This is a genomic window from Xanthomonas sp. LMG 8993 (assembly GCF_009835065.2).
GTDB classification, from domain to species: domain Bacteria; phylum Pseudomonadota; class Gammaproteobacteria; order Xanthomonadales; family Xanthomonadaceae; genus Xanthomonas; species Xanthomonas arboricola.
Genome location: NZ_QVIF02000001.1, coordinates 344,682 through 401,355, shown reverse-complemented (window position 1 = coordinate 401,355; position 56,674 = coordinate 344,682). Strand labels below are relative to the sequence as shown.

The window sequence follows — 56,674 nt, the reverse complement described above, 5'->3', positions numbered from 1 at the left end:
GGCCGCGGCCCTGCGCCGGCGCTGTCAAGCCTTGTTCGACCCGACCACGCTCGCTACCCTGACCACGCATTATTCCGGTCTCGCATGTCCACTTCCCGCTTCGTCCATCTGCACGTCCACACCGAGTTCTCGCTGGCGGATTCCACCATCCGTGTGCCCGAGAAACCGGATCAGGCTGACCCGAAAAAGGCCAAGCAGGCCAACCTGCTGAGCCGCGCGGTCGAACTCGACATGCCCGCGCTGGCGGTCACCGACCTCAACAACCTGTTCGCGCTGGTCAAGTTCTACAAGGCCGCCGAAGGCGTGGGCATCAAGCCGATCGCCGGCGCCGACGTGATGATCGCCACCCCGGACATGACGCCCTGGCGCATGACCCTACTGTGCCGGGACCGCGAAGGCTACCTGAGCCTGTCGCGCCTGCTGACCCGCGCCTGGATGGAAGGCCACCGCCCCGAAGGCGGCGTGGCGATCCACCCGGAGTGGCTGCAGAGCGGCCACGCCAACCTGTTCGCCCTGGCCGGGCGTGACAGCCTGGCCGGGCGCCTGTTCGGCGAGGGCCGCGCCGACCTGGCCGAGCAGCAACTGGCCGACTGGCAGCGCGTGTTCGGCGATGGCCTGCACCTGGAACTGACCCGCACCGGGCGCGAGGGCGAGGAACGCTTCAACCAGTTCGCGCTGCATGCGGCCGGTGTGCGCGGCCTGCCGGTGGTGGCCAGCAACGATGTGCGCTTCCTGTACGCCAGCGACTTCAATGCCCACGAGGCGCGGGTGTGCATTTCCTCCGGCCGCGTGCTCGACGATCCCAAACGTCCGCGCGAGTACAGCGACCAGCAGTACCTGAAGTCCGGCGACGAAATGGCCGCGCTGTTCGCCGACGTGCCCGACGCGATCGACAACACGCTGGCGCTGGCGCAGCGCTGCAACATCGAGATGCGCCTGGGCACCTACTTCCTGCCCGCCTACCCGGTGCCGGAAGACGAGACGCTGGACAGCTGGATCCGCAGCCAGTCGCGCGCGGGCCTGGCCGCACGCCTGGAAAAGAACCCGATCGCGCCCGGCAAGACCCGCCAGGACTATGTCGACCGGCTGGAATTCGAGCTGGACACCATCATCAAGATGGGCTTTCCCGGCTACTTCCTGATCGTGGCCGACTTCATCCAGTGGGGCAAGAACCAGGGCATTCCGATCGGCCCGGGCCGCGGTTCCGGTGCCGGCTCGCTGGTGGCCTGGGCGCTGCAGATCACCGATCTGGATCCGCTGCCGTACAACCTGCTGTTCGAGCGCTTCCTCAACCCGGAACGCGTGTCGATGCCCGACTTCGACATCGACTTCTGCATGGATCGCCGCGACGAGGTGATCGACTACGTGGCGCGCAAGTACGGCCGCGACCGGGTCAGCCAGATCATCACCTACGGCACCATGGCGGCCAAGGCGGTGGTGCGCGACGCCGGGCGCGTGCTCGGCTTCAGCTACGGTCTGGTCGACAGCGTCGCCAAGCTGATCCCCAACATCCTGGGCATCACGCTCAAGGATGCGATGGGCGAAGGCAAGGACTCGGAGATGGCCTCGCCGGACCTGATCCAGCGCTATCAGGTCGAGGACGACGTGCGCGACCTGATGGATCTGGCCCGTCAGCTCGAGGACCTCACCCGCAACGCCGGCAAGCACGCCGGCGGCGTGGTGATCGCGCCCGAACCGCTCTCCGAGTTCTGCCCGCTGTTCGCCGAACACGACCAGGACGGACGCGGCAAGAACCAGGTCACCCAGTTCGACAAGGACGACGTCGAAGCGGTCGGCCTGGTCAAGTTCGACTTCCTCGGCCTGCGCACGCTGACCATCATCGACTGGGCGGTCAAGGCGATCAACGTGCGTCACGCACGCGCCGGCATCGACCCGGTCGACATCAGCGCCATTCCGCTCGACGATGCCCCCACCTACAAGGGCGTATTCGCCTCGGGCAATACCGGCGCGGTGTTCCAGTTCGAATCCTCGGGCATGCGCCGCCTGCTCAAGGACGCGCGCCCGGACCGTTTCGAAGACCTGATCGCGCTGGTGTCGCTGTACCGCCCCGGCCCGATGGACCTGATCCCGGACTTCAACGCGCGTAAGCACGGCCAGCAGGAGATCGTCTACCCGGATCCGCGCACCGAAGTCATCCTCAAGGACACCTACGGCATCATGGTGTACCAGGAGCAGGTGATGCAGATGGCGCAGATCGTCGGCGATTATTCGCTGGGCGGCGCCGACCTGCTGCGCCGCGCGATGGGCAAGAAGGTGCCGGCCGAAATGGCCAAGCACCGCGAGATCTTCCGCGAAGGCGCGGCCAAGGGCGGAGTGAGCGCGGCCAAGGCCGACGAAATCTTCGACCTGATGGAGAAGTTCGCCGGCTACGGCTTCAACAAGTCGCACGCCGCCGCCTACGCGCTGGTCAGCTACCAGACCGCCTGGCTGAAACGGCATTACCCGGCCGAATTCATGGCCGCGACGCTGTCCTCGGACATGGACAACACCGACAAGGTGGTGGGCTTTCTCGATGAGGTGCGCAATCTTGGCCTGACCGTCAAGCCACCGCGCGTCAACGAGTCGGCCTACATGTTCGAGGCCGCCAGCCCGGACACCATCCAGTACGGCCTGGGCGCGATCAAGGGTGTCGGCCAGGGCGCCTGCGAGGCGATCGTCGAAGAACGCCAGCGCGGCGGCCCCTACACCACCTTGCTGGATTTCTGCACGCGCGTGGGCACCGCCAAGCTCAACCGGCGCACGCTGGAAGCGATGATCAACGCCGGCGCGATGGACGGGCTGGGCAAGAACCGCGCCTCGCTGATGCTGCAGCTGCCGGAAGTGGTCAAGGCCACCGAGCAGTTGGCGCGCGAACGCGCCTCGGGCCAGAACTCGCTGTTCGGCGGGCCGGACCCGAGCGCGCCGGCGCTGCGTCTGGACCTGCCCGAAAGCAAGGAATGGCCGCTGGGCCAGTTGCTCACCGGCGAGCGCGAAACGCTGGGCTTCTATCTCAGCGGTCACCCGTTCGACCCGCACCGCGACGAAGTGCGCGAGCTGGTCGGCTGCGACCTGGGCGCGCTGGAGAAGATCCTCGCCTCGCAACAACGCGGCGGTGGCGGCGGTGGCGATGGCGAAAAGCGCGCCTGGCGCCCGGAAGTCAGCGCGATCCTGGCCGGCCAGGTGATCGGCGTGCGGCGCAAGGGCGACAGCCAGGTGTTCGTGCAGCTCGAAGACGGCCGTGGCCGGGTCGAATGCAGCGCATTCTCCGATGCGATGGCCGAGTTCGGGCATCTGCTCACCCGCGACCGCATCCTGATCGTCAAGGGCGGCCTGCGCGAGGACGAATTCAACGGCGGCTACAGCCTGCGCATCCGCCAATGCTGGGACTACGAGCAGATCTGCGCCGACCACGCGCAGCGCCTGTCGCTGCGCCTGGACCTGCGCGAGAAACAGGCCTGGAAGCGCATCGACGCGCTGCTGGCCAAGCACCGACCCGGCAAGACGCCCCTGCGCCTGGACCTGCTGCTGCGCGCCCCGACCGGCGGCGTGGCCGGCATGCTCGACCTCAACGGCAGCCACTCGGTGCGGATCGACCAGCAGCTGATGGACAACCTGCGCGCCGACCCCGCGGTGCGGACCTTGAAGATCAAGTACAGCCCTCCGTGGGCTTGAGGGGCGGGGATTGGGCATTCGGGATTCGGGATTGGCAACAGCAACCCGAACGCAGCAGCGCCGCTGTTGCCAATCCCGAATCCCGACTCCCGAATCCCCGCCACCGAACGGCCCCGTACGGGCCGAAGGCAGCGCTTCAGCTACACTCCCCGCCTTACGTCGACGACACCACTGCATGAATCCTAACTACCTCGACTTCGAGCAACCCATCGCCGATCTGGAAGCAAAGATCCAGGAACTGCGCAAGGCCAGCACCGGTCCTGCAGTCAACGTGGACACCGAGGTGCGTGCGCTGCGCGACAAGCTGCGCGTGCGTACCGCACAGATCTTCCGCGACCTGTCGGCCTGGCAGGTCTCGCAGCTGGCGCGCCATCCGCAGCGCCCGTACACGCTGGACTACATCAACACCATCTGCGACGAATTCCAGGAACTGGCCGGCGACCGCGCCTATGCCGACGACAAAGCGATCGTCGGTGGCCTGGGCCGTATCGATGGCCGCGCGGTGGTGATCATCGGCCACCAGAAGGGCCGCGACACCAAGAGCAAGGTTGCCCGCAATTTCGGCATGCCGCGCCCGGAGGGCTACCGCAAGGCGCTGCGCCTGATGAAGCTGGCCGAGCGTTTCCGCCTGCCGCTGCTGACCTTCATCGACACCCCGGGCGCCTACCCGGGCATCGGCGCCGAAGAGCGCGGCCAGTCCGAAGCGATCGCGCGTAACCTGCTGGAGATGGCCGAACTGAAGATCCCGGTGATCTGCACCGTGATCGGCGAAGGCGGCTCCGGCGGCGCGCTGGCGATCGGCGTGGGCGACCGCACCTTGATGCTGGAATACGGCACCTATTCGGTGATTTCGCCCGAAGGCTGCGCCTCGATCCTGTGGAAGGACGCGGCCAAGGCCAAGGACGCGGCCGAGCAGCTCGGCTTGACCGCCAAGCGCCTGAAAGGCCTGGGCCTGGTCGACAAGGTGATCCGCGAACCCACCGGCGGCGCGCATCGCAATCCCGAGCAGATGGGCAAGCGCCTCAAGGCGGTGCTGCTCAACGAGCTGGAAGCGCTGGAAAAGCTGCCGGTCGAGGGCCTGCTGCAGCGTCGTTACGAGCGCCTGCGCAGCTACGGCGCCTACGAAGGCAACTGATCGGAGGTCTGCCGGGGCGATGGTGCTGCACGCAGCATTGCCAGCCAGCAAGACGATTGCCCACCATGGAAGGACCTGTTCGGATATGAGCCCGCTACTTCTGCTGTCGCTGGTATTGCAAGCCGCCTGCTGCGTACATGTGGTGCGCAGCGGCCGCCCGCTGTACTGGATCTTCATCCTGCTGGCGTTTTCGTTGCTGGCGGTCCTGGTCTACGTGTGCGTGGCGGTGATCCCGGACCTGCGCAACGACCCGACGGCGCGCCGTGGCCTGCGCAAGGTGCGTCAGCGCATCGATCCGCAACGCGAACAACGCGACGCATCGCGCCAGCTGGATGTGGCCGACACCCCCGAGAATCGCCGCCGCCTCGCGCAGACGCTGCTGGAACAGGGCGACTACGCGCGTGCCGCCGAGCTGTATCAGGGCGCGCTGCGCGGCATCTACCAGGACGATCCGGACCTGATGCTGGGCCTGGCCAAGGCCCAGTACGGGCTGGGCCAGGCCGCAGACACACGCAAGACGCTGGACGCGTTGATCGCGGCCAATCCGAGTTTCCGTTCGCACGACGGGCACCTGCTGTACGCGCGCGCAGTCGAAGACAGCGGCAGCATCGACGAGGCGCTGCACGAATACGAGACGCTTGCGCAAGGCTATCCGGGCGAAGAGGCACGCGTGCGTTATGCGCAGCTGTTGTTGCGCGCCGCGCGCCCGCAAGACGCCAGGGCCGTCCTCGAGCAGGTGCTGCGCCACGCAGCCGCCTCCCCCAAGCATTACCAGCGCGAGCAGCGCGCCTGGATCGACCTGGCGCGCAAGGGACTGAGCGAGCTCGGCGCCCAGGCGTGATCGCCGCCTGACGCGATACTCAAGCGGCGAAACACACAGGATGCGCGCACCGTGTGTCCAGAAGACCTGGTACGCAACCGAGGGCGCCGCCATGCCCAGAAAGGATGGGGATAGCGGCAAGCCTGAAGGCCCGGATCGATCACCTGCTGCAATCGTCGACGCAGCCGTTTCGCAATGGCGCCCTGGCGGAATCCCTCGACCATCCGCGCCACATCACCGCCGTGCTGCGCAAACACGCCAGCGACGACCAAGCGCATCCGGCAAGCGCATGCATTGCCCGGGCGTTGTGTCAGAACGGCTTGGCCAGCACCAGCCAGATCACCCCGACCAGCAACACCACCGGCACTTCATTGAACAGCCGCAATGCGCGGCCGCTGGGCAGGCTGCGGCCCTGATCCACGCCCTTCAGCCAGCGCCCGGCCACGATGTAATGCGCCAGGATCAAGGCCACCGCAAACAGTTTTGCGTGCAGCCAGCCACCGGCCACCATCGTCGGGAAATCCGGAATCACCCGATAGCCCTGCCACAGCACCGCGCCCAGCAGCAGCGCCAGCCCCAGCATGCTGTGGCCGAATTTGTAGAGGCGGCGCCCCATCAGCACCAGACGCGTGCGCACCGCAGGCTCGGCACCGGCTTCGGCGATATTGACCAGGATGCGTGGCAGGTAGAACACCGCCGCCATCCACGCAGTGACGAACAACAGATGGAAGGTCTTGATCCACAGGTACAGGGTCATGTGCTGGCTTCGCTGGCTGGCGTAGGATGGCCCGCATTTTCACCTATCCGCCGACGCGAAAGCACCTGACGTCCATGTCCGAACCCGACGACAAGCAGTACGACGCCCACTATTTCCGCCGCTGGTACCGGGATGCCGGGCTGGCCGACCCTGCGCGTCTGCGACGCAAGGTCGCACTGGCGGTGAGCCAGGCCGAGTACTACCTGGAGCGCCCGATCCGCAGCGTGCTGGATATCGGCTGCGGCGAGGCGGCCTGGCGCGCGCCATTGCTGGCGTTACGCCCCAAGCTGAGCTATCTGGGCTTCGACAGCAGCGCCTACGCGGTGCAGCGTTACGGACGCAGCCGGCAGATCCACCCTGCCCGCTTCGGCGATTTCGCCTGGCTGCGCCCGTGCGCGCCAGTGGATCTGCTGATCTGCTCGGACGTGCTGCATTACGTGTCCACGCGCGAGTTCAACCAGGGCCTGCCGGGGTTGGCCGAGATGTGCGCGGGCGTGGCATTTCTGGAAACCTTCGCCGAAGAGGATGCCTTCGAAGGCGACCACGATGGCTTTCAGGCGCGGCCGGCGCGCTGGTATCGGCGCCGCTTCGCCAGCGTGGGGTTTGCTGCACTCGGCTCGCACTGCTGGTTGTCGCCGCAATTGGCCGATGAGGCGTCTGCGCTGGAGCGCGGCTGAGCAGGACGTTGGCCGGTTGAGGCACGCATGGCAAGTGGCTTCGCCGCGTCCCCTCACCCCCCTCTCCCGCAGGAGAGGGGCTTTAGTTCACGCATCCCTCTGCGCACGCTGAGCGGCTTCATTCCCTTCTTCCGCAGGGAGAAGGTGCCCCGCGGGGGCGGATGAGGGTGCGTGCGAAGCCTGGTGGAGATCGAGCGCTGATGAGGGTTGAGTGCACTGGGCTTTGCCGCGCACCTCACCCATCCCCGCCTTGCAGGAAAGAAGAATCGTCCAGCAGCCATAGGGTTCTGCGACGAACGCGCGCTTTCGGCTCGCACAGCCATCCGAAGGATCACCAATCGCGGCAAACAAAATCGCGGCCAATCAACGCGCTGACGCCTGCCATAAGTCGTATGACAGCCTCTACCGTCCGCAGCCCCATTAAGGTGCAAATGCGCCAAAGGGGGTATGCTGCGCGGCAGCAAAGAGCCGCACGGATGGGTGGAATGCTTTATCAACTGCACGAGCTGACCCGCAATCTGCTAGCCCCTTGGGTGCACCAGGCCCAGGCGAACGCCAAGATGTTCTCCGACCCCGACAGTCTGTGGGCCTCGCTCCCGGGCGCCGAACGCATGGCGGCCAGCAATGAGCTGTTCCATCGCCTGGGCAAGGAATACGAAAAGCCGGCCTGGGCGCTCGACGATGTCGAGGTCGACGGCCATTCGTTGCCGATCATCGAACGCGAGGTGCTGAGCAAGCCGTTCTGCCGTCTGCTGCGCTTCAAGCGTTTCAGCGACCATGTCGAGCTGATCGGCACGATGAAGCAGCAGCCGGCCGTGCTGGTGGTGGCGCCGTTGTCCGGCCACCACGCCACCCTGTTGCGCGACACCGTGCGCACCCTGCTGCGCAACCACAAGGTCTATGTCACCGACTGGGTCGATGCGCGCATGGTGCCACTGGAAGCCGGCGCCTTCCGGCTCGAGGACTACATCAGCTACATCCAGGAGTTCATCCGTCACATCGGCGCCGAGCGCCTGCATGTAGTGAGCGTGTGTCAGCCCACCGTGCCGGTGCTTGCGGCGGTGTCGCTGATGGCCTCCAACGACGAACCCACGCCGCGCTCGCTAGTGATGATGGGCGGGCCGATCGATGCGCGCCGCAGCCCGACCCAGGTCAACAACCTGGCCACCGAAAATGGCATCGAGTGGTTCCAGAACAACCTGATCCACACCGTGCCGTTCCCGTATCCGGGCCACGGCCGGCAGGTGTATCCGGGCTTCCTGCAGCATGCCGGCTTCCTGTCGATGAACCCCAACCGGCATGTGATGTCGCATTGGGATTTCTACACCGATCTGGTCAAGGGTGACCTGCAGGACGCGCAGGCGCACCGGCAGTTCTACGACGAATACAACGCCGTGCTCGACATGCCGGCCGAGTATTACCTGGACACCATCCGCGTGGTGTTCCAGGACTTCCTGCTGCCGCAGGGCAAGTGGAAAGTGGATGGCCAGCTGGTCAAGCCGTCGGCGATCCGCAATACCGCACTGCTCAGCATCGAGGGCGAACTGGACGATATCGCCGGCCTTGGTCAGACCGAAGCGGTGCACGATCTGTGCACCGGGATCGATGCGGCGCATCGTCGTCATCTGGTGGTGGAAGGTGCCGGTCACTACGGCATCTTCAGCGGCCGTCGCTGGCGCGAAGTGGTGTACCCGCAGGTGCGCGAATTCATCGCTCGCTACGATGCCGACCCGGTCGGCAGCCGCGACCCCGCCACCGTCACCCCGATCCGCAAGCGCGGCAAGCGCGCCTGATCGGCCGACAAAAAACGCCCCTTGATCGAGACCGATCAAGGGGCGTTTTTTTATGCGCAGATTTTTGGTTCGCGTAAAGACAGCGCACTGCGTGGCAAGGTGCGTGGCGCCCGCACAAGACAGTTTGCCGGTCGCTTTATTGAAACTGCTTGCCACCACACACACCGACCATCTTCGATGGTCCTTGCCTGCTCACCGTCGCGGGACCTTACGCGGCACGGATGCCGCGTAAGAGCCTACACGGACGTACTTGCGGCGTGTCCTGCGATGGTGGGCGGGCAAGGGCCTGCAGCCAAGCTGCAGATCAAACGCTACGCAGCCAACACCAGGCCTTTGTACGCCAACGTCGGTTAAGTGCAGTCAAACACCTCGGTTCGTCGAGCGCGCGGTGCCCTCGCCGCTCGCGGGACACGCCGTGAATCCGTCCCTGGAGGCTCCTCAGCGGCATCCATGCCGCTAAGGGTCCCGCAACCGGCGAGGACACCGCACCAGAGAGTTGATCGATTGCGTTGTTTAAAACCATGCACACCGACCATCTCCACTGGTCCTTGCCTGCTCACCGTCGCGGGACCTTACGCGGCACGGATGCCGCGTAAGAGCCTACACGGACGTACTTGCGGCGTGTCCTGCGAGGGTGGGCGGGCAAGGGCCTGCAGCCAAGCTGCAGATCAAACGCTACGCAGCTAACACCAGGCCTTCGCGCAGCAACGTCGGTTGAGTGCAGTCAAACGCTCGGTTCGTCGAGCGCGCGGTGCCCTCGCCGCTCGCGGGACACGCCGTGAATCCGTCCCTGGAGGCTCCTCAGCGGCGTCCATGCCGCTGAGGGTCCCGCAACCGGCGAGGACACCGCACCAGAGAGTTGATCGATTGCGTTGTTTAAAACCATGCACACCGACCATCTCCACTGGTCCTTGCCCGCTCACCGTCGCGGGACCTTATGCGGCATGGATGCCGCGTAAGAGCCTACAAGGACGTACTTGCGGCGTGTCCTGCGATGGTGGGTGGGCAAGGGCCCTGCAGCCAAGCCACAGAGCAGCCGCCCTGCAACCGCTCCATCCGCACTGTCCAACCACCTACACGACTACGGGACTTCAAGTCGTTGCGTCTTTCAGACCTTTCACTACAGACCACGTGACACTGCAGCGATCGCAGCCGCGTGCCGCGTGCCGCACAACCGGCAACCGGCAACCGGCAATCACACGATGCACTCAGCCTTCACCGCTCTTGACCAGCAGGTGCTTGGCGAACATGCCGTGCAGCTTGCCGACGGCGCGTGCCAGATGCAGCGTGACGAACAGCAGCAGCACGCCCACGACGAACAACGGCAGCGTCAGCCAAGCGCTGGTGACATCCACACCATCCCAGGTCAGCACCGCCGTGTTGTCGAACAGCAGCACCAGCGGTGAAGCGGCCAGGCCCAGCGCCAACGACAACAAGGTGGTGAACACGCTGAAGTAGACGATGCCCAGCGGCAGCATCAGCAGGAAGTACAGCATCGTGCTCCAGGTACGCGCATCGGTAAACATCGCGCCGATGCGTTGCAGCCAGCCACCTTGCGGCCCCGGATGGGCGGGACGACGCGGCATGCGCACGCCCAGCAGCGTTTCCACCACGCGGCCTTCCACCAGCGACAGCACCCGCACCGATCCGAAGAACAGCACCAGCAACGGCACGCCGATGATCAGGATCATCAAGCCGGCCGACAGGCTCGCGCCGGTGATCACCCAGGTGAAATAGAACACGCCGGTGACCAACGACAACAACATGTAGAACAGCGCGCCGTAGCTGCGTGGATCGGCAGCCACGCCGAAGAACCTGCCGTACCATGTGCTGCGTCTGCGCGGCAGCGGCGCGCGCAGTGCACGTGTCACCGTCACTTCGGTTTCGCGATAGATCTCGGCCACTTCATCCGGCGCACCGTAGCTGCCTGCCACGCCGGCGATCACCTCCGCTTCGCTCTTGCCGGCCTGCTCGGCCAGTTCGGCGCGCAGATACTCTTCGGCGTCGTAGAGCGCGTCCTGGATCATCGCCGGGTCCGCGCCGGCCAGGGCCTGGCGCAGTTGTGCCAGGTAATCGGGAATGGTGGTCGGCAACGGGCGTGCCTGCGCAATGGTCGTCATGAGTGGGTCCCCTCCAGCACTGAGTCAACGGAATCGCGGGTGGCGTGCCAGGCGGCGGTCCAGTCGCGCAGGCAATCACGCCCGGTTTGGGTGATGCGGTAATAGCGCCGCGGCGGGCCGGACGCCGACGGCTCGACATGGCTTTGCAGCAACCCTGCCCCCTCCAGATTGCGCAGCACCGGATACAACGCGCTCTGCTTGCCGCTCAGCACGCCGTCCAGCCGCTCCATGCGCTTGGCGATCAGATAGCCGTACAGCGGCTCCTCGGCCTGCGCCAGCACCGCCAGCAAGGCCAGCGACACCGTGCCGGCACTCAGCTCTTTCTGAAATTTCCGCAGGTAGGCATCGGGTTCGCTCATCGGCCATCTCCGCTAGGTCGAAGGCAATGCTATTGCGAAGTTGGGTATAGTGGATGTGCCGGTAGTCATGAGGCGGGGATTGGAGATTGGAGATTGGAGATTGGGGATTCGCAGAGCATTCCGGCCGAGAATTTCCTTGCGTTGACTCAAGCGGACTGAAGAAGAACTAGGGCGTCGCTTGCATGCCTGCTTTTGCAAATCCCCAATCACGACTCCCCAATCCCCGCTCATGTGCTTAGAACCATTGGGTTACTCCCTTTGCGGCAGCGCTCCACTACAGTCAGTGCCCACTGAGCCGATACCACTCGCTCAGACGACTCACTTTTTTCGATAGGGCGACACGATGCGACTAGCACGCTTGGCACAGCCGGCCATGGCTGAAACTTCCTTTGGTGCCACCCGGCGCCTGTGCTTGGCGATCGGGTTGTCACTGCCGGGACTGGGGTTTGCGCAGGCGCAGACCGCGCCGGTCAACGCCGAGCAGACCCAGCCGGAGCCTGCAAAGGCTGCGCCCGCCGCTCCGGCAGCGCCCGCTGCCGCGAAGGGTTATCCCCTGGAAGCGCAGGGTTGGGGCGCCAAGCAGGGCGGCAACATGTGGCAGGTGCGTTGGGCCGAAGACTGGTCGTATCTGAAGGATCCGTCCAAGCGCAAGAGTCCGTTCGATCCGCTCAAATATATTCCGCTCAATGAATCGGGCGATGTGTATGTCTCGCTCAGCAATGAATTGCGCGTGCGCAGCAATACCATCACCAATCCCGGTTTGATTCCCGGCAGCCATTCGCAGCAGCAGTATCTGTTGCGCGCGTTCTTCGGCGCCGACTTCCATGTCGGCGAGCATTTCCGTCTGTATACGGAACTGGCGCACGGCAGCCTGGATGGACGCAACGAAGGTACCAAGACCGGCACGCAGGAAAACAACGCGATCCTGCAGCAGGTGTTCTTCGATGTGAAAGGACGCGTCAAAGATGCCGACCTCGGCCTGCGAGTCGGTCGTCAGGTGTTTGTCGATGGTCCCACCACGCTGATGGCATTGCGCGACAACACCGATATCTTCGTGACCTTCAACGGTGTGCGCGCCTGGGCGATCGGCGAAAAGACCCGTGTGGACCTGTTCGATTTCAACTTCAACCTCGATGGCACCGAGGGCCTGGGCGATGATCGCATCGACCGCTCGCGGCACTTCCGCGGCGTGGTCGGCGGCTATCGCATGCCGACCGCCAAGCCGATGTACCTGGAGCCGTTCTTCTACCAGTTCCGCAACGACAATCAGATCTGGGGCCGGCAGACCGCCGAAGAAAACCGCAACTATTACGGCCTGCGCCTGTGGGGCAATGTGGGCAAGCTGCGCACCGACTCGTTCGTGACCGTGCAGCGCGGCAGCTACGGCGGGCGCGATCTGCGTGCCTACATGGCCAGCACCTCCAATGCCTGGACGCTGAGCGAATCGGGCTGGAAACCGCGGCTGGGCTTCCATAGCGAAATCGCTTCCGGCGGCGGTGGCACCTCCGGCACCGGCACGCTGCGCAACAACAACTTCCTGTACGGCAATACGATCTACTTCAGCTGGGCCACGTTCTTCGGCCCGGTCAACTTGGTCACCGCCGCGCCCACGTTCACCTTCTCGCCCACTTCCAAGATCACCGTGAACCTGGAATGGGAAACCCTGTGGCGGCAGACCACCAGCGATGCGATCTACAACAACCAGGCACGCGCCTACGCCCGCACGCAGAGCACCGGCGAGCGCCGCATCGGCACCATGCCGCGCATCAACGCCACCTGGAACATCGACCCGAACTGGTCGGTCACCTTCCGCGCCGAACACCTGATGGCCGGGCCCGCGCTCGAAAAGGCCGGTTACGGCGATTCGACCTTCGTGATGGGCTGGTTGAACTTCCGGTTCTAAGTAGGGGCATCACGCTGATGTAGTGCCTGACAACGCCACCCGGGATCCGTTCCTGGGTGGCGTTGCCCGTTATGCAATCAGCGACGCGTGCTTGCCTGCCCTGGTGTCGCCTTCTGCAGCCGCAAGTGTCACGGCTTGCCCTGCATCGCTGCTGCCTGTGCCACCTTGCTTGCCGCCAATGGCATCTGCAGGTTGGCGTGATCGCTGCGCGCGTAACGCGGCAGTTCTAGCGTCTTTCCATCTTTTACAGCGGTGATGTCGCGCCCTGGTCGGATCAGCGTGGCGGGCAGTTGATCCAGGCGCTGCGCCAGCGTCTGTTGCTCGGCAGGATGCGCACGTAGCCACAGCACTGCCGAGGTCAGCCGCGTTGTCGCGGCCAGATCCTGCAACTGCCATTGATACTGCGCGGTATCCATATGCTCCACGTCGGCGAACAGGCAGCCGATTGCGTTAGCGATACAGGCGAAGGTCACTGTTGGCGCGGCGGGTATGGCACTGGTCGCCACCTTGCGGTCCTGCTCCAGCTGCGTGCGCACGTCGGTGTGGCAGGCCCAGGTGTAATACGGCGCGGTCAGTGCACGGGTTCGTTCAACGTCCAGCAGCGGCGGTACCAGCCTGTCGTACCAGCGCCGCTGCTCGCCGCCGGCTTCGACGACCGCGCGGTAATTGGCGCTGACCAAGCGTGCTTCGCCGCGTAGACCTCCACACAGGCTGGTCTCATCCATCGTCAACGGCGCAAATGCCGCTTGGCAATGCGCAGGTAACGGCTGGGCGGACGGCAGTTCGCTCAGCATGTCGGTGAACAGCTCGGCGTTACCGCGCAACATGGCTGCCCCGATCATCGTCGCGATCAGTGTGTCCTGACCGCGCAACAGCACGCGCGCCACCTGTGCGTCCGCACACACGCCAGACAACGCAGCCTGCTGGTGGCCCTGGACGAAGTCCAGCGCGTGCTGGGTCATCGGCACACTCAACCCCTGCAACTCCGGCAGCGGTGTGTCGGCACGGGTCGGAAACAGATTGCGGTAATAGTCACGCGATGACAGCGTGGCGGCGCGCTGCAACAGCGGTGCCTGTGACATCAGCGCATCGGCATAGGCTTGGGGCTGAGCGCGCACCTTGTCCAGGCAGTCTGGAGTGGACCAGTTGCACTTGGGCGGTGCAGCGGCTGGCCACGGCGGCGTGCGCGGATAGCGCGCTGCGTCGCTGACAAAACCGGCCGCAGTCCTGGCCTTCGCAAACCGCTGCAGATCGCGTGCCATCACGACGTCCTGTTCTGTAGCCGGCACGGCATACGGCAGCAACCAGAGTGCAGCAAATAGATTCGAGCCTGCCGGCGGTGCGGCTGGTGGTTGATCGATCTGCGCCAACGCCTGGCGCTGCGCGTCAGGAATCGGCCAGCGCGCGGAGATCGCGTACAGGGCCACCAGCAGGGCGACCAGGATGCATAGCCCCAGCAGGGCCGACTTGAGGAATTTAGCGAGCATGCGGGGGCAACCGTCCGTGGATGAGCTGTGTCATCTTAGAGCGGCCCGGACAGAGCCGCGAGTTGCATACGCCGATGCGCACTTGCCGTCTCCCCGGCGAACAAGGCGCGCCGCGCGCCTGCACCGGACGCGGCCGAATGCCTACAATGCGCGTATGTCCGAATCCCCCACTCCGCCCACCCGCCCTTCCCTGCAACGCGTCTTTCTGACCGGTTTGCTCACTTTGCTGCCGGTCTGGCTGACCTGGGTGGTGGTGAAGTTTGTGTTCTCGCTGTTGTCGGGCATCAGCAGCCCGTGGGTGGTGCCGTTGTCCGAACGCATCGCCGCCTCGTTCCCCGACTATCTGGGCTGGATCAAGGCGCTGTGGGTGCAGAACACCATCGCGCTGATCGCCACCGTGGGCGCGATCCTGTTCGTCGGCATCCTGAGCCGGCGGGTGATCGGCCAGCGCCTGCTGCGCTGGTTCGAGGCGATCATGCGGCGCATCCCGCTGGCCAGCGTGGTGTACGACAGCGCGCGCAAGTTGCTCGACATCCTGCAGACCCAGCCCGGCAGCACCCAGCGCGTGGTGCTGATCGACTTCCCGCACCGCGACATGAAGTCGGTGGGCCTGGTCACGCGGGTGATCAAGGAACAGGGCACCGGCCGCGAGCTGGCGGCGGTGTACGTGCCGACCACGCCCAACCCGACCTCCGGCTATCTGGAGATCGTGCCGGTGGAGCTGCTCACGCCCACCGACTGGAGCGTGGACCAGGCGATGAGCTTCATCATCTCCGGCGGCGCAGTGGCGCCCGAATCGGTTCCCTTTACCCGTACCGCGGATCGCTAACGCCATGACACAGGTGCGCACCCTCGACGATCGTGCGGTTCGCCTGTTCATTGCGCTGGCCGCGTTCTTCTGCGTCAACGCGGCATTGGCCGAGTTCATCGGGGTCAAGATCTTCGCGCTGGAAGACACCCTCGGCATCGCGCCGTTGAACTGGAACCTGTTCGGCCAGACCGGCTCGCTCAGCTTCACCGCCGGCACCTTGCTGTGGCCGGTGGTGTTCATCATGACCGACACCATCAACGAGTTCTTCGGCAGCCGCGGGGTGCGTTTCATCTCGTGGGTGGCGGTGGCGCTGATCGGCTACGGCTTCGTGTTCGCGTTCGCCGCCATCGCACTGGCGCCGGCGGCTTGGTGGGTCACGGCGGCGCAGAGCCAGGGCGTGCCCGACTACCAGGCCGCCTTTGCAGCGGTGTTCGGCCAGGGGCTGTGGACGATCGGCGGCTCGCTGGTGGCCTTCCTGTTCGGCCAGTTGATCGATGTGTCGGTGTTCCATCGCATCCGCCGCGCCACCGGCGAAAAGCACGTGTGGCTGCGCGCCACCGGCTCCACGGCGGTGTCGCAGTTGATGGACAGCTTCGTGGTGATCTACATCGCCTTCGTGCTCGGCCCGCAGCACTGGTCCACCGACCAGTTTCTGGCGGTGAGCACGCTCAACTACGTCTACAAGATGGGCTTTGCGATCGCACTGATCCCGCTGCTGTATCTGGCGCGCCGCGCCATCGGCGCATACCTGGGCGCCGAGCGCGCCGAGCAACTGCGCGAAGAAGCCGCCGCCGGCTGACAACGCAAGACCTGCCGACCGCAGCACTGCCAGGCGACGGCTGGCGCCTGCGGCTTGCACCCGGCCTCGTCGGTCATACGTGTCGCTGCCTGACGACCGCTGGCTGCGTTTACCGATCATGCAACGCCCACAGCGACCGCCCATCGAAATTTTGTTCAATCCGTCGCCGCGCTCGCTGGCCATGCTGTTGCGCCCCGCTATGGATTCCGTGCCATGGACCATCTTGTCGCAATGGCCAGCTTCGCGCTGGTGTGCTCGATTTCGCCCGGGCCGGTCAACCTGGTCGCGCTGAGCACCGGCGCCAGCGCCGGCGCGCGTGCCGGGCACGGCCATGTGATCGGCGCCACCGTCGGCTTCGTCGCGCTGCTGTTGCTGGTGGGCATGGGACTGCAGCAGGTGCTGCTGCGCTGGCCGCTGCTCGGCCGTGCATTGCATCTGGCCGGGGTGGCATTTCTGCTCTACATGGCCTGGCGCCTGCTGCGCGACGATGGCGTCATCCAGACCACCGGGACGCGCCCGGCGGCCTCGTTCTGGACCGGTGCGGCGATGCAATGGCTCAACCCCAAGGCCTGGTTGGCGGCGACCTCCGGCGTTGCCCTGTATGCGACGGCAGGCACCACGCAACTGGCGGGCTTTGCGGCGTTGTATGCGCTGATCTGCTACCCCTCGCTGGGGTGCTGGTTGCTGGCCGGCGCCGTGCTGCGGCGTCACGTGCAGGTACCAAGGCAGCTGCGGCGGTTGAACCGGGTGCTGGCGGCGCTGCTGGTGCTGAGCGCGGTCTATCTATTGCTGGAATGGGGCACGGCATTGCGGTAACGCCCTGGCGTCACCGCCCAGGCACGTTTGAAGCTGCGCTGCAGGTGCGCCTGGTCGGCGTAGCCATGCGCGTAGGCGACCTCGGCAATGTCACCGCCGTGCCGCAAGGCCTCGCGCGCACGCTGGAAACGGCAATCCAGCAGATACGCATGCGGGGTCAGCCCGTGCGCCTGACGGAAGCCGCGAATCAAGCGCGGTGCCGGTATCCCGGCCAGCGTGCACAGCTCGCGTAGCGAGACCGCACGTGCATGATGGGTCTGCAGATACTCGGCCACCCGCTGCATCGGCCCGGTATCGACCGCAAGCGCACGACTGATCGGCTCCACATGCAGATGCAGCCGCGCCACGAACGCGATCAACGCACTTTCGCGTGCCAGCGCATCGGCGTTGCCATCGGTCAACACGGCATGCATGCGCTCGAAGGCGGCATAGGCAGCCGGGGTCTGGCACAGCGGCGCTGCCAGCATGTGCACATCCGCATTGGCGGCCAGGCCGAGTGCGCGTTGTTGTTCGCGCAGCCACGCCACGTCCAGATACAGCATGCGGAACGACCAGTCCTGCTGCTGATCCGGATTGCAGGCATGCACATCGCCAGGGTTGATCAGGGTCAGCGACCGCGCACCCACCTGCGCTTGCATGCGTCCATTGCGATAACGCGCCAGCCCGCGATCGATCGCGCCCACCGACCATTGCTCATGCGTATGCGCGGCGTAACACAGGCTGCGGCTGTTGATCACCTGGCGCAGTTCGACGAAGGGCAATGCCGGATCGCGCCAGAAGCCCTGCCCGCCCTGCACCGGCAGCTGCGTCCCGCATATCGATTCATCCCTTGGCATATGCGCAAGCCTATCGCACTGCAACATGCCTGCGTGCTTCAGGCGTGCGCAGCGGACTTCATGAATTCCAGGCGCGCCCCGTGTGCCGCATGGGTGGCCGGAACGGTGCGGATCGGGCAAGCTCCCCGCTCGCTTGTTCCCGGAGCCGGTAATGCCCCTCAGCTTTTCCCGCCTGCTGTCCCTGGCCCTGGCCGCCGTGCTGAGCCTGTCAGTGGCAGCGCCCGCCGACGCGGCCAAGAAGAAAACCGGCAAGGCACAGACCACGCAAACCCGCGCCAAGGCGAGCAAGGGCAAGAAGACCGCCAAGCCGGCGGCCAAGACCACCAAGGCCGCCAGGGGTGGCAAAGCCGCCAAGCCCAGGCCGCGTGCCGTGGCCGCACCGGTGGTGCTGACCAAGGCGCAGCAGCTCAATTTGCTCTACGACCAGTACTGGGATGCCTCGCTCAAGCTCAACCCGCTGCAGGCCACCTTCCAGGGCGAAACCCGCTACAACGACCAGTTGCCCAACTTCCTGTCGCCGGCGTTCCGGCAGCAGTCGCACGACTTCACCGTGCTGTGGCTGGGCAAGGCCGAGGCGCTGGGGCCAGACGGGCTGAGCGGGCAGGACCTGCTGAGCTACCAGATCTTCGTGCGCGATGCGCGCAGCGCACTGGCGGCCGAGCAGTTCCCCAGCTGGATGCTGCCGATCAATCAGTTCTACAACATCGCCAGCATCGCGGTGGTGCTGGGCTCGGGCACCGGCGCGCAGCCGTTCAAGACGGTCAAGGACTATGACAACTGGTCGCGGCGCGCGGTGGGCATCCCGGAGCTGTTCGACCAGGCCATCACCAACATGCGGGCGGGCATGCAGGCTGGCGTGGTGCAGCCGAAGGTATTGATGCAGAAGGTGCTGCCGCAGCTGGACGCGATCATCGCGCGCAATGCCGAAGACAGCCTGTTCTGGGGTCCGGTGCGCAACCTGCCGGCAGACATACCCGAGGCCGACAAGCAGCGCATCACCGCCGAGTACAAGCGGCTGATCGAAGTGCGGATCATGCCGGCGTACCGGGCACTGCGCGGCTTCATCGCCACCGAGTACCTGCCGGCCTGCCGCGACACCGACGGCCTGGCCGCGCTGCCCAATGGCGCGGCCTGGTACGCCTACGATGTGCGCCAGAGCACCACCTCCGAGCTGACCCCGGAGCAGATCCATCAGATCGGGCTGGGCGAGGTCGCGCGCCTGCAGGCAGAGATCGCCACGCTGGCCAAGCAGGTCAGGTTCCGCGGCAACCTGCCCAAGTTCTACAAGTTCATGCAGACCGACAGGCGCTTTGCGTTCCGCAGCGAGACCGAACTGCTGGGCTATTACCGCGGCCTGCAGGGACGCGTACAGGCTGCGGTGCCGCGCCTGTTCAATGTGCAGGGCATGCCGGCGCTGGAAGTGCGCGTGGTGGAACCGCAGCGTGCGCAGTCGGCCGCCAGCGGCTCGTACATGCGCCCCAGCGGCGACGGCAGCACACCGGGCGTGTTCTACGTCAACACCTCCGACCTGGACACGCGCCGGACCTGGGAGACCGAGAGCCTGTATCTGCACGAGGCCATCCCCGGCCACCATTTCCAGCTCGGGCTGCAGCAGCAGCTGACCGACCTGCCCAAGTTCCGCCGCCTGGGCGGCGAGACCGCCTATATCGAGGGCTGGGGGCTGTATGCCGAATCGCTGGGCCGCGAACTGGGCCTGTACCAGGACCCGTACAACTACTACGGCTATCTGCAGAATGCGTTGTGGCGTGCGATTCGCCTGGTCACCGACACCGGCCTGCACAGCAAGGGCTGGACCCGCACCCAGGCGATCGACTACATGCTCAACAACTCGGCCATGACCCGGACCGATGCCGAGGCCGAGGTGGACCGCTACATGGCCATCCCCGGCCAGGCGCTGGCCTACAAGGTCGGCGAGATGAAGATCGCGCAGTTGCGCGAGCAGGCGCAACGCGAACTGGGCCCGCGCTTCGATGTGCGCGCCTTCCACACCGAAGTGCTCAAGGACGGCTCGGTGCCGCTGGATATCCTGCAGGACAAGATCCAGCGCTGGATCGCCACGCAGAAGGGCTGAGGCAGCTCAGTCCGCCACCCGCGCACGCGCCAGCGCGGCGATGTCGCGCGGTGTGGTGCGGCAGCAACCGCCGATCAGCCGCGCACCGGCCGCCAGCCACTGCGCATGCTGGTCGGCCAGGGTGCAGGCGGTCGTGCTGCCGGCATGCCACTGTTTTGCGCCGGCATCGTAGTGCTCGCCGGAATTGGGGTACACCACCAGCGGCAGCGCCGTCAGCGCGGACAATGTCTGCAACGCGGCGGTGACCTGCTCCAGCGCAATGCAGTTGATGCCCACCGCGATCACCTGCGCACACGCATCCAGCGCGGGTACGACCTGCGCCAGCGCGGTGCCATCGCTCAAATGTGCCGCATCGCGCAGGGTGAACGAGAACCACGCGTGCAGCTGCCGGAACTCCTCCAGCAGCAGGCGCAGCGCGACGATCTCGTTGGCCGACGGCAGCGTCTCGCAGGCCAGCACATCCACCCCCGCCTCGGCCAACGCGGCGATGCGCGGGCGATGGAAGTCCATCAGTTGCGCCAGCGGCAGGTCGTAGTCGCCGCGGTATTCCGAGCCATCGGCCAGGTAGGCGCCATACGGCCCGACCGACCCGGCCACCCATAACGGCGCGTCCTGCGGTTGCGCCTGCAGATGATCGGCACGCGCCTGTGCCGCCAGGGCCACGCTGCGTGCGATCAACGCCTGCGATTGCGCCAGATCCAGACCGCGCGCGGCAAAGCCCAGCGGCGTGGCCTGGTAGCTGGCAGTGATGGCGCACTGCGCGCCGGCAGCGAAATAGTTGCGATGCACCTGGTAGATCAGCTCCGGCTGCTCCATCAGCACGCGCGCCGACCACAGCGCATCGTTGAGATCGCAGCCGCGCTGCTCCAGTTCGGTGGCGAGCGCGCCATCGAGCAGCACGTAGCCGTCGTGCTGCAGCGCCTGGCTGAACGGCGCACCGGCACGCGGCTGGCGCGGAAGAATCGTCATGCGGGTTGCCTCCTGCTCGCAAGCCATTGGGTGAGTGCATAGGCGCCATAGCACAGCGCCACGAACGGGATGCCGCACCACAGCGCAATGCGCTGCTGCGGATCGAATGCCAGGCCGATGCAGGCCAGCAGACAGAGTGCAAAGCCCAGCAGCGGCGTCCACGGATACCACGGTGCGCGATAGGCCAGGCTCTCCGGCGCGATGCCATCGCGCAGCAACTGGCGCCGGAACCGGTAGTGCGAGGCGCAGATGCTCAGCCACACCACCACCACCGCAAAGCCGGACACCGCCGAAATCGCCACGAACACGGTATCGGCCGCATAGACGCCGGTGAGCAGCGCCAACAGGCCGCCCAACATGCTCAGTATCAGGGCCGGCAACGGGATGCCGCGCCGTGTCAGGCCTGCGAGCCGCGCCGGCAGCGTGCCCTCGTTGGCCAGCGACCACAGCATGCGCGCGGCCGCATACAGACCGGAATTGGCCGCCGACAGGATCGCCGTCAGGATCACCGCATTCAATACATCGGCCGCATACGGGATGCCCAGCAACTCGAACGCGCGCACGAACGGGCTGGTGTCCACCGCCGCCTGCTCGGCCGGCAGCAACGCGGCCAGCACCAGCACGGTGCCGACGAACAACACCACCAGCCGCACCAGCGTGGTACGGATCGCCAGCGGAATCGCACGCGCCGGCTGCGCGGTTTCGCCAGCGGCCACACCGATCAACTCGGTGCCGGAAAAGGCGAAGTTCACCGCCACCATCGTCATCAGGATCGGCAGCGTGCCTTGCACAAACCAGCCGTCGGCGCGCAGGTGGCGCAATCCGGGTGCCGGCGACCCATCGGCCAACGGCAGCACGCCGATCACCGCCGCGCCGCCAAGCACGATGAACAGCGCGATCGTGATCACCTTGATCAGCGAGAACCAGAATTCGCCTTCGGCAAACCAGCGCGCCGACACCGTGTTCAGGCCGAAGATCAGCGCGCAGAACAGCAGGCACCACGGCCATGCCGGTGTGTGCGGGAACCAGTACTGCATGCAGAACGCCGCCGCAGTCAGGCTCGAGCCCAGCGCCACCGTCCAGGTCAGCCAGTACAACCACGCCACCACGTACCCGGTGGCCGGGCCGAGATAACGCGCGGCATACACATGAAAGGCGCCGGTCTGCGGCATCGCCACCGCCAGCTCGCCCAGGCACTGCATCACCAGATACACCACCAGCGCGCCGATCAGATAGGCGATCACCGTGCCGAGCGCGCCGGTGCTGGCGATGATGTAGCCGGTATTGAAGAACAGGCCGGTGCCGATGACCCCACCCAGCGACAACATCACCAGGTGGCGCACCTGCATGCTGCGCTGGAATTGCGGTGCGGCGGTGGACGGCGGCTCGGGCATCGGCGTGTCTGATCGGTGGCAACGCATCCTGCCATGCGCGGCCAGGCGAGCACAGCCATGCGATGGCAAGCTGTGACGGTGCACCAGCGTGCAACGGCCCGCGGGTATGCTTGCGTACTGTTCACCTGGAAGGTCGCCATGCCGCACGCCCTGCAACCACCCATGCATGCGAAGACGTCTCGCTCGACCAGCGCGGCGGTGCCCGCACGCGCACCACGTGACACCGCCGCTGCGCGCAACGCACCAGCGCTCGCCGACAGTCTGGGCGCGTCGCAGCCGATCGCGCAGCGCTTGCGAGGTGCCGCATGAAGCTTGCCGGCATCCACCATGTGGCGATCATCGCCGGCGACTACGCGGTGTCCAAACGGTTCTACTGCGACATCCTGGGCCTGCGCGTGCTCGATGAGCATTACCGGCAGGCGCGCGATTCCTGGAAGCTGGACCTGGCACTGCCCGACGGCGGCCAGATCGAGCTGTTCTCGTTTCCCGCCGCACCGCTGCGCCCCAGCCGCCCGGAAGCACGCGGCCTGCGCCACCTCGCCTTCCGCGTCGAGGATCTGGACGCGGCCGTGGCACATCTCACTGCGCATGGCGTGGTCACCGAAGACATCCGCATCGACGAGTACACCGGCCGCCGCTTCACCTTCTTCGCCGACCCGGATGACCTGCCGCTGGAGTTGTACGAAGTGGGTTGAGCGCAGCATCCCCTGCGGGTTCGGTCATATCCGCCGCACGGTCATGTCGAGCAGGCGTAGTCGATCGTCTCTGTGACTTTCGGCGCATGCGGCACTGCGGTCACGTCGTGAAGATCAGGCCACCCAGGACACAGGAACCGTCCATGCTGCAGATCCGTGCGCTGTCCAAGACCTACGCCAACGGTGTGCATGCGCTGCAAGGCATCACGCTCGACATCCCGCGCGGCATGTTCGGCTTGCTGGGGCCAAACGGCGCCGGCAAGTCGTCGCTGATGCGCACGCTGGCCACGCTGCAGGAACCCGACTCGGGTAGCGTCAGCCTGACCGACGCCGATGGCAGCAGCATCGACGTACTTGCCGACAAGGACGCATTGCGGCGCCGGCTGGGCTATCTGCCGCAGGATTTCGGCGTGTATCCGAAGGTGAGCGCGCTGGACATGCTCGATCACTTCGCCGTGCTCAAGGGGCTCACCGATCGCGGCCAACGCAAGGAGGTGGTCGAGCGACTATTGCAGCAGGTCAACCTGTGGGACGCGCGCAAGCGCAAGCTCGGCACCTATTCCGGCGGCATGCGGCAACGCTTCGGCATTGCGCAGGCGCTGCTGGGCAATCCGCAACTGGTCATCGTCGACGAGCCCACCGCCGGTCTGGATCCGGAGGAGCGCAATCGTTTTCTCAATCTGCTGGCCGAAATCGGCGAAAACGTGGTGGTGATCCTGTCCACCCATATCGTCGAAGACGTCACCGACCTGTGCCCGACGATGGCCATCATGAACAAGGGCCAGGTGCTGCTGAGTGGGCGGCCCGCCGATGCGATCGACATGCTGCATCAGCAGGTCTGGCGCAAACAGGTCAGCAAGCAGGCATTGCCCGATTACGAGGCGCGCTTCACCGTGCTGTCCACGCGCCTGATTGCCGGCCACCCGGTGATCCACGTGTTCAGTGCCGACTGCCCGGAGCCGGGGTTCGAACAGGTCGCTCCCGATCTTGAGGATGTCTATTTCCAGCGCCTGCGCAAGCAAGCGCTGGCCGCCTGACGGAGCGCGGCGATGATCATGGCGTTCCTGCGCTTCGAGCTGCGCGAACAACTGCGTTCATCCTTGCTGTGGCTGCTGGCCGCGCTGTACGCGTTGCTGGCGTTTGCCGCGCTGTCCAGCGATGCGGTGCAGATCGGCGGCGGCATCGGCAACGTGCTGCGCAATGCGCCTACAGTGATCGCCACGCTGCTGGGGCTTTTCAGCCTGCTTGGCCTGCTGGTGATCACCCTGTTCGTCAGCAATGCCCTGCTGCGCGACTTTGACCTGGGCACTGCCGAGCTGGTGTTTTCCACACCGATACGGCGGCGCGACTACCTGCTCGGCCGCATCGGTGCTGCACTGATCGCCGGCATGCTGATGTATGTGGTGATCGCGCTGGGCATGTTCGCCGCGCAGTTCATGCCGTGGATCGATCAGGCGCGGCTCGGGCCGGTCGCGGTGCTGCCCTATCTGTGGTCGCTGCTGGTGCTGGTGCTGCCCAACCTGCTGTTCACCACCGCGCTGCTGTCGGTGCTGGCGGTGACCACGCGCAGCATCCTGTGGGTCTACATCGGCGTGATCGTGTTCTTCGTGCTGTACGGCGTGAGCCGTGCGCTGATGGCCGACCTGGACAATGTGTGGATTGCCACGCTGGCCGACCCGCTCGGCATTCGCGCGCTATCGCAGACGCTGCGCTACTGGTCGGTGGAGCAGCGCAACCACCAGCTACCGCCGCTGACCGGCTACCTGCTCGCCAATCGCGCGGTGTGGCTGGGCATGAGCGGTGTGTTGTTTGCCGCTACGTTCGCGCTGTTCCGTACCGAGCGCAGCGGGACGCGGCGGCGCCGTGGTGTGGCGTCGGTTACGCCCGCTGATGCACCTCCCGCCAGCGCGCGCGTCAGCACGACACGCCTGACGGTCACCCCGCGCTTTGGCGCGGCCACTGCATGGCGGCAACTGCTGCGCCAGATCCGCTTCGACACGCTGAACGTGCTGCGCAGCGCGCCGTTCGTGGTGCTGCTGATGCTGGGCCTGGCCAACTTCATTCCGACCGCGCTGTTCAAAGCGCGCTATTACGGCACTGCCGTGCTGCCGGTGACCTCGTTGATGCTGGAGGCGCTGCAGAACAGCTACAGCTTTCTGCTGATCATCGTGGTGCTGTTCTATGCCGGCGAGCTGGTGTGGAAGGAGCGCAGCAACCGCATCGACGGCATCACCGACGCGATGCCGGTCCCCGATTGGGTGCCGCTGCTCGGCAAGTTCGTCGCCTTGCTGGCGGTGATCGCCAGCTTCCAGGCCGCCGGTGCGTTGACCTCGATCGCGCTGCAGCTGGGTCGTGGCTATACCAGCATCGAGCCGCTGCTGTATCTCAAGACGCTGGCGCTGGGCTCGGTGCTGTACGTGCTGATGGGCGGCATGGCGCTGGCGCTTCAGGTGCTGAGCAACAACAAGTTCGTCGGCTATGCGCTGCTGATGCTGGTGTTGATCGGGCAATCGGTGCTGTCGATGCTCGACTACACCCAGAACCTCTACACCTTTGGCGGCTGGCCCAACGCGCCGTATTCGGACATGAACGGCTACGGGCACTTCCTGCCCGGCCAGTTGTGGTTCCAGGGCTATTGGGGCGTGTTCCTGCTGGCACTGCTCCTGCTGTCCTCGGCGTTCTGGCCGCGCGGCGTGGGCCATGGCCTGCACCAGCGCGTGCGGCTGGCGTTACGGCGCCTGCGCAGCCCGACCGGTGCGGCCCTTGCGATCACCCTGCTCGGCTTCGCGGCGATCGGCGGCTGGCTGTACTGGAACACCAACGTCTACAACAGCTTCCTGTCGCCGGAACAACAGCTGGACCTGCAGGCACGCTACGAGCGCGATTACCGCAAGTACAAGGATCTGCCGCAGCCGCGCATCGTCGCCGTCGACAACCACGTCGACCTGCATCCGGAAACCCAGTCGGTCGTGGTCGATGCCACCTGGACGGTGCGCAACACCCACCCCACACCGATCAGCGAAGTGCACATCGGCATGCAGGGCCGCACTGGCGACCGCAGCCTGGTCAAGGTGGATCTGGGCGGGCAGACGCTGACCACGCACGATATCCCGGCCGGCTATCGCATCTACCGCCTGCAGACACCGCTGCAACCCGGGCAGGAGCGCGTGTTCCGCTTCCGCGTGGACCAGCATCCGCACGGCCTCACCGCCGAGCAGGCGCAAACCGAACTGGTCGCCAACGGCAGCTTCTTCAACACCACCCGTCTGCCCTGGTTCGGCTACAACACGCAGGCCGAGATCAGCGACCGCAACGAGCGCCGCAAGCGCGGCCTGGGCGAACCCACCCGCATGCCCAAGCTCGAAGACCAGGCCGCGCGCGCCAACACCTACGTCAGCAACGATGCCGACTGGCTCGCCTTTGCCAGCACCGTCTGCACTGCGCCGGACCAGATCGCGCTGGCGCCGGGCTATCTGCAACAGGAATTCCAACGCAATGGCAGGCGCTGCTTTCGCTACGTGATGGATCGCCCCATGCTCAATTTCTATGCCTACCTGTCGGCACGCTGGGAAGTGCGCAAGGCGCGTTACAAGAACATCCCGATCGAGATCTATTACGACCCCAAGCATCCGTACAACGTGCAGCGCATGATCGAGAGCGTGCAGAAATCGCTGGCCTATTACGAAGCCAACTTCAGCCCGTATCAGCATCATCAGGTGCGCATCATCGAGTTCCCCGGCTACGCGCGGTTTGCGCAGTCGTTCGCCAATACCATTCCCTACTCCGAGTCGATCGGCTTCATCGCCGACCTGCGCGACAAGGACGACATCGACTACGTGTTCTATGTCACCGCGCACGAAGTGGCGCACCAGTGGTGGGCGCACCAGGTGATCGGTGCGAACGTGCAGGGCGCCACCCTGCTGTCCGAATCGCTGGCGCAGTATTCGGCGTTGATGGTGATGGAGCGCGAGTACGGACGCGCGCATATGCGCCGTTTCCTCCGCTACGAGCTGGATCGCTACCTGGAAGGCCGTGGTGGCGAAACCATCGAGGAATTGCCGATGTATCGGGTGGAGGATCAGCAATACATCCACTACCGCAAGGGCTCGCTGGCGTTCTATCGGCTGCGCGAGGACATCGGTGAGCAGGCGCTCAATCGCGCATTGCAGCGCTTTCTGGCGGCCAAGGCGTTTCAACAACCGCCTTACACCACCTCGGCCGAGTTGCTGCAGGCCATTCGCGCCGAAGCACGCCCGGACCAGCAAGGCCTGATCACCGACCTGTTCGAGAAGATCACCTTCTACGACAACCGCGTGGTCAGCGCGCAGGCACGCAAGCGCCCCGATGGCCGCTTCGAGGTGACCGTGCAAACGCAGGCGGCCAAGCTGCAGGCCGATGGCAAAGGCAAGGAGCATGCAGTGCCGCTGGACGACTGGATCGAAGTGGCGATCTACGGCGCTCCGGCCGGCAAGGATGCGCAAGCGCCGGTGCTGGCCTTGCAACGGCAGCACGTCACCAGCGCCGCGCCCAGTTTCAGCATGACCGTGGACCGCCTGCCGGTCGAAGCCGGCTTCGATCCGGACAACAAGCTGATCGACCGCGTGCCGGCGGACAACCGCAGGCAGGTGACGCTGCAGTAGCCGAATGAACGCATTCCGCAGCGCGTCTTTCCGCCACCATACTCCACGGTATACATTCCGGTCAGGCCGTCGACGGCGGCCATAGCAATCCCTGGGAGGGGACACATGCGCAAGACCTTCAAGACCCTGATGCTGGCCCTGCCGCTGGCCGCCGCCTCGCTGCTGGCCCAGGCTGCCGATTCGCCGGTGGGCCGCTGGAAGACCATCGACGACGAGACCGGCAAGCCCAAGTCGGTGGTGCAGATCGAACAGCTCGGCAACGGCACGCTGAGCGGCAAGGTAGTCGACATCCTGCAGTCCAACCACGGGCCCAACCCGACCTGCGACAAGTGCGATGGCGCGCTCAAGGGCAAGCCGATCAAGGGCATGACCATCCTGTGGGGCCTCAAGCCGGACGGCACCGCGGTGTGGAGCGGCGGCTCGGTGCTCGACCCGGCCAAGGGCAAGACCTACAAGGCCAAGGTCACCCTGACCGATGGCGGCAAGAAGCTGCAGATGCGCGGTTATGTCGGCATCGAAGCGTTGGGCCGGACCCAGACCTGGATTCGCGAATAGCCGGGAATCGGGAATCGGGATTGGGGAATCGGTAAGAGCAGGCGCCCGTGAGGGCGCCTTTTTTGTGCGCTTCCATCCTGACGCTACATGCGCGGCCAAACACCTGCGCGCCTCGACAACGCGGCCGCATGACCCTGCTTTGACCGATCCCCCAATCCCGATTCCCGATTCCCAGCCCCAATCCCTGCTCTCGACTAATGCGATAATCGGCTGTCCCCCGCATTACGCCTGCCATGACCCGCACCGCACTCGTCACCACCGCCCTGCCCTACGCCAACGGGCCGCTGCATCTTGGCCATCTGGTCGGCTATATCCAGGCCGACATCTGGGTGCGCGCGCGCCGGCTGCGCGGCGACAAGACCTGGTTCGTCTGCGCCGACGACACCCACGGCACGCCGATCATGCTCGCCGCCGAAAAGGCCGGGGTCACCCCGGAAGCCTTCATCGCCAACGTCCAGGCCAGCCATGAGCGCGATTTCGCCGCGTTCGGGGTGACCTTCGATCATTACGATTCGACCAATTCACCGGTCAATCGCGCGCTCACCGAGGCGTTCTACACCAAGCTCGAGGCCGCCGGTCACATCAGCCGCCGCTCGGTGGCGCAGTTCTACGACCCGGCCAAGGGCATGTTCCTGCCGGATCGCTACATCAAGGGCATCTGCCCCAACTGCGGCAGCGCCGACCAGTACGGCGACAACTGCGAGGTCTGCGGCGCCACCTACGCGCCGACCGAGCTGAAGGAGCCCAAATCGGTGATCTCCGGCGCCACGCCCGAACTGCGCGACTCGGAGCATTTCTTCTTCGAAGTAGGCCATTTCGACGGATTTTTGCGCGAGTGGCTGGCCGGCGATGTAGCGCTGCCCGGGGTCAAGGCCAAGCTCAAGGAGTGGCTGGATACCGAAGGCGGCCTGCGCGCCTGGGACATCTCGCGCGATGCGCCGTATTTCGGCTTCCAGATTCCCGGCCAGCCGGGCAAGTATTTCTACGTGTGGCTGGACGCGCCGATCGGCTACCTGTGCAGCTTCAAGACGCTGTGCGCGCAGATGGGCGAAGACTTCGATGCGCATCTGGTGGCCGGCACGCAGACCGAGCTGCATCACTTCATCGGCAAGGACATCGTCAATTTCCACGGCCTGTTCTGGCCGGCGGTGCTGCACGGCACCGGCCATCGCGCGCCGACCCGGCTGCACGTCAACGGCTACCTCACCGTGGACGGCGCCAAGATGTCCAAGTCGCGCGGCACTTTTGTGATGGCGCGGACCTTCCTGGACGTGGGCCTGGAACCGGAGGCGCTGCGCTACTACTTCGCGGCCAAGTCGTCCGGCGGCGTGGACGACCTGGACCTCAACCTGGGCGATTTCATCGCGCGGGTGAATGCGGATCTGGTCGGCAAGTTCGTCAACCTGGCCAGCCGCTGCGCCGGCTTCATCGGCAAGCGCTTCGACGGCAAGCTGTCCGACGCCCTGCCCGACCCGGCGCAATACGACCGCTTCGTCGCCGCGCTTGCGCCGATCCGCGAGGCCTACGAGCGCAACGATGCGGCCAGCGCGATCCGCCAGACCATGGCGCTGGCCGACGAGGCCAACAAGTACATCGACGACACCAAGCCGTGGGTGATCGCCAAGCAGGACGGCGCCGATGCGCAACTGCAATCGGTGTGCACGCAGGGCCTGAACCTGTTCCGGATCCTGGTGGCCGCACTCAAGCCGATCCTGCCGCGCACCTGTGCCGAGGCCGAAGCCTTCCTGTCGGCACCGATGACCAGCTGGGAAGACGTCGCCCGCCCGCTGACCGCCCACGTGATCCAGCCCTACACCGCCCTGTTCACCCGTATCGACCCCAAACTGATCGACGCCATGACCGACGCTTCAAAAGACACCATGGCCGCACCTGCGGCACCCGCTGTCACTACCGCCAAGCCCGCCCCGTCCAAGGCCGAGACGACGCCGGCGGCCGTTTCCAACCCCCAATCCCCAACCGCCACTCCCAGCCTCATCGGTATCGACGATTTCGCCAAGCTCGACCTGCGCATCGGCAAGGTGCTGGTGTGCGAATTCGTGGAAGGCTCAGACAAGCTGCTGCGCTTCGAACTGGATGCCGGCGAACTGGGCAAGCGCCAGATCTTCTCGGGCATCCGCGCCAGCTATGGCGAACCGGAAGCGCTGGTCGGCCGCAGCGTGGTGTTCATCGCCAACCTGGCCCCGCGCAAGATGCGCTTCGGCATCAGCGAAGGCATGATCCTGTCGGCCGGCTTCGACGGCGGCGCGCTGGCACTGCTGGACGCCGATGGTGGTGCGCAGCCGGGGATGCCGGTGCGGTGAAGCGGGATTGGGGGCGGGATTGGAGAATCGGGATTCGGGATTCGTAAAAGCCGGAGCTGATTGTTGAGGAAGACCTGACACGCGTGCCTGGCCCGACCGCTCATCCACCCCTGCGGGGCACCTTCTCCCGAAAGGAGAAGGAACAGACACCACGCCTCCAACCAATCCCCACTCCCAACTCCCCAATCCCCGCCCCCATGCACCTGGCCCTGTTCGACTTCGACCACACCATCACCACCTGCGACAGCTATGCGCGCTTCCTGCGCAAGGTGGCGACGCCTGCACAGCTGGCGACGGCGAAATGGCAGGCCGGTCCCTGGGTGTTCGGCTATCGGATCGGGCTGGTCTCCGCACACGCCTTGCGTGCGCGCGTCACGCGCCTGGTCTTCAGTGGTCGCTCGCTGGACGAGATGGCCGCCCATGGGGCTGACCATGCACGCAACGCATTGCCCGGGATGTTGCGCGCCGAGATGATGCGACGCATCGACTGGCACCAGGCACAGGGGCATGAAGTCGTGCTGGTGTCGGCATCGCTGGACCTGTATCTGCAGCCGTGGTGCGCCCAGCATGGCCTGTCGTTGATCTGCAACAAGCTGGAACACCACGCCGGCGTGCTGAGCGGGCGCTATGCAGACGGCGATTGCGGCCCGCACAAGGCCGCGCAGATCCGCCTGCGCTACGACCTGTCGCACTACGCATGCGTGCATGCCTACGGCGACAGCCGCGAGGACAAGCCGATGCTGGCGCTGGCGCAGCAGCGCTGGTATCGCGGCAACCTGCTGCACTGACATGCACATCGCAACGCCCGCCTCATCGCCCGATCTGGTCGAACGCCTCGACCGCCTGCTGCCGCAGACCCAGTGCGGCCAGTGCGGCTACGACGGCTGTCGCCCGTATGCGCACGCCATGGCCAACGGCCAGGCCGATGTCGATCACTGCCCGCCCGGCGGCGACGCCGGGGCACGCGCGTTGGCGCACGTGCTGCAGCGTCCTGCACGCCCGTACGACCGCAGCCGTGGCAGCCACACGCCGCCGCAGGTGGCCTGGATCGTGGAGGCCGACTGCATCGGCTGCACCAAATGCATCCAGGCCTGCCCGGTGGACGCCATCGTCGGCGGCGCCAAGCACATGCATACGGTGATCGCCGCGCTGTGCACCGGTTGCGAGCTGTGCCTGCCGGCCTGCCCGGTGGACTGCATCGCGCTGCACCCAGGCAGCTGAGCGGCTGGCGAGGCGGCATGCCGCGTCAAACGCAACGCCTGCCAGCGTTGCGCGCATCGCACCGCGACGCGATCCCTGACCAACGGCACCGGCCGCCAACGACGCCCTGTTTGTCGGGAACGTCCTGACGCGTCCGGCGCATCCGTGCTGCGGATGCGCTCGTATTGGTAGGCACTCCCATCGAGGAATCCGCCGATGCGCCCACTCGCCGCCGCCCTTACCGCGCTCGCCACCGTCTGCCGGCCGATTCCGCCGTTGTTGCTGCTGGTGCTGGGCGGCCTGCCGCTGAGTGCGGCTGCGGTCACCCGCGTAGATGGCGATGCCTTCGATGGCGACAGCGGCGCGTTGCGCTATCGCGAGTCGCACTGGCTGCTCGACGATGGCGGACGCGTGGTGCTGTATCGCTGCCCGGATGGGCGCCCGTTCGCGCGCAAGCAGGTCGATGGCGGCGGCAGCTCGCCCGACTTCAGCCTGATCGACGGCCGCGACGGCTATCGCCAGGGCGTGCGGCAACGCAACGGCGTGCGCGAGATGTTCCAGCAGGAGCCCGGCAAGGCCGAGCAGCGCACGCCACTGCCGGCCGACGACGGCCCACGCGTGATCGATGCCGGCTTCGATGCCTACCTGCGCAACAACTGGGAGGCGCTCGCCAGCGCGCCGCAACGCGTGGACTTCGTGCTGCCCAGCCTGCAACGCCAGTTGGCGTTTCGTGTCGAGCGTATCGGCGATACCGGCGGCGAGCGGCGGTTTCGCTTGAGCCTGGATGCCTGGTACGGCGCGGCGGTGCCCTCGCTCGAAGTGCGTTATGCCATCGCCGACAAGCGTCTGCTGCAGTTCCGTGGCGTGGGCAACCTGCGCGACGCGCGTGGCCGCTATCCGCACGTACGCATCGTTTTTCCGGACACCGCTGCGCGTGCCGTCGGCGCCGATGAACTGCGTCAGGCGCGCGAGCAGCCGCTGGCCAAGAGCTGCAGCGCCCCGTGAACCAGACACCTGCCATCTTCACGTTCGACCACACGCGGTTGCGTACAACGGCCCGGTCACTTCTTCCCCATACAGGACCATCGCCATGGCCAAGGCCTACCTCTGGATCAACGCAGTGCTCTACGTCGTCCTGGCAATCTGGTGCACGCTCTCGCCGGCCAAGACCGCCAATGCCGTGGGTTACACCCAGCTCTCGCCGGCCGGGCAATCGGAATACCTGGTCATCTATGGCGGCCTGCAGCTGGGCATGGCGTTCCTGTTCGGCTACTTCGCCTGGATCGATCAACCGCGCACCGGCCTGCTGGTCGCACTCGCGTTCTACGTGCCGATCGTGCTGTTCCGCAGCGTCTCGCTGGCGCGCCTGTGGCCGGTCTCCGCACCCACGGTGGCATTGGCAGGCGTCGAGATCCTGCTGCTGCTCGCGGCAGTGCTGCTGTGGTTTCAGCGCAAGTGAAGGACAGCGTCAGCACAGTCCGGTAGCATCGCCCCCACCTCAGACAACGCCCGACCGCATGAGTGCCATCCCTGGCCACGACGACGATGAAACCGGACGACTGCTGACCGCAACCGCGGGCGGCGACCGGCATGCCTTCGAAGCGCTGTACCGGCAGACCTCGCCGAAACTGTTCGGGGTCTGCCTGCGCATGATCCCGCAACGTGCCGAAGCCGAAGAGGTACTGCAGGACGTGTTCACGCTGATCTGGCACAAGGCCGGGCAGTTCGATCCCGCCCGTGCACGCGGGCTCACCTGGCTGGCGATGATCGCGCGCAACAAGGCCATCGATCATCTGCGCGCCAATGCACCGCAACGCCGCAACGTGGCGCTGGACGATGCCGGCGAACTGCGCGCCGGCGATGCCTCGCCGCTGGAGCGCACCGAGCGCGCCAGCACGCGTCGCCGCATCGACCATTGCCTGGCCGAGCTGGAGCCGCCGCGCAGCGAATTGATCCGCACCGCGTTCTTCGATGGCATTACCTATGAAGAGCTCGCCGCGCGCACCGACACACCGATCGGCACGGTCAAAAGCTGGATCCGCCGCGGCCTGGCCAAACTCAAGGCATGTCTGGAACGATGAGCACGCCCTTTCCCATTGACCAGGAACCGCCGCGCGACGTGCTGGCCGGCGAATACGTGCTGGGCCTGCTCAGCGCCGACCAGCGCCTGGCTGCCGAACAACTCGTCGCCACCGACGGCCAGTTCGCCCAGGCGGTCACGCAGTGGCAGGAACATCTGGCGCCGTTGCTGGACGAGATCGCCGCAGTGACGCCGCCCGGCCAGGTCTGGGCACGCATCCGCCAGACGCTGGGCTTCGATACGCCGTTGCATGCGGTGACCTCCGCGCCATCGGCAACGCCGGCGTCAGGCACGCCAAAGCCAGCGGTGTGGAACAACGTACGGCTCTGGCGTTGGGCAAGCGCCGCTGGCCTGGCCACTGCCGCGGTCTGCGTGCTGGCGCTGCTGAACCTGCGCACGCCGCCGGCAGCGGTGCAGCCGCCGCCGGGCACCGGCCCGGTGGTACAGACACCGGTGACGCCGCCTGCAACCACCACCGCGCCGGCGACCGGCATCGCGATGACCTCCACGCTGGCCACCGAAGACGGCCGTCCGGGCTATGTCGCCTTGATGGATGCCGACAAGCACACCATCACGGTGACGCCGCTGGATCGCACCGCCACCGCCGACAAGGTGCCCGAGCTGTGGCTGATCACGCCGGACGGCAAGGCCCATTCGATGGGTACCTTCGACGACCAGCGGGCACGCCGCGCGCAGATTCCCGATCAGCTGATGCCCATGCTCAGCAACGAGGCCATCCTGGCCGTCACGCTGGAGCCGCCAGGCGGCGCACCGGGCGGCATTGCCACCGGGACCGTGGTGGCCAAGGGCGGCATCAGCACACTGGCAATGGCGCCCTGATCCGGCGCGCCTGACGCCGCCTGCGACCACGTCGCAGGCGGCGGCCTCCAGGCAACAGCCTCATCCGCCTCGACCCTGGCGTGCGCCGTTGAATGTGTGCGCAATTGCGCGATTCGTTCGCACCGGCACGCCAAGCGCGCGCACGCATGCGACGATCAAACGGGCTGGTGCATCTGTTTGCCGGCGGCGTCCGTAAAGGGTCACGACTACACACGGAGAACCACGCGTGCCGAGTACTGGCTTTGACCCACATGCCGCGCCGCCGCAGCCTGCCGACGCCCGCCGTCTCGGGTGGCTCGCAGCACGCACCGGCAGCCTGCGTCGTTGGGTGGATTCGCAAACCGACGAGCCGCTGGACGAGGCACGCGCAGACCGCATCGACTGGCTGCGTGCCCTGCCCTTCATCGCGCTGCACCTGGCCTGCCTGGCGGTGTTCTGGGTCGGTGCGTCCTGGTTCGCGGTCGGCATGGCGGTGGCCTTGTACGCCCTACGCATGTTCGCGCTGACCGGGTTCTATCACCGTTATTTCTCGCACCGCGCGTTCAAGACCTCGCGCGTGCTGCAGTTCCTGTTCGCGGCCATCGGCGCCACCTGCGTGCAGCGCGGGCCGCTGTGGTGGGCCGCGCATCATCGCAACCATCACCGCCATACCGACACCGGCCGCGATCCGCATTCGCCGGCGCAGCACGGCTTCTGGTGGAGCCACACCGGCTGGTTCCTGACCCCGCGCAACTTCCGTACCGATTGGGAGGTCATCCCCGACCTGCGTCGCTTTGCCGAGCTGCGCTTCCTGGACCGCTTCGACATCGTGATGCCGGTGCTGCTGGCGACCGGGCTGTACCTGCTCGGCGACTGGCTGGCGGTTGCCGCGCCCGCGTTGAAGACCAACGGTGCGCAGCTGCTGGTGTGGGGCTTTGTGATCTCCACCGTGGCCTTGTTCCATGCCACCTTCACCATCAATTCGCTGGCGCACCGCTTCGGCAGCCGGCGCTTCGACACCCGCGACGACAGCCGCAACAACTGGCTGCTGGCACTGCTCACCTTCGGCGAAGGCTGGCACAACAACCACCACTTCTTTCCCGGCTCCGCGCGCCAGGGGCTGCGCTGGTGGGAGTACGACGTCACCTGGTACGGGCTCACCGCGATGTCGTGGGTGGGCCTGGTGTGGGATCTCAAGCCGATGCCGAAATCGCTCACCCAGCGTGCCGAGCGGGTGAGCCGATGAGCGAGGGCAGGATTGCCGTGGTCGGCAGCGGGATCGCCGGCCTGGGCGCAGCGTGGCTGTTGTCGCGCCGCTACGAGGTCACCTTGTTCGAGGCCGCCGATTATCTGGGCGGGCATACGCATACACACGACATCCAGCTGGACGGCCAGCGCTACGCGGTGGACAGCGGCTTCATCGTGTTCAACCCGCAGCACTATCCGCTGCTCACGCGCATGTTCGCCGAGCTGGACGTGGCCGCGCAGCCGACCACCATGAGCTTCTCGGTGCACGATGCGCGCAGCGGGCTCGAATACAACGCCGGCAGCCTGGGCGGGCTGTTCTGCCAGCGCAGCAACCTGTTCAGCCCGCGCTTCTGGGGCATGTTGGCCGACCTGCGCCGCTTCTACCGGCAGGCACCGGCGGTGCTGCACAGCGAGGAGCGCTTCAGCACGCTGGGCGCGTATCTGCAGCGGCATGGGTACTCGGACGCGTTTCGCGACCAGCATCTGGTGCCGATGGCCTCGGCGTTGTGGTCATCGCCCTCGCAACGCATCCTCGAATTCCCGATGGGCCAGCTGATCGGCTTCATGGCCAATCACCACATGCTGCAGCTCAGCGGGCGTCCGCAATGGCAGGTGGTGCGCGGCGGCTCCAACAGCTACGTGCGCGCGCTGCGTCGGCGCTGGCAGGTGCTCGAGCGCCTGTCCACGCCGGTGCATGCGATCCGGCGCGCGCCCAACGGCGTGGTGCTCAGCTCCCTGCGTGGCGAGGAGCACTTCGACAACGTGGTGCTGGCGTGCCATGCCGACGATGCCCTGGCCTTGCTCAGCGATGCCACAGCGGCCGAGCAGCAGATCCTGGGCGGCATCACCTACCAGGACAACGACACCGTCCTGCACACCGACGCCAGCGTGCTGCCGCGCGACCGCCGCGCCTGGGCAGCGTGGAATGCGCATGTGCCGGCCGACCCGCAGGCGCCGTGCACGGTCAGTTACTGGATGAACGCGCTGCAGTCGATCAAAGCGCCGCAGCCGTTCATCGTCAGTCTCAATCGCGATCACGACATCGCGCCGGACAAGGTGCTGCGTCGCATGCGCTACCGCCACCCGGTACAGAACGCCGCCGCGCTCGCCGCGCAGACGCGCAAGGCCGAGATCCAGGGCCTGCAGCACACCTGGTTTGCCGGCGCGGCATGGGGCTTCGGCTTTCACGAAGACGGCCTGCGCAGCGGCGTGGACGTGGCCCGTGGCCTGGGAGTGGACTGGTGATGCAGCTGCTGCGCGAAGCCAGCCCCGATGCGGTACCGCTGCCTCCGGGCGAGGACAGCGGTGCCGGCAGCGTGGCGGGCACACTGCGCAGCGCGATCTACACCGGCTGGGTGCGGCACCGTCGGTTTGCGCCCAGAGCGCTGGCGTTCCGCTACCGGCTGTTCCTGATGTACCTGGATCTGTCCGAGCTCGATGCGGTGTTTGCGCGGCGTTGGCTGTGGTCGGTGGGACGCGCCAACCTGGCGCAGTTCCGGCGCAGCGATTATCTCGGCGACCCACAGGTTCCGCTGGACCAGGCCGTGCGCGATTGCGTGCAGACCCAGACCGGCGAGCGCCCCGATGGCGCGATCCGTCTGCTCACGCATCTGCGCTACTTCGGCCATGTGTTCAATCCGGTCAGCTTCTACTACTGCTTCGATCGCCACGGTGGCCTGCGCTGGATCGTTGCAGAAATCACCAATACGCCCTGGCAGCAGCGCCACACCTACGTGCTGCCAGTCGCGCAGGCGCGCACGCATCGCGACGTGCATGCCTGGCGCTTCGACAAGCGCTTTCACGTCTCGCCGTTCATGGGCATGCAGCATCAGTACGACTGGCGTTTCAGCGTGCCGGATGCGCAATTGCGCGTGCATATGCAGGTGCTGGATGCACCCGGCGGCGATACGCCGGCCACTCATCCTGACGCCGATGGCGCGGGCAGCGAGCGCGGCACGCGCCGCTTCGATGCCACCCTGGTTCTGCAACGCCAGCCGCTCAACGCACGCACCCTGGCGCGCACGCTGCTGGCCTACCCCTTGATGACCGTGAAGGTGGTGCTGGCCATCCACTGGCAGGCCCTGCGCCTGTGGCTGCGCGGCAACCCCGTCCACGATCACCCTCATCCGCCTGTGCGAGAACCCCGATGAACGCCACGTCCCTGCCCGACACCGCTGCGCCGCGCGCGGCCTCCTGGACGGACCGCCTGTTGCGCAAGCGTCTGCTGGCCACGCTCGGCGAGCTGCGCGATGGACAGTTGCAGCTGCACGAAGCCGATGGCGTCACCACCCTCGGCAACGCCAGTGGTGCGGATGCGCTGCAGATGCAGTTGCGCGTCATCGACCCCGGCTTCTATCGCCAGGCCGCGCTCAATGGCAGCGTCGGTGCCGGCGAGTCGTACATGGACGGGCAATGGCAATGCGACGATCTGGTCGCATTGATGCGCCTGCTGCTGCGCAATCGCGAGCGCCTGGATGCGATGGAGACCGGCACCGCGCGGCTGGGCGGCTGGGCAATGCGCAGCCTGCATGCGTTCGCACGCAATACCCGCAGCGGCAGCCGGCGCAACATCGCCGCGCACTACGATCTGGGCAACCCGTTGTTCCGCCTGTTCCTGGACGAGAACCTGATGTATTCCTCGGCGATCTTCGTCGAGGGCGAAGAAGCCCAGGGCGAGGCCGCACTGGAGCGCGCAGCCACACGCAAGCTGGAACGCATCTGCCAGAAGCTGCGGCTCGGCCCGCAACACCACGTGGTGGAAATCGGCACCGGCTGGGGCGGCTTTGCGCTGCACGCCGCACGCGAGCATGGCTGCCGCGTCACCACCACCACCATCTCGCGCGAGCAGTTCGAACTGGCGACCCAGCGCATCGCCGCGGCCGGCCTGAGCGACCGGGTCAGCGTGTTGTTGCGCGACTATCGCGATCTGGACGGGCGCTACGACCGGGTGGTGTCGATCGAGATGATCGAGGCGATCGGCCATCAGTATCTGGACACCTACTTCGCCAAGGTCGGCAGCCTGCTGGCCGACGATGGCGAGGCGCTGATCCAGGCCATCACCATCGAAGACCATCGCTATGCGCAGGCGTTGCGCTCGGTGGACTTCATCAAGCGGCACATCTTCCCCGGCAGCTTCATTCCGTCGGTGGCGGCGATGACCGGTGCGATCGCACGCGCCAGCGACCTGCGCCTGTTCAACCTGGAAGACATCGGGCCGAGCTATGCGTTGACGTTGCGCGCCTGGCGGCAGCGCTTCATGGCGCAGCTGCCGCACGTGCGCGCGCTCGGCTACGACGAGCGTTTCATCCGCATGTGGGAGTTCTATCTGGCCTATTGCGAAGCCGGCTTCCTGGAACGCTCGATCGGCGATGTGCATCTATGGCTGAGCAAGCCGGGCGCACGCCCGCCGCAGTTCGTGCCCGGCCTTCCCGTTGACGCATGAAGCAGCTCGGCAACTATCTGGGCCTGCAGGTGCTGTGGCTGGTGGCCGTCAGCGCCGCTGCGCACGCGCGCATCTGGCCCACCCTGCTGGTGCTGGCGCTGTTCGCGCTGTATCAGCTGTGGCCGTCGCGGCGTGCGCCGGGCGATCTGCAATTGCTGGTCGCCGCGCTGTCGCTGGGCTTGCTGCTGGACACCACGCTGGCCGCCGCAGGCTGGGTGCGTTATGCCGCGCCGTGGCCGGGCACCTCGCTGGCGCCGGCCTGGATCCTGGCGTTGTGGCTGGGCTTTGCGCTCACGCTCAATCATTCGCTGGCGTCGGTGATGCAGCGGCCGTGGCTGGCGGTGCTGCTGGGCGCGATCTTCGGGCCGTTTTCGTACTGGTTGGCGCAACGCAGCTGGCAGGCGGTGCAATTCCAGCCGCCGCAGCTGCATGCGGCGGTCGCGGTCGGCATCGGCTGGGGCGTGGCCTGCGGTCTGTTGTCGCTGTATGCACGCCGCCTCGCGCGACCATCGCCTGAACACCTGAGGGGAGAACTGCAATGAATGCCTGGCCGCTGCTGCATGTGGGCGTGTTTGCGAGCGTGGTGATGGTGATCGGCTGGCTGTGGCAACGCCGCAGCGGCAATGCCGGCCCGGTCGACGTGCTGTGGGCCGCGTGCCTGGCGGTGGCGGCGCCGTATTGCGCGTGGATGTCCGATGGCGCGCTGCTGCCGCGCGTGCTGGTCGGCGTGCTCGGCGGTGTCTGGGGCGCGCGCCTGGCGTTGCATCTGGGCGTGCGCGTGTTCGGCGACCCGCACGAAGATGGCCGTTATCGCGCCCTGCGCGAGCACTGGAATGGCGACCAACGCAAATTCCTGGGCTTCTTCCTGGCGCAGGCGGTGGTCGTGGTGCTGTTTTGTGTGCCGTTTCTGGCCGCTGCCAGCAACCCGACTCCGGCCTGGAGCGTGTGGAGCACGCTGGCGATTGCGGTGTGGTTGATCGCGGTCGGCGGCGAAGCCCTGGCCGACCGGCAACTGTCTGCGCACAAGGCCAACCCGGCCAATCGCGGCGTCACCTGCCGCAGCGGATTGTGGCGGTATTCGCGCCATCCCAACTACTTCTTCGAGTTCGTGCACTGGTTCGCCTATCTGGCGCTGGCCGTCGGTGCCGGGCCGTGGCCGCTTGCCCTGGCTGCGCTGGGGCCGGTGGTGATGTTCGTATTCCTGTATCGCTTTACCGGCATTCCCTACACCGAGCAGCAGGCGCTGCGCTCGCGTGGTGAGGACTACGCGCACTACCAGCGCAGCACCAGCGCATTTTTCCCACTTCCCCCTTCGTCCTGAGTCGCCTGGAGAGTCGTATGTCCACTGTCACCATCCCGCCCTCCTCGCTGCCCGAAGAATCCTTCGCCACCCGGCTGGCCGAATCCGGCGTGCTCCCCGACGCCGCACTGCGTTACGGCATCCGCCGGCTGTGTGCGCAACGTCTGCGCGATGAGCGTACCGGCGGTGCCGACGCCAGCGGCGAGCGCCAACGCGCCTTCATCGACAGCCTGCGTGCCAGCGCCATCGCGATCGAAACCGATGCCGCCAATCGCCAGCACTACGAATTGCCGCCGCAGTTCTTCACCCTGTGCCTGGGCCGCCGGCTCAAGTACAGCAGCTGCTACTGGGACGCCACCACGCCGGATCTGGATGCGGCCGAAGAACGCATGCTGGCGCTGTACGGTGAGCGCGCCGAACTGGCCGACGGCCAACGCATTCTGGAGCTGGGCTGCGGTTGGGGCTCGCTGACCTTGTGGATGGCCGAGCGCTATCCCGGCGCCACCATCACCGCGGTGTCCAACTCGCGTCCGCAGCGCGCGCACATCCTGGAGCAGTGCCGGGTGCGCGGATTGAGCAACGTGCAGGTCATCACCGCCGACGTCAACGCGCTGGCGCTGCCGCCGGGCAACTTCGACCGCGTGGTGTCGGTGGAGATGTTCGAACACATGCGCAACTACCGCGAGCTGCTGGCCCGCGTCGGCAGCTGGCTGGCGCCAGGTGGCAAGCTGTTCGTGCATATCTTCTGCCACCGCGACCTGGCCTACCCGTTCGAAGTGGCCGGCGAAGACAACTGGATGGGAAGGCATTTCTTCACCGGCGGGCTGATGCCGGCGGCCGATACCCTGCTGCATTTCCAGCAGGACGTGGTCATCGAACAGCGCTGGGTGCTATCGGGCGAGCATTACGAAAAAACCGCCAACGCCTGGCTGGAAAACCAGGATCGCCACCGCGAGCAGATCATGCCGCTACTGCGGCAGACCTATGGCGACGATGCGCAGCGCTGGTGGCAGCGATGGCGGATGTTCTGGCTGGCCTGCGCCGAGCTGTTCGGTTACGACCAGGGCCGCGAATGGGGCGTGGCGCATTACCGCTTCGTCAAACGCTGATTACGCAAGCGCGCGCATTGAAACGACGAGGCGGCCCGCGTGAGTGAAGCGCGACATGTCGGCGTTCCACTCATGGGGTGCGCCGACAAGCGCGCTGGCGGTCCTGCCAAGCAAACGTGTGAGCGATTTTTCGCCGCTATCGTACACCAACGCTGCGCTGCATGTCCGAGCGTATGCGCGCAGATGACGCGGCGTCGGCGCGCGATCGAGCCGCGATCCGCGCGCCGCGCTGCGGTCAGCTCGCCGCAGCGGTGATCACGATTTCCACCTTCCATTCCGGCCGCGCCAGTCTGGCTTCGACCGTGGCCCGCGCCGGGGTGAAACCGTGCGGTACCCATTCGTCCCAGGCCTTGTTCATGCCGTCGAAATCGGCGATGTCGGCCAGGAAGATTTCCGCGCGCAGAATCTTGGTCTTGTCGCTGGCCGCCTGCGCGAGCAACTTGTCGATTTCACCCAGCACCTGGCGGGTCTGCCCGGTGATGTCTTGGCTGGTGTCTTCGGCAATCTGGCCTGCCAGGTAGCACACGCCGCCATGGACGGTCATTTCCGACATCCGCGGACCCGCATCGAATCGCTGCAGCATTTTCAGACTTCCTACGGTTGATTGACCCGGGCATTGTCCCGCGAATGCGGCAAACGTGCAGCCCCGGCGCGCACGTGCTGCGCCAACCACGCCCCCACCCGCACCATCCAGGCCACGATCAACACGATGGCGCTCTTCTGGCTGATGCCCAACGGCGCGCCGGTGACCGTGACGTGGAACAGCAACACCGCAAATGCGCACAGCCCCAGGCCGAACGCGGCGGCGAAGTGGCGTTGCCACATCCGGTCGCGGCGGAAGTACCAGGACTGCAGCAATACCGCCGCGATCACGCACAGAAACGTCATGTCGGCCGAGAGCAGGTGCACCGGCACGGCCGCGTCGGGCGCGAGCTCCGGCATCCAGCTATCGCCGATCGACACCATGCACAGGCCCACCGCCGCCGCCCAGAACAGCCCCACCACGGCGCGGCTGCGCGCGGGCGGTGCAAGTGCCGCATGCAGGCCCAGCGCCATCCACGCCATCGCCGCAGCCAGCACGCAATAGGCCGTGCGCAGCAGCAGGCCGTAGGCACCGTGCAGATACGCGCTCAGCTGTGCGTCGATCCAGTCCAGATCGCCGCGCAGCGATTGCAGCAGCAGGATCAAGGCGATGAAGGCCAGGCCCATGCAGGCGGCGACTGCGCCGGCCTGCCCGGCCCAGCGTGGCGGGCAGGCCGACCCGGGTGGCATCGCAGTGCCGCTGTTGTGTTGATCTTCCATCAGCAGCCTGTCTGTGTTGCAACAGTCATCGTGTCCATGTCGGTCTCCTGCGGCACGTGGGCGCGGCGATGCCCTATGATGCGCGCGGCCGTCCTGAGCCGACACCTGTCGGCGCGACCGAACCCTGCGTTCACCTCATTCGGCATCCGTGCGATCACCCTGCATGTACCTTGACACCGACCGTCCCATGCAGAGCAACCGCCCGCGCGGCACGCACCGTGCATGTGCCCTTCTTCCCCTTCAGCAGATCCCGTTTCCCTCATGACGGATACCTCCGTGTCTTCCCAAGCGCCGGCCAGCGGGTGGCGCCGCGCCTTGCCGGTGATCATCAGCCTGGCAATCCTGGCAATGGCGCTGCACGCGCTGTCGGGGCAATTCACCGACCATGGCTATCGGCAGATCCGCCAGGCCTTCCGCGCCTTGGGTGCCGGCCAGATCGCGCTCACCCTGTTGCTGGGCTTGAGCAGCTACGCCTGCCTGGTGGGCTTTGACTGGGTCGGGCTCAAGCGCACCGGCAAGCGGCTGCATCCGGCGCGCGTGGGCATCACCGCCTTCATGGCGCATGCGGTGGGGCAGACGCTGGGCTTTGCCGCCCTGACCGGCGGCGCGGTCCGCCTGCGCGGCTATGGCAGCGTCGGGCTGACCCTGGCCGAGATCGGCCAGGTGGTGCTGATGAGCACGCTGGGCTTCGTCTTCGGCGCCTGGGTGTTGCTTGGCCTGGCGCTGCTGCTGGAACCGGAAGCGGCTGCACGTGCCTTGCCGATCGCTGCAGAAGGCATCCGCATCGCCGGCATCGCCTTGCTGGTCGGCTACGTCGCGATGCTGGGGCTGGTCGGCAGACAGGGCCGCGAATTCGGGATCCGCAGTCATCGCTTCTGGCTGCCCGACCGCACCACGGTGCTGGGCGTGACCGCGCTGAGCGTGGTCGAGCTGGGCCTGGCGGCCGCCGCGTTCTACGTGCTGCTGCCGCCGGACCCAGGCACCGGCTACTTCGGGTTTATCGGCATCTGGCTGGTGGCGGTGGTCGCCGGGCTGATCTCCACGGTACCGGCCGGCCTGGGCGTGTTCGAGTGGAGCCTGCTCAAGCTGCTGCCGCATGTCACCCCCGCCGCGGTGCTGGCCGCCGCGCTGGCCTACCGGGTCACCTACTACATCGTGCCGCTGCTGATCTCGGTGGCGATGGCGGCAGCCTCCGGCCTGGGCGCACCGGTGCGCGCCAGCGCCAGCACCGCACGCACGGTATGGAAGGCCTTGCGCCCGTGGTTGCCGCAGATCCTGGCGTTGGCGGTGTTTGCGGTGGGCGCGGCGCTGGTCATCGACGGCACCTTGCCCACTCCGCGCGCGCGCCAGGAAGTGGCGCCGCTGCCGCTGATCGAGACCTCGCACCTGCTGGTCAGCCTGGGCGGCATGGTGCTGCTGCTGATCGGCCAGGGCCTGCAACGGCGCAGCCATGCGGCCTGGGTGCTGGCGCTGGGCGTGTGCATCCTGCTGCCGCCGCTGTCGCTGTTGCGCGGCAGCCATATCTCGGTGTCGTTGTCGGCGGCACTGGCCGCAGTGGCGCTTTGGGCGGCACGCCGCGAGTTCTACCGCCAGGGCGCGCTGCTGGACGAAGCCTGGTCGTGGCGCTGGCTGAGCAACCTCGGCCTGGTGCTGGTGGCCACGTTCTGGCTGCTGTTCTTCGTCTACAGCCACGTCGAATACAGCAACGACCTGTGGTGGGAATTCGCCACCTCGGCCAATGCACCGCGTGCGCTGCGCGCGGCGCTGATCCTGTGCGTGGGCGTGATCGTGTTCGGCATGGCGCGCCTGCTGCGTGGCGGCCGCCGCCCGATGCCGTCCGCCGATGCGCAGACCCTGCAGACGCTGGCGCCGATCCTGGCCATCAGCACCGACACCCAGGCCTGCCTGGCGCTGACCGGCGACAAGGCCTTCCTGCTCGACGAGCAGGGCCGCGGGTTTGTGATGATGCAGCGTTACGGTGGCTCGCTGATCTCGATGGGCGACCCGGTCGGCCCACCGGAGGTCGCGCGCGCCCTGATCTGGCGCTTCCGCGAGGAGGCCGACCATATGGGCCTGCGCCCGGTGTTCTACCAGGTCGGCGAAAAATACTGGCAGACCTATCTCGACATGGGCCTGACCCTGGTCAAACTGGGCGAAGAGGCGATCGTGCCGCTGGAAGGCTTCACCCTGGAAGGCCGCGACCGCGCCGATCTGCGCCAGGCATGGAACCGCGGCAAGCGCGGCGGCCTGACCTTCCGCATGCTGCAGCCCGAACAGGTGGACGCGGTATTGCCGCGTCTGTCCGAAGTGTCCGAGCAATGGCTGGAAGAAAAGTCCGGCGAAGAAAAAGGCTTCTCGCTGGGCAGCTTCGATGCGGACTACCTGCGCCGCTTCCCGGTGGCGGTGGCCGAGGCGGAAGGCGAAATCGTGGCCTTCGCCAATGTGTGGTGGGCGCCGGCCGGCGGCGAGTTGTCGGTGGACCTGATGCGGCACAGCGCACAGGCACCCAAGGGCACGATGGATTTCCTGTTCATCGAGTTGTTCCTGTGGGGGCAAGCCAACGGCTATACGCGCTTCTCGCTGGGCATGGCGCCGTTGTCGGGCCTGGCCGAGCATCGCCTGGCCGGCCGCTGGAATCGCTTCGCCAGCCTGGTCGCACGTCATGGCGAGCGCTTCTATGGCTTCAGCGGCCTGCGCCGCTTCAAGTCGAAGTTCGCCCCGACCTGGCGCCCGCGCTATCTGGTCGCGCCCGGTGGCATGCATCTGCCGGCGGCACTACTGGATGTCACCCGATTGATCTCGGCGGATCCGGGCCGGCAGGAGTAAGGCCGCTCGATACCTGCGGTTTTACGCGCGCGAGTGCTTCAGGCTGCTGAGTGCGCTCGCACGCGTGCTTGAATGCATTGCTTGCCGATCAGCAGTGGCAATGCTGGGAGCGCGGTGCCGCGTCCGGGGGCGGGACCGTGTGGCGACATGGATGTCGCCACCGAGCCTCCAGGGATGGATTCACGGCGTGTCCCGACACTGGATGCGGCGCCGCGCCGCCGACCGACTCCGTACACCGATCGATCTTGCGCACGGCATTTGGGGGTTCCACGCGAATGCTTCGGTCTGCTGCGGGCGCTTGCACGCGTACCGGTGTGGGACACGCCGCAAGTACGTCCGTGTAGGCTCTGGCGCGGCATCCATGCCGCTCAAGGTCCCACACCGGCACCCGCGCAAGCACCACCAGTTGGTGTCGGTTGCGGAAAGAAATGCCGGGGCCTGCCTGGCTGCAGGGGCCGAACCGAACGGCTACGACCGGGTTGTTGACCTGTGTCGGCCTGGAGTCGGGCCGGGACAGGTCAGACATGCCGCGCTCGCTTACGGCTTCGACAGCGCGTGCAGCTGCTCCATGATCACCTTGGCCAGGGTCGCGTAATCGCCCTTGAAGTGGTGATCACCCGGCAGCGCGACCCGCTTGGCGGCCTGTGCCGGCAGGCTCGGGCAGAGCGCGTCCTGGTCGTCCTGGCCGTAGATGCACACGGTGGTGCCGGCGGGCAGACGCTGCACTTCCGGCGCGATCGGCAGGCCTTCGTCGTCCGAGCCCAGCCAGTTGCTGACGTGGAATTCGTAATCGGCCAGCTTGCCCACCGACAACAGCGCGGTCATGCGCAGGTTCTGCTTGGTCTGCGCCGGCAGCTTGTTGATCGCGGCCGGCAACACGTCCGCGCCCTGCGAGAAGCCGATCAGCACCACCCGCTGACGTTGCCAGCGCTGCGCATAGAAACGCGCGATGCGATCCAGATCGGTGGCAAAGCCCTGCGGTGTGCGCTCGGTCCAGAAGTAACGCAGCGAATCCAGGCCGACCACCGGAATGCCCTGCGCGGCCAACGCATCGGCCACCTCTTCGTCCAGACCCGCCCAGCCACCGTCGCCGGAGACGAAGATCACGAAGGTGTCGTCGTCGCTGTCGCCATCGGGCTTGGCCGGCAGCTCCACCACCGGCAGGTCTTCCAGCCCGCCCGGCGGTGGAGGCAGCGCCACGCCCTTCTGCTCGCCCAGCGAACGTGCCGCCGCGCGCAGGCCCGGCAGGATGTCGCCCTGCGCCGAACGCGTGAACGTGCGCGCCTGCGGCACCTGCTTGAGGAAGCCGTCTTCGGCCGCGGCCGGGCAACGCTTGTCCTGGCTGCCGGCAAGCACCCAGGGAATCTGCAACGGCACCGGCAGCAGGGTGTTGCTGCCCGGGCGCACGCCCGGCTGGCAGATCGCCTGATCGGACACCGTCGCCGGGCAGAGCCCGTCGGTCAGCACGCCGGCCAGCACATGCGGCTTGGCTTGCGCCGCGATCGCATAGGCCAGCGCAGCCCCCTCGCCGTCGCCGACCAGCAGCGGCAGGCGGTAGGTGGGGATGTGGTAGAAGGCCTGCACGTAGCGCGAGAAATTTTCCACATCGCCGACCGAGAACGCGCAGGTACCGCCGGCCTTGCGCAGCACCGCGTAAAGATGCGCGGTATCGACCATCGCCACCATCGCGCCATCGGCGCGCAGGCTTTCCGCCTGGGTCTGGCGCTTGACGTTGTTGCCGGTGCCGGTCAGCCAGATCACCACGCGCTGCGGCTCGCCCTTGGGCATCAGCACCGGCACCTGCTCGAAGCGGCCGTGGCTCACTGGCTGCGTGGTCTGCGCAGCCGCCATGCCCGATAGCGTCAACACCGCCGCGCCGCAGAGCGCGCTCCACATCTCAAGTCGTCGCATGTCGCACCATCGGGAAAAGTGGTTCAAAGATAATCGCTCCAGGCGGCCACGCGAAGCGCGGCGCTTCGCTTATCGCGCATGTGCTCGCTGGCGATCTTCCCAGGCGGCCAAGGCCTGCCGGTAGCGCGCCAGGTCGTCCGCGTACAGATCGTGCACGCACAGCGGGCAACCGCTTTCGCAGCACTCGTTGGGCGCAGGCGGCTCGGGCGGCTGCGGGCGTGGATCGTGATCGGAAGCTGCGCGGTCGTGCATGCGCGCATTGTAGCGTGCGCCGTGGCTGCGCCTGGATGAACCACGGCGCGCAGCGTGCCAGGTCAGCGCCCCAGTCGCCGGCGCAGATTGGCCCGCGCCGCAGCGTCGCAGCGCGCATGGAAGTAGTCGCTCAGGAAGATGCGCGGACGCTCGAGCAGGCCGGCCAGAAAGCGCCTGCGGTTGAGCCGAAACAGCAGGCTGGGGACATGCCCACGGTATTCGGCGGCAATGCCCTCGTCATACGCATCGAACACCGCTGCCGGTGCGGCCAGGATCGCCATGTCGCAGTCCAGGAACAACGCCGCTTCGGCGTCCACATCCGCCGGCTGCAGTTGTCCATGGCGTGCGGTGAGCAGAATCAGGCGCTGCACGCGCTGCAGGTCCACCGATGCCTGCGGCCACCAGCGCGGGATGCAGTCCACCGCCCAGTTGGCGGATTCCGCCTCGTTGTCGCTGCGCCCGGGCTGGTACACCGCATCGTGAAACAGCACCGCCAGCCAGACCTCGACCGGCTGCTGCCAACCCGGCCCGGCGGCGACCTCGGCGTAGTGCTGCAGCAGCGCGCGCACATGGCCGAAGTGGTGATAGGCGCGCGGTGGCGTGGCATAGGCCTGTTCGAGCGCGGCCAGGTGCTCGGGCTGCAATGGCAGTGGTGTGGTGGTGGCATCCATGCACGCAGGCTACCGCGTACGCATCTGCCTGCACATCAGCGCAGCGCCCACTGCCCTTCGATCTGGTAACGCGACTGGCCCAGGAAGCTGCGCACCAGCGCAAACTCGCGCACCGTCCACGCCAGCGCATCGCAGCGCCGTTGCGGCAACGACTGGTTGCAATACAGCAGCGTCATATGCGGCGTGTACTGCGCGTCGCCGGCAATGCCCGCATGCGCCAGCTGCCGGCCCAGCGCGCCCTGCAGTTCGTACAGCCCGCGCACCTTGTCTTCGCCACGCAGTACGCATGGCAGCTGCGAGCGCCGGCCGCCGAAGGTGCCGACCCGATCGAACTCCACCTCGAACGCGTCCAACACCACGCGCTCGGCTGCCTGACTGGCGCGGCTCACCAGCGAAGGCGGCAAGCCGCCCGCGTAATCGCCCAGATGATGCAGGGTCACATGCAAGCGCTCGCGCGCCAGCGGCTTGCCGTCGACATGACCACTGTGCAGCAGCCCATCGGCGATCGCCGCAGCGCGTTGGGCGGTGACCGCATCGGCCATCACCGCAAAGAACAGGCGCTCGGTAGTCTTCTCCTCACCGAGGCCAAGCGACAACTGCGCCTCGGCTGAGGACAGGTACAGGAACTGCTGTTGCATGGGCTGATTCCACGACCGCGTACGCGGACCTGCCGGGAAGAAGGGCGGCGGATACTAGCAGACCAGATGCATGTGTGACACGCATTCAACGCCAATGCAAAAACGTGGAACGCGTGCAATGCGTGGAACAACAACCGCACAGCACTGACCACGCGCGACATAAAAAGAAACGGGCAGCTTGCGCTGCCCGTTTCCGCCTTTATCGGTTCACTCCGCAAGCTGCATCACCTGGATGCGCCTGGGTCACGCACGCAGCTTACGCGGCGTTCTTCATCGCATGCTTGCGGTTACGCATCACGTCATGACATGCGCGCACTTCCGGCAGCAGACGCAGTGCAGCGTCGCGTGCGGCGGCCGGGGTATCCTGGTCGGCGATGGTCTCGTCGAATGCCTTCAACAGGCGATCTTCGGACTCTTCCAGCTCGGCAACGTAGCCGTACTTGGTATCGCCCAGCGTAGCGCGCACCTTGCCGTAGAACTGCTGCATGCTGCCGACCATGGTGCCGCTGGTTTCCGGCTTGCCGCCGACCGATGCAACCACACTGCTCAGATTGCTGACGATGTCGGACTTCACACCGGCGATGCGGCGGAACAGCGTTGCAAGTTCCACATCACCCACCTTGGCAGCCGCTTCTTCGTAGAAGTCCTTGCCGTCGCGGGAAATGGCGATGAGGTCGTTGAGGCTATGCTCGGTCTTGCTCTGAATGCTCATGTGTCGCTCCTGGTTGCGATGGGCCAGCGCTGCGCGGTTGGTGGATGCGTCTGCGCTGGCTTTCGGGGATGAGGCAATCGATGTGCTGATTGCATGCCTTGGCGTTGTGTACGGCCTTAGATTGGCGGGACACACATAATCGACATGTGAGTGATGTGGTGATTGTCCTCACGCGATCATGCAGGCAATGAATGGCAATTCATCGATGCCAAGAGCAGGTCAAACCTACTTCGGCTGCCGGCTCGCCCACATATTGTCGACCAGGTTGGGATAGGGGCGACCGGCCTCCTCGGCGCGCTGCTTGGCAGCGGCTTTTTGGCTTGCGGTCAGCGGCGTGGAGGCGGAGTTACCCTTGGGCTTGCCGCGCTTCCAGGGCGGTGGCGTGTGTTCGGTCATGGCGCTGTACGGTCCGCTTGCAGTGAAGCGTGCAGTCTCGACGTGCGCTCGTGAGTTGGCCGTGGATATGGCCTTGCGTCCTGCACTGACCAACGTGGCAACCAGCACGCCTTCTGCCAACTCTGCCACTCATCACTCCAACTGCAGCAGGCAGTGCAGGCCGGCAGCGCCTCAGCAGCTCGCCAGCGACGCGCGCTGGCGGCGCTCCTGCCAGACCGCCAGCGCATACACCAGCAAGCCGCCCAGCGCAGTGGCCGCGCCCACGTAGCCGGTCGAGGTCCAGCCCCACCCGGCGGTGATCGCCATACCGCCCAGCCACGGGCCCAGCGCATTGGCGGTATTGAATGCGGCATGGTTGGATGCCGCTGCCAGGGTCTGCGCCTCCGCGGCCACATCCATCAGACGCGTCTGCAGTGCAGGTGCCAGTGCGCCCATGGTGCCGACCGCCACGATGGACACGAAGACCCACAGGCCCGACTGCGCAGCCAACGGAAAGGTCAGCATCACCACCACCGACCACACCAGCAATACCGGCACCGCGCGGAACTGCATGCGGTCGAATAGCCAGCCGCCCAGGATGCTGCCGAGCACGCCGCCGACCCCGAATGCCACCATCGCCAGCGGGATCCGCGCCGGCTCCACGCCGGTCACCGCGGTCAGGGTGGGCGCCAGATAACTGAAGACGCAGAACATGCCGGAAAAGCCCACCGCGCCGATCGCCAGGGCCAGCCATACCTGCGGCTGATTGAACGCGCGCAGCTCACGCAACGGCTGTTGCCGCGGCTCGTCCGGCGCAGGCGGCAGGCGCGCCGCCACTGCCGCAACCGTGCACAGCGCTAGCACCGACACCGCCGCGTAGGCCCACCGCCAACTCACGATCTGACCCAGCCAGGTCGCCAACGGATTGCCGACCAGCAAGGCAATGCTCAGGCCCAGCAACACCCGGCCCACCGCAGTGGCACGTTGGTTGGGCGGGCTGATCGACGCGGCCACCAGTGAAGCGACGCCGAAGTACGCGCCATGCGGCAAACCAGCGATGAAACGGCACAGCAACATCGTGTGATAGCTCGGCGCCAACGCGCTGGCCAGATTGCCCAGCGCATAGAACACCATCAACAGCAGCAACAAGGTGCGCCGCGGCCAGCGCGCGCCAATGATCGCCAGCAACGGCGCACCGACCACCACACCCAGCGCATAGGCGCTGATCACGTGGCCGACCTGCGGCTCGCTGATCTGCAGGCCCTGCGCAATCTGGGTCATCAGGCCCATGGTGGAGAATTCGCTGATGCCGATCGCAAAGCCGCCCATCGCCAACGCAAACAGGATCAGCACGTAGTCGCGCCGTGATACGCGCGGCGTTGAAAGATCGGTATCGGACATGCCCGACTCCAGGATGACGGGGCGGCCTATTATTGTGCAACGCAGCAATCAACGGAAGCGCGGCGCCTGCTGCGATTCAGCGCCAGGCCCCGGCACATCACGGTCTGGCCGCTCTCGATGCGCCAGGAGACGCTGTGTCCTATCGCTATCGCTCGAATCGGCGCTGCTCCGCCACCATCGCTAGGGGGCACTCGCGATCGGCGCGGTGTCGCGCCTGGCGCGTGATCCACACCCAATTGGTTGCTGATGTCCAAATCCACCGAGTCCCCGTTGTTTTCCGCCGTGCGCCTGGGCGCACTGGATCTTGCCAACCGCGTGATCATGGCGCCGCTGACGCGCAATCGCGCCGTCGCCGGGCAGGTGCCCTCGCCGCTCGCCGCCGAGTACTACGGCCAACGCGCCAGTGCCGGCCTGATCGTGGCCGAGGGCACGCAGATCAGCCCGCTGGGTCAGGGCTACCTGGATACGCCCGGCATTCACACCGCCGAGCAGGTCCAGGGCTGGCGTGCGGTCACCGATGAAGTGCATCGCCGTGGCGGCAAGATCGTGCTGCAGCTGTGGCATGTGGGCCGCGTCTCGCACACCAGCGTGCTGCCGCCGGGCGAATCGCCGGTGGCGCCCAGCGCCATCCGCGCCGAAGGCAAGACCTACACCAAGGACGGCTTCCAGGATGTCTCCGAGCCGCGCGCGCTGGCGCTGGACGAAATCCCCGCCCTGATCGAGGACTACCGCATCGCCGCGCGCAACGCCATCGATGCCGGCTTCGACGGCGTGGAAGTGCATGCGGCCAACGGCTACCTGCTCGACCAGTTCCTGCGTGACGGCTCCAACCAGCGCACCGATGCGTACGGCGGCGACATCGAAAATCGCACCCGCCTGCTGACCGAAGTGGTGCAGGCGATCGCCGACGAGATCGGCGCCGAACGCACCGGTGTTCGGCTGTCGCCGGTCACGCCGGTGTACGGCATGCATGACTCCGATCCGCAGCCGCTGTTCGAACGTGCGGTGGAGCGTCTCAACCTGATCGGCGGGCTGGCCTTCGTGCACGTGATCGAAGGCGCAACCGGCGGTGCGCGCGACAACGTCGCCTTCGACTATGCCGCGCTGCGCGCAAAGTTCGACGGCGCCTGGATCGCCAACAACAGCTACGACAAGGCGCTGTCCGACCACGCCATCCACAACGGTTACGCCGATGCGATCGCCTTCGGCCGGCCGTTCATCGCCAACCCGGATCTGGTGCGTCGCCTGCGCGAGAACGCCCCGTTGGCCGAGCTCGACCAGGCCACCCTGTACGGCGGTGGTGCCAAGGGCTACACCGACTACCCCGCCCTGCCGAACTGAGCGCGGCTGCAAGACGCCTGCGCTCACCGCCAGGCAGGCGCGACCGATGTCCGGAATCGGGATGTACCACGCGTACATTCCGGTTCCTGCGCGCCGTCCGCGCTCACCTGACGACTGCCCGCTCCGTTTTGTCAGTCGCTCCAGGTCTCGCCGACACAGCGGCTGCGCTCGGCATCAAGCGAGCGCAGCTGCCGTGCGGATCGACCGGTCCGCACGCGCACGTTGCACCTGGGCACGTCGCCGGCCCGGTATTTCGTGCAAGCGCGATACGCATCCCTTGCCCGGTCGCCGTCGCAATGCGGCGGTCCTCGTGCATCTGCCAAGTCAATCGTTGAACCGGCGCGCAAGGCCAGGCGCTTGTGCGTGTGTTCGCCCCAGGCTCGGCGAGTACGCAAACGCGTACACCGCACGCCCCCTCGCAACGCGGATGCCTTCGCAACGTAGCCCTCCCGGTAGCGACCACATGACGCGTACACCCGGCCCCGCTAGGATCGTGCCGACACTGCTCTCTGGAATGCCGATGCGGCCCCTGCTCACTGCCATTGTTTTTTGCACGCTGCTGTTCTGCGGGCCAGCGCTTGCGGTGCCGTTCTGGGGCGCGCGCCAGTCCAGCCCTGCCGAAACGGCGCCGGCCGACCTCAAGCCGGGCGAATGGATCTGGGGCGGCGTCAGCAAGGGCTGGGGGCCAATGGCGGTGATCGTCAGCCTCACCGAGCAACGCGCGTATGCGTATCGCAACGGCATCCTGATCGGCGTTTCCACCATCAGCTCCGGCAAGCCCGGGCACGAGACACCGACCGGTGTGTTCACCATCCTGCAGAAGGACACGGACCACCGCTCCAACCTCTACAACGCCGCGCCCATGCCCTATCAGCAACGCCTGACCTGGGACGGCGTGGCCCTGCACGCAGGCGGCCTGCCCGGTTATCCGGAATCGCATGGCTGCGTGCATCTGCCGTCGGAATTCGCGCGGCTGCTGTTCGACAATTCCAACATGGGCATGGTGGTGGTGGTCGCGCAGGCCGGTGTGGATGCGGACGCGGTGGTGCATCCCCGCGCGCTCAGCCCGATCGACCCGACCACCGGTGCGCAGCGGGCATTGCTGCCGCTGCCCAACGGCCAGAGCTTTGCATGGCAGCCGGCGCTGGCACCCACCGGCCCGATCTCGATGCTGGTCAGCAGCAGCGATCAGCAACTGGTGGTGTATCGCAACGGCGTGGAAATCGGACGCGCGCAAGTGGCATTGCGCGCGCAGACCGGCGCCGCGCCGCTGGGCACGCAGGCGTTCATCGTCGGCCAGGGCTTCCTGCCTGGCGAAGTGCCCGGCTTGCCCGGTCAACGCATGCCCAACTGGATGCGCATCGGCATCCCGGGCAGCAGCGCCGCGGCAGGACAGCCGCTGGATGCCGACACCATCGCGCGGCTGCAGGTGCCGCCGGCATTCCTGGCCGGCCTGCTGCCGCTGCTGACGCCTGGTGTGGTGCTGGTGGCCACCGACCAACGCATCCTTCCCGAAACCACCGGCGGCAAGTTGCAGGTGCTGGATTCGGATCCGCCCGAGGCGCCCTGAGCGCAGGCTGCGCTGCGTTATTGCGGCAGCAAAGTGAAAGACGCGCGTGAGGTTGCGCGCGCACATGCGTGCAGCCCGGCATCGGCATGCACTCGTATGCGCTGGCGGTGCCGAGCGCTGGCGGCCCGCCCGGTGTTGTTGAGCGCCGCGACCCGACGCGCGTTGCTGCGATTGTCAGCGCGACCTGCTTGGCAGATGATGCGGACATCCCTCATTGCCAAGGATGTGCGTGATGCGTTTACTCGCTGCGGTTCTGCTCGGCAGCACGCTATTCGGTTACGCGTCCTCCACCGCAGCGGCCGAGCCGCTGCGCCCTGCCGCACCGAACGCCGAGTGCCTGGATGCGCGCAAGGTGACGGAGCTGCATCAAGCCGATCCGCGCACGCTGGCAGTGGCCGAACAAGGCGGACGGCTGTTCCGCATCAGCCTGGCGCAGGACTGCCCGCAACTGGCCGCACAAGCCGATGCAAGCCTGCTGGCGGCGCACGGCTGGGTCTGCAACGGTGCGCCGGCATACGTGCGCTCGGGCCAGCAGCACTGCGCGGTCAGCCAGATCGCCACGTTGAATGCGCGCGAATACGCCAGTGCGGCACGGCAACGCGACAGCGGCATCCCGACCCTGGACGGGGTCAGCGTGCGCGAAGCGCGCCGGCGCAATTTCGCCGGTTCGTCCAGCTACTGCTTCAATCCCAGCATGCTGCGTTCGTGGTCGGAAGACGGCCAGGGCCTGGTGGTGGAAGTCTCGCCACGTCACCCCGGCACGCATCGCCACTACCGCGTCGAACTGATGGACAGCTGCCGCGAACTCAGTGGCGCGCCGCCGATCCGCTTCGTCTCCGGCATGGGCCTGAATGCGATCTGCGGCAATCCCGGCGACAAGGTCGATGTGCTCGACGAAATGGCACTTGCCGGCGCGGCTGCCGGATCCGGCCAGCAGGGCGACCTGAGCACCACGCGTGGCGGCCTGGCCGCGCGGATGCGCCAGAGTTGCACGGTGGCGGCGGTGTATCCGCGCGATTGAGCATGCCGCAACGCAGGAGCGCGCTTGCGTGCGATGAGGCGGTATCGATACCGCTTCATCGCGCGCAAGCGCGCTCCTACACATGCTGCAGGCTGTGCTGCTGCCTCCGCAACAGCCTCAGGCCTTGCGCAGGAAACAGGTCTTCAGCACCAGGCCCTTGATCTTTTCCGAATTGCCTTCGATGTGCTCGGCATCGTCCTCGACCAGGCGGATGTTGCGGATCAGCGTGCCCTGCTTGAGCGGAATCGACGAGCCCTTGACCTTCAGGTCCTTGATCACGGTCACCGTGTCGCCGGCCTGCAGCAGGTTGCCGTTGCTGTCGCGCACCACCGTCGCAGTCGCGGCGGACTCGCCCGCGCTCCACTCGAAGCCGCAGTCTGCGCAAATCAGCAACGCGCCATCGGCATAGGTATTGTCCAGGCCACATTGCGGGCAGGCGGGAACGGAAGACATGCGATTCCTAGGTTCAAAACGGGCGTGGATTGTAGCGCCCCGGCCGCGCGATCACGTCTCCGGCACGGCGCCAGCGCGATAGTGCAGCGCTTGTCGAATGCCCTGCAGGTCGCACGTGCCCAACCCATCGCTTCCCCAAGCCCCCGGCGCTGCGCCAGGATCCACCGCGCCTACGGCTGGCGAACCGGGCGCGGCAAAGAAAACCGGCTCGCATCTGGTCGTCTATGTCGCGCTGGCCGGCAACCTTGCCATCGCGATCGCAAAATTCATCGCCGCAGGCATTTCGGGCAGCTCGGCGATGCTCAGCGAAGGCGTGCACTCGCTGGTGGACACCGTCAACGAAGTGTTGCTG

At 66.4% G+C, this 56,674-nt stretch carries 50 protein-coding genes and 1 other RNA gene (1 of these 51 running past the window's edge); 34 read left to right on the top strand and 17 right to left on the bottom strand.

Annotated elements, in window-relative coordinates; translation table 11 throughout:
• Positions 1–84: 84 nt before the first annotated feature.
• The 3 genes from dnaE (at position 85) to DYQ94_RS01650 (ending at position 5,648) form a co-directional block, all read left to right on the top strand.
• A complete protein-coding gene (dnaE, locus tag DYQ94_RS01660; RefSeq protein WP_065031798.1) occupies positions 85–3,672 on the top strand; it encodes a DNA polymerase III subunit alpha in 3,588 nt (1,195 codons plus the stop codon).
• Positions 3,673–3,847: 175 nt separating this feature from the next.
• Positions 3,848–4,807 carry an acetyl-CoA carboxylase carboxyltransferase subunit alpha gene (locus DYQ94_RS01655; protein WP_016902405.1) on the top strand — a complete coding sequence of 320 codons (960 nt, stop codon included), beginning with the start codon at positions 3,848–3,850 and terminating at the stop codon, positions 4,805–4,807.
• An 85-nt stretch (positions 4,808–4,892) separates the two neighbouring features.
• Entirely contained in the window at positions 4,893–5,648 is a 756-nt protein-coding gene (locus DYQ94_RS01650; RefSeq protein ID WP_126965523.1) for a tetratricopeptide repeat protein, read from the top strand.
• A gap of 289 nt (positions 5,649–5,937) precedes the next feature.
• Here the strand turns inward: DYQ94_RS01650 and DYQ94_RS01645 are convergent, their stop codons facing one another.
• Entirely contained in the window at positions 5,938–6,384 is a 447-nt protein-coding gene (locus DYQ94_RS01645; protein ID WP_016902407.1) for a CopD family protein, read from the bottom strand.
• A 74-nt stretch (positions 6,385–6,458) separates the two neighbouring features.
• Between DYQ94_RS01645 and DYQ94_RS01640 the strand changes: the two genes are divergently transcribed.
• The gene (locus DYQ94_RS01640) at positions 6,459–7,061 is read left to right on the top strand and encodes a methyltransferase (protein ID WP_160954889.1); all 603 of its coding nucleotides are present in this window, start codon (positions 6,459–6,461) and stop codon (positions 7,059–7,061) included.
• Between the two features lie 485 nt (positions 7,062–7,546).
• Positions 7,547–8,854, top strand: a complete 1,308-nt coding sequence (locus tag DYQ94_RS01635; protein ID WP_065050133.1) for a polyhydroxyalkanoate depolymerase — start codon at positions 7,547–7,549, stop codon at positions 8,852–8,854.
• A 1,208-nt stretch (positions 8,855–10,062) separates the two neighbouring features.
• Here the strand turns inward: DYQ94_RS01635 and DYQ94_RS01630 are convergent.
• Positions 10,063–10,974 carry a sensor domain-containing protein gene (locus tag DYQ94_RS01630; RefSeq protein WP_160955263.1) on the bottom strand — a complete coding sequence of 304 codons (912 nt, stop codon included), beginning with the start codon at positions 10,972–10,974 and terminating at the stop codon, positions 10,063–10,065.
• A complete protein-coding gene (locus tag DYQ94_RS01625; RefSeq protein WP_160955262.1) occupies positions 10,971–11,333 on the bottom strand; it encodes a PadR family transcriptional regulator in 363 nt (120 codons plus the stop codon). Before DYQ94_RS01625 ends, DYQ94_RS01630 begins: the two co-directional genes overlap by 4 nt.
• Positions 11,334–11,676: 343 nt before the next feature.
• On the opposite strand from DYQ94_RS01625, the gene DYQ94_RS01620 reads away from it, so the two are divergent.
• On the top strand, positions 11,677–13,236 hold the full coding sequence (locus DYQ94_RS01620) for an alginate export family protein (RefSeq protein ID WP_160955261.1): 1,560 nt from the start codon (positions 11,677–11,679) through the stop codon (positions 13,234–13,236).
• A 128-nt stretch (positions 13,237–13,364) separates the two neighbouring features.
• On the opposite strand, the gene DYQ94_RS01615 is transcribed toward DYQ94_RS01620, so the two are convergent.
• Positions 13,365–14,723 carry a hypothetical protein gene (locus DYQ94_RS01615; protein WP_160955260.1) on the bottom strand — a complete coding sequence of 453 codons (1,359 nt, stop codon included), beginning with the start codon at positions 14,721–14,723 and terminating at the stop codon, positions 13,365–13,367.
• A gap of 154 nt (positions 14,724–14,877) precedes the next feature.
• On the opposite strand from DYQ94_RS01615, the gene DYQ94_RS01610 reads away from it, so the two are divergent.
• The 3 genes from DYQ94_RS01610 to DYQ94_RS01600 all read left to right on the top strand — a co-directional run bounded on the left by DYQ94_RS01610 (position 14,878) and on the right by DYQ94_RS01600 (position 17,149).
• Entirely contained in the window at positions 14,878–15,552 is a 675-nt protein-coding gene (locus DYQ94_RS01610; RefSeq protein WP_024940643.1) for a DUF502 domain-containing protein, read from the top strand.
• Between the two features lie 4 nt (positions 15,553–15,556).
• Positions 15,557–16,333: a queuosine precursor transporter gene (locus DYQ94_RS01605; RefSeq protein ID WP_160955259.1), complete on the top strand. Its 777-nt coding sequence runs from the start codon at positions 15,557–15,559 to the stop codon at positions 16,331–16,333.
• 213 nt (positions 16,334–16,546) lie between these two features.
• Positions 16,547–17,149 carry a LysE family translocator gene (locus tag DYQ94_RS01600; RefSeq protein ID WP_046342154.1) on the top strand — a complete coding sequence of 201 codons (603 nt, stop codon included), beginning with the start codon at positions 16,547–16,549 and terminating at the stop codon, positions 17,147–17,149.
• Here DYQ94_RS01600 and DYQ94_RS01595 read toward each other — a convergent pair.
• On the bottom strand, positions 17,113–17,985 hold the full coding sequence (locus tag DYQ94_RS01595) for an AraC family transcriptional regulator (protein WP_160955258.1): 873 nt from the start codon (positions 17,983–17,985) through the stop codon (positions 17,113–17,115). The two genes, DYQ94_RS01600 and DYQ94_RS01595, sit on opposite strands and share 37 nt — an antisense overlap.
• 151 nt (positions 17,986–18,136) lie before the next feature.
• Between DYQ94_RS01595 and DYQ94_RS01590 the strand changes: the two genes are divergently transcribed.
• Positions 18,137–20,077 carry a DUF885 domain-containing protein gene (locus DYQ94_RS01590; protein ID WP_160955257.1) on the top strand — a complete coding sequence of 647 codons (1,941 nt, stop codon included), beginning with the start codon at positions 18,137–18,139 and terminating at the stop codon, positions 20,075–20,077.
• Between the two features lie 6 nt (positions 20,078–20,083).
• Here DYQ94_RS01590 and mmuM read toward each other — a convergent pair whose 3' ends face one another.
• Together mmuM and mmuP are read right to left on the bottom strand one after the other, a co-directional pair.
• Complete coding sequence (gene mmuM / locus DYQ94_RS01585; protein ID WP_126965747.1) at positions 20,084–21,046, bottom strand: homocysteine S-methyltransferase; 963 nt, start codon at positions 21,044–21,046, stop codon at positions 20,084–20,086.
• Positions 21,043–22,440, bottom strand: coding sequence for an S-methylmethionine permease (mmuP, locus tag DYQ94_RS01580; protein WP_126965746.1), 1,398 nt, complete (start codon positions 22,438–22,440; stop codon positions 21,043–21,045). Before mmuP ends, mmuM begins: the two co-directional genes overlap by 4 nt.
• 305 nt (positions 22,441–22,745) lie before the next feature.
• On the opposite strand from mmuP, the gene gloA2 reads away from it, so the two are divergent.
• From gloA2 to DYQ94_RS01490, 18 genes are all read left to right on the top strand, one after another.
• Positions 22,746–23,135, top strand: a complete 390-nt coding sequence (gene gloA2, locus DYQ94_RS01575) for an SMU1112c/YaeR family gloxylase I-like metalloprotein (protein ID WP_024940636.1) — start codon at positions 22,746–22,748, stop codon at positions 23,133–23,135.
• Between the two features lie 143 nt (positions 23,136–23,278).
• Positions 23,279–24,172: an ABC transporter ATP-binding protein gene (locus DYQ94_RS01570; RefSeq protein ID WP_016904110.1), complete on the top strand. Its 894-nt coding sequence runs from the start codon at positions 23,279–23,281 to the stop codon at positions 24,170–24,172.
• A 12-nt stretch (positions 24,173–24,184) separates the two neighbouring features.
• Positions 24,185–27,775, top strand: coding sequence for an ABC transporter permease/M1 family aminopeptidase (locus DYQ94_RS01565; protein ID WP_126965745.1), 3,591 nt, complete (start codon positions 24,185–24,187; stop codon positions 27,773–27,775).
• Positions 27,776–27,880: 105 nt separating this feature from the next.
• On the top strand, positions 27,881–28,330 hold the full coding sequence (locus tag DYQ94_RS01560; protein WP_016904108.1) for a DUF2147 domain-containing protein: 450 nt from the start codon (positions 27,881–27,883) through the stop codon (positions 28,328–28,330).
• 233 nt (positions 28,331–28,563) lie between these two features.
• Positions 28,564–30,651 carry a methionine--tRNA ligase gene (metG, locus tag DYQ94_RS01555; protein ID WP_126965744.1) on the top strand — a complete coding sequence of 696 codons (2,088 nt, stop codon included), beginning with the start codon at positions 28,564–28,566 and terminating at the stop codon, positions 30,649–30,651.
• 197 nt (positions 30,652–30,848) lie between these two features.
• Positions 30,849–31,439 (top strand): HAD family hydrolase, encoded by a 591-nt coding sequence (locus tag DYQ94_RS01550; RefSeq protein ID WP_104552952.1) that lies wholly within the window; start codon positions 30,849–30,851, stop codon positions 31,437–31,439.
• Position 31,440: 1 nt separating this feature from the next.
• Positions 31,441–31,872 carry an Rnf electron transport complex subunit RnfB gene (rnfB, locus tag DYQ94_RS01545; protein WP_049818222.1) on the top strand — a complete coding sequence of 144 codons (432 nt, stop codon included), beginning with the start codon at positions 31,441–31,443 and terminating at the stop codon, positions 31,870–31,872.
• Positions 31,873–32,067: 195 nt separating this feature from the next.
• The gene (locus tag DYQ94_RS01540) at positions 32,068–32,856 is read left to right on the top strand and encodes a hypothetical protein (RefSeq protein ID WP_126965743.1); all 789 of its coding nucleotides are present in this window, start codon (positions 32,068–32,070) and stop codon (positions 32,854–32,856) included.
• Positions 32,857–32,941: 85 nt separating this feature from the next.
• A complete protein-coding gene (locus tag DYQ94_RS01535; protein WP_024940530.1) occupies positions 32,942–33,310 on the top strand; it encodes a DUF4345 family protein in 369 nt (122 codons plus the stop codon).
• A gap of 58 nt (positions 33,311–33,368) precedes the next feature.
• Positions 33,369–33,932 (top strand): sigma-70 family RNA polymerase sigma factor, encoded by a 564-nt coding sequence (locus DYQ94_RS01530; protein ID WP_024940529.1) that lies wholly within the window; start codon positions 33,369–33,371, stop codon positions 33,930–33,932.
• Positions 33,929–34,771, top strand: a complete 843-nt coding sequence (locus DYQ94_RS01525; protein WP_160954633.1) for an anti-sigma factor — start codon at positions 33,929–33,931, stop codon at positions 34,769–34,771. Before DYQ94_RS01530 ends, DYQ94_RS01525 begins: the two co-directional genes overlap by 4 nt.
• A 226-nt stretch (positions 34,772–34,997) precedes the next feature.
• Positions 34,998–35,996: an acyl-CoA desaturase gene (locus tag DYQ94_RS01520; RefSeq protein ID WP_126965741.1), complete on the top strand. Its 999-nt coding sequence runs from the start codon at positions 34,998–35,000 to the stop codon at positions 35,994–35,996.
• The gene (locus tag DYQ94_RS01515; RefSeq protein ID WP_102256811.1) at positions 35,993–37,243 is read left to right on the top strand and encodes an NAD(P)/FAD-dependent oxidoreductase; all 1,251 of its coding nucleotides are present in this window, start codon (positions 35,993–35,995) and stop codon (positions 37,241–37,243) included. The genes DYQ94_RS01520 and DYQ94_RS01515 overlap by 4 nt, the downstream gene beginning before the upstream one ends.
• Positions 37,243–38,148 (top strand): DUF1365 domain-containing protein, encoded by a 906-nt coding sequence (locus DYQ94_RS01510; protein WP_160954637.1) that lies wholly within the window; start codon positions 37,243–37,245, stop codon positions 38,146–38,148. Before DYQ94_RS01515 ends, DYQ94_RS01510 begins: the two co-directional genes overlap by 1 nt.
• Positions 38,145–39,440 (top strand): SAM-dependent methyltransferase, encoded by a 1,296-nt coding sequence (locus DYQ94_RS01505; protein WP_126965739.1) that lies wholly within the window; start codon positions 38,145–38,147, stop codon positions 39,438–39,440. Before DYQ94_RS01510 ends, DYQ94_RS01505 begins: the two co-directional genes overlap by 4 nt.
• Positions 39,437–39,982: a DUF2878 domain-containing protein gene (locus DYQ94_RS01500; RefSeq protein WP_126965738.1), complete on the top strand. Its 546-nt coding sequence runs from the start codon at positions 39,437–39,439 to the stop codon at positions 39,980–39,982. The genes DYQ94_RS01505 and DYQ94_RS01500 overlap by 4 nt, the downstream gene beginning before the upstream one ends.
• Positions 39,979–40,761: a DUF1295 domain-containing protein gene (locus tag DYQ94_RS01495; protein ID WP_126965737.1), complete on the top strand. Its 783-nt coding sequence runs from the start codon at positions 39,979–39,981 to the stop codon at positions 40,759–40,761. The genes DYQ94_RS01500 and DYQ94_RS01495 overlap by 4 nt, the downstream gene beginning before the upstream one ends.
• Positions 40,762–40,778: 17 nt before the next feature.
• Positions 40,779–41,849, top strand: coding sequence for an SAM-dependent methyltransferase (locus DYQ94_RS01490; protein ID WP_039511565.1), 1,071 nt, complete (start codon positions 40,779–40,781; stop codon positions 41,847–41,849).
• Positions 41,850–42,084: 235 nt separating this feature from the next.
• Here DYQ94_RS01490 and DYQ94_RS01485 read toward each other — a convergent pair whose 3' ends face one another.
• Both DYQ94_RS01485 and DYQ94_RS01480 read right to left on the bottom strand, forming a co-directional pair.
• Positions 42,085–42,432 carry a RidA family protein gene (locus DYQ94_RS01485; RefSeq protein ID WP_016903508.1) on the bottom strand — a complete coding sequence of 116 codons (348 nt, stop codon included), beginning with the start codon at positions 42,430–42,432 and terminating at the stop codon, positions 42,085–42,087.
• 11 nt (positions 42,433–42,443) lie between these two features.
• Positions 42,444–43,151, bottom strand: coding sequence for a DUF998 domain-containing protein (locus DYQ94_RS01480; RefSeq protein WP_126965736.1), 708 nt, complete (start codon positions 43,149–43,151; stop codon positions 42,444–42,446).
• Between the two features lie 261 nt (positions 43,152–43,412).
• Between DYQ94_RS01480 and mprF the strand changes: the two genes are divergently transcribed.
• Positions 43,413–45,977 carry a bifunctional lysylphosphatidylglycerol flippase/synthetase MprF gene (mprF, locus tag DYQ94_RS01475; protein WP_126965735.1) on the top strand — a complete coding sequence of 855 codons (2,565 nt, stop codon included), beginning with the start codon at positions 43,413–43,415 and terminating at the stop codon, positions 45,975–45,977.
• Between the two features lie 537 nt (positions 45,978–46,514).
• Here the strand turns inward: mprF and DYQ94_RS01470 are convergent.
• The 7 genes from DYQ94_RS01470 to DYQ94_RS01440 form a co-directional block, all read right to left on the bottom strand.
• The gene (locus tag DYQ94_RS01470; RefSeq protein ID WP_039511551.1) at positions 46,515–47,888 is read right to left on the bottom strand and encodes a virulence factor; all 1,374 of its coding nucleotides are present in this window, start codon (positions 47,886–47,888) and stop codon (positions 46,515–46,517) included.
• Between the two features lie 69 nt (positions 47,889–47,957).
• The gene (locus DYQ94_RS01465) at positions 47,958–48,140 is read right to left on the bottom strand and encodes an oxidoreductase-like domain-containing protein (protein ID WP_024937992.1); all 183 of its coding nucleotides are present in this window, start codon (positions 48,138–48,140) and stop codon (positions 47,958–47,960) included.
• A gap of 62 nt (positions 48,141–48,202) precedes the next feature.
• Entirely contained in the window at positions 48,203–48,811 is a 609-nt protein-coding gene (locus DYQ94_RS01460; RefSeq protein ID WP_024937993.1) for an HD domain-containing protein, read from the bottom strand.
• A gap of 35 nt (positions 48,812–48,846) precedes the next feature.
• Positions 48,847–49,449, bottom strand: a complete 603-nt coding sequence (locus DYQ94_RS01455; RefSeq protein WP_126965734.1) for a 2'-5' RNA ligase family protein — start codon at positions 49,447–49,449, stop codon at positions 48,847–48,849.
• Positions 49,450–49,705: 256 nt separating this feature from the next.
• Positions 49,706–50,161, bottom strand: a complete 456-nt coding sequence (locus DYQ94_RS01450; protein WP_126965733.1) for a PA2169 family four-helix-bundle protein — start codon at positions 50,159–50,161, stop codon at positions 49,706–49,708.
• 225 nt (positions 50,162–50,386) lie between these two features.
• On the bottom strand, positions 50,387–50,686 hold the full coding sequence (locus DYQ94_RS01445; protein WP_164738885.1) for a hypothetical protein: 300 nt from the start codon (positions 50,684–50,686) through the stop codon (positions 50,387–50,389).
• A 42-nt stretch (positions 50,687–50,728) separates the two neighbouring features.
• Entirely contained in the window at positions 50,729–51,937 is a 1,209-nt protein-coding gene (locus DYQ94_RS01440; RefSeq protein ID WP_039528349.1) for an MFS transporter, read from the bottom strand.
• Positions 51,938–52,183: 246 nt separating this feature from the next.
• Here DYQ94_RS01440 and DYQ94_RS01435 point away from each other — a divergent pair, with 246 nt between their 5' ends.
• From DYQ94_RS01435 to DYQ94_RS01420, 4 genes are all read left to right on the top strand, one after another.
• Positions 52,184–53,278 carry an alkene reductase gene (locus tag DYQ94_RS01435; protein WP_126965732.1) on the top strand — a complete coding sequence of 365 codons (1,095 nt, stop codon included), beginning with the start codon at positions 52,184–52,186 and terminating at the stop codon, positions 53,276–53,278.
• A gap of 61 nt (positions 53,279–53,339) precedes the next feature.
• Positions 53,340–53,415: non-coding RNA, sX9 sRNA (locus tag DYQ94_RS01430), on the top strand.
• A gap of 377 nt (positions 53,416–53,792) precedes the next feature.
• On the top strand, positions 53,793–54,848 hold the full coding sequence (locus DYQ94_RS01425) for a L,D-transpeptidase (protein WP_160954632.1): 1,056 nt from the start codon (positions 53,793–53,795) through the stop codon (positions 54,846–54,848).
• A 232-nt stretch (positions 54,849–55,080) separates the two neighbouring features.
• Positions 55,081–55,869 (top strand): hypothetical protein, encoded by a 789-nt coding sequence (locus DYQ94_RS01420; protein WP_237474887.1) that lies wholly within the window; start codon positions 55,081–55,083, stop codon positions 55,867–55,869.
• Between the two features lie 117 nt (positions 55,870–55,986).
• On the opposite strand, the gene DYQ94_RS01415 is transcribed toward DYQ94_RS01420, so the two are convergent.
• Entirely contained in the window at positions 55,987–56,322 is a 336-nt protein-coding gene (locus DYQ94_RS01415; RefSeq protein ID WP_039520205.1) for a zinc ribbon domain-containing protein YjdM, read from the bottom strand.
• Positions 56,323–56,419: 97 nt separating this feature from the next.
• Here DYQ94_RS01415 and DYQ94_RS01410 point away from each other — a divergent pair, with 97 nt between their 5' ends.
• Positions 56,420–56,674: the 5' end (the start) of a cation diffusion facilitator family transporter gene (locus DYQ94_RS01410; RefSeq protein WP_104591244.1), read on the top strand. It continues 798 nt past the right edge of the window; only the first 255 of its 1,053 coding nucleotides appear in the window; its start codon is at positions 56,420–56,422; its stop codon lies off the right edge, out of view.

Excerpts from the sequence above, each read along its gene's own strand:
- dnaE (WP_065031798.1), top strand. The coding sequence starts at position 85 with ATGTCCACTTCCCGCTTCGTCCATCTGCACGTCCACACCGAGTTCTCG.
- DYQ94_RS01655 (WP_016902405.1), top strand. The coding sequence starts at position 3,848 with ATGAATCCTAACTACCTCGACTTCGAGCAACCCATCGCCGATCTGGAA.
- DYQ94_RS01650 (WP_126965523.1), top strand. The coding sequence starts at position 4,893 with ATGAGCCCGCTACTTCTGCTGTCGCTGGTATTGCAAGCCGCCTGCTGC.
- DYQ94_RS01645 (WP_016902407.1), bottom strand. The coding sequence starts at position 6,384 with ATGACCCTGTACCTGTGGATCAAGACCTTCCATCTGTTGTTCGTCACT.
- DYQ94_RS01640 (WP_160954889.1), top strand. The coding sequence starts at position 6,459 with ATGTCCGAACCCGACGACAAGCAGTACGACGCCCACTATTTCCGCCGC.
- DYQ94_RS01635 (WP_065050133.1), top strand. The coding sequence starts at position 7,547 with ATGCTTTATCAACTGCACGAGCTGACCCGCAATCTGCTAGCCCCTTGG.
- DYQ94_RS01630 (WP_160955263.1), bottom strand. The coding sequence starts at position 10,974 with ATGACGACCATTGCGCAGGCACGCCCGTTGCCGACCACCATTCCCGAT.
- DYQ94_RS01625 (WP_160955262.1), bottom strand. The coding sequence starts at position 11,333 with ATGAGCGAACCCGATGCCTACCTGCGGAAATTTCAGAAAGAGCTGAGT.
- DYQ94_RS01620 (WP_160955261.1), top strand. The coding sequence starts at position 11,677 with ATGCGACTAGCACGCTTGGCACAGCCGGCCATGGCTGAAACTTCCTTT.
- DYQ94_RS01615 (WP_160955260.1), bottom strand. The coding sequence starts at position 14,723 with ATGCTCGCTAAATTCCTCAAGTCGGCCCTGCTGGGGCTATGCATCCTG.
- DYQ94_RS01610 (WP_024940643.1), top strand. The coding sequence starts at position 14,878 with ATGTCCGAATCCCCCACTCCGCCCACCCGCCCTTCCCTGCAACGCGTC.
- DYQ94_RS01605 (WP_160955259.1), top strand. The coding sequence starts at position 15,557 with ATGACACAGGTGCGCACCCTCGACGATCGTGCGGTTCGCCTGTTCATT.
- DYQ94_RS01600 (WP_046342154.1), top strand. The coding sequence starts at position 16,547 with ATGGACCATCTTGTCGCAATGGCCAGCTTCGCGCTGGTGTGCTCGATT.
- DYQ94_RS01595 (WP_160955258.1), bottom strand. The coding sequence starts at position 17,985 with ATGCCAAGGGATGAATCGATATGCGGGACGCAGCTGCCGGTGCAGGGC.
- DYQ94_RS01590 (WP_160955257.1), top strand. The coding sequence starts at position 18,137 with ATGCCCCTCAGCTTTTCCCGCCTGCTGTCCCTGGCCCTGGCCGCCGTG.
- mmuM (WP_126965747.1), bottom strand. The coding sequence starts at position 21,046 with ATGACGATTCTTCCGCGCCAGCCGCGTGCCGGTGCGCCGTTCAGCCAG.
- mmuP (WP_126965746.1), bottom strand. The coding sequence starts at position 22,440 with ATGCCCGAGCCGCCGTCCACCGCCGCACCGCAATTCCAGCGCAGCATG.
- gloA2 (WP_024940636.1), top strand. The coding sequence starts at position 22,746 with ATGAAGCTTGCCGGCATCCACCATGTGGCGATCATCGCCGGCGACTAC.
- DYQ94_RS01570 (WP_016904110.1), top strand. The coding sequence starts at position 23,279 with ATGCTGCAGATCCGTGCGCTGTCCAAGACCTACGCCAACGGTGTGCAT.
- DYQ94_RS01565 (WP_126965745.1), top strand. The coding sequence starts at position 24,185 with ATGATCATGGCGTTCCTGCGCTTCGAGCTGCGCGAACAACTGCGTTCA.
- DYQ94_RS01560 (WP_016904108.1), top strand. The coding sequence starts at position 27,881 with ATGCGCAAGACCTTCAAGACCCTGATGCTGGCCCTGCCGCTGGCCGCC.
- metG (WP_126965744.1), top strand. The coding sequence starts at position 28,564 with ATGACCCGCACCGCACTCGTCACCACCGCCCTGCCCTACGCCAACGGG.
- DYQ94_RS01550 (WP_104552952.1), top strand. The coding sequence starts at position 30,849 with ATGCACCTGGCCCTGTTCGACTTCGACCACACCATCACCACCTGCGAC.
- rnfB (WP_049818222.1), top strand. The coding sequence starts at position 31,441 with ATGCACATCGCAACGCCCGCCTCATCGCCCGATCTGGTCGAACGCCTC.
- DYQ94_RS01540 (WP_126965743.1), top strand. The coding sequence starts at position 32,068 with ATGCGCCCACTCGCCGCCGCCCTTACCGCGCTCGCCACCGTCTGCCGG.
- DYQ94_RS01535 (WP_024940530.1), top strand. The coding sequence starts at position 32,942 with ATGGCCAAGGCCTACCTCTGGATCAACGCAGTGCTCTACGTCGTCCTG.
- DYQ94_RS01530 (WP_024940529.1), top strand. The coding sequence starts at position 33,369 with ATGAGTGCCATCCCTGGCCACGACGACGATGAAACCGGACGACTGCTG.
- DYQ94_RS01525 (WP_160954633.1), top strand. The coding sequence starts at position 33,929 with ATGAGCACGCCCTTTCCCATTGACCAGGAACCGCCGCGCGACGTGCTG.
- DYQ94_RS01515 (WP_102256811.1), top strand. The coding sequence starts at position 35,993 with ATGAGCGAGGGCAGGATTGCCGTGGTCGGCAGCGGGATCGCCGGCCTG.
- DYQ94_RS01510 (WP_160954637.1), top strand. The coding sequence starts at position 37,243 with ATGCAGCTGCTGCGCGAAGCCAGCCCCGATGCGGTACCGCTGCCTCCG.
- DYQ94_RS01505 (WP_126965739.1), top strand. The coding sequence starts at position 38,145 with ATGAACGCCACGTCCCTGCCCGACACCGCTGCGCCGCGCGCGGCCTCC.
- DYQ94_RS01500 (WP_126965738.1), top strand. The coding sequence starts at position 39,437 with ATGAAGCAGCTCGGCAACTATCTGGGCCTGCAGGTGCTGTGGCTGGTG.
- DYQ94_RS01495 (WP_126965737.1), top strand. The coding sequence starts at position 39,979 with ATGAATGCCTGGCCGCTGCTGCATGTGGGCGTGTTTGCGAGCGTGGTG.
- DYQ94_RS01490 (WP_039511565.1), top strand. The coding sequence starts at position 40,779 with ATGTCCACTGTCACCATCCCGCCCTCCTCGCTGCCCGAAGAATCCTTC.
- DYQ94_RS01485 (WP_016903508.1), bottom strand. The coding sequence starts at position 42,432 with ATGCTGCAGCGATTCGATGCGGGTCCGCGGATGTCGGAAATGACCGTC.
- DYQ94_RS01480 (WP_126965736.1), bottom strand. The coding sequence starts at position 43,151 with ATGGAAGATCAACACAACAGCGGCACTGCGATGCCACCCGGGTCGGCC.
- mprF (WP_126965735.1), top strand. The coding sequence starts at position 43,413 with ATGACGGATACCTCCGTGTCTTCCCAAGCGCCGGCCAGCGGGTGGCGC.
- DYQ94_RS01470 (WP_039511551.1), bottom strand. The coding sequence starts at position 47,888 with ATGCGACGACTTGAGATGTGGAGCGCGCTCTGCGGCGCGGCGGTGTTG.
- DYQ94_RS01465 (WP_024937992.1), bottom strand. The coding sequence starts at position 48,140 with ATGCACGACCGCGCAGCTTCCGATCACGATCCACGCCCGCAGCCGCCC.
- DYQ94_RS01460 (WP_024937993.1), bottom strand. The coding sequence starts at position 48,811 with ATGGATGCCACCACCACACCACTGCCATTGCAGCCCGAGCACCTGGCC.
- DYQ94_RS01455 (WP_126965734.1), bottom strand. The coding sequence starts at position 49,449 with ATGCAACAGCAGTTCCTGTACCTGTCCTCAGCCGAGGCGCAGTTGTCG.
- DYQ94_RS01450 (WP_126965733.1), bottom strand. The coding sequence starts at position 50,161 with ATGAGCATTCAGAGCAAGACCGAGCATAGCCTCAACGACCTCATCGCC.
- DYQ94_RS01440 (WP_039528349.1), bottom strand. The coding sequence starts at position 51,937 with ATGTCCGATACCGATCTTTCAACGCCGCGCGTATCACGGCGCGACTAC.
- DYQ94_RS01435 (WP_126965732.1), top strand. The coding sequence starts at position 52,184 with ATGTCCAAATCCACCGAGTCCCCGTTGTTTTCCGCCGTGCGCCTGGGC.
- DYQ94_RS01425 (WP_160954632.1), top strand. The coding sequence starts at position 53,793 with ATGCCGATGCGGCCCCTGCTCACTGCCATTGTTTTTTGCACGCTGCTG.
- DYQ94_RS01420 (WP_237474887.1), top strand. The coding sequence starts at position 55,081 with ATGCGTTTACTCGCTGCGGTTCTGCTCGGCAGCACGCTATTCGGTTAC.
- DYQ94_RS01415 (WP_039520205.1), bottom strand. The coding sequence starts at position 56,322 with ATGTCTTCCGTTCCCGCCTGCCCGCAATGTGGCCTGGACAATACCTAT.